47 protein-coding genes and 3 tRNA genes (1 of these 50 running past the window's edge) are annotated in these 57,671 nt (G+C 70.3%); 24 read left to right on the forward strand and 26 right to left on the reverse strand.

From position 1 onward, the window contains the following. Positions 1–80: 80 nt before the first annotated feature. From ACWGLC_RS15145 to ACWGLC_RS15175, 7 genes are all read right to left on the reverse strand, one after another. Complete coding sequence (locus ACWGLC_RS15145) at positions 81–1,745, reverse strand: CapA family protein (RefSeq protein WP_452100657.1); 1,665 nt, start codon at positions 1,743–1,745, stop codon at positions 81–83. Between the two features lie 330 nt (positions 1,746–2,075). Next, on the reverse strand, positions 2,076–5,465 hold the full coding sequence (locus tag ACWGLC_RS15150) for an arabinosyltransferase domain-containing protein (RefSeq protein ID WP_452100658.1): 3,390 nt from the start codon (positions 5,463–5,465) through the stop codon (positions 2,076–2,078). A 22-nt stretch (positions 5,466–5,487) separates the two neighbouring features. Beyond that, entirely contained in the window at positions 5,488–8,856 is a 3,369-nt protein-coding gene (locus tag ACWGLC_RS15155; protein WP_452100659.1) for an arabinosyltransferase domain-containing protein, read from the reverse strand. A gap of 6 nt (positions 8,857–8,862) precedes the next feature. Beyond that, positions 8,863–10,830, reverse strand: coding sequence for an arabinofuranosyltransferase (locus ACWGLC_RS15160; protein ID WP_452100660.1), 1,968 nt, complete (start codon positions 10,828–10,830; stop codon positions 8,863–8,865). 2 nt (positions 10,831–10,832) lie between these two features. Then, positions 10,833–11,594 carry a decaprenylphospho-beta-D-erythro-pentofuranosid-2-ulose 2-reductase gene (locus ACWGLC_RS15165; protein WP_344992459.1) on the reverse strand — a complete coding sequence of 254 codons (762 nt, stop codon included), beginning with the start codon at positions 11,592–11,594 and terminating at the stop codon, positions 10,833–10,835. Positions 11,595–11,776: 182 nt separating this feature from the next. Continuing rightward, positions 11,777–13,225 (reverse strand): FAD-binding protein, encoded by a 1,449-nt coding sequence (locus ACWGLC_RS15170; RefSeq protein ID WP_452100661.1) that lies wholly within the window; start codon positions 13,223–13,225, stop codon positions 11,777–11,779. 140 nt (positions 13,226–13,365) lie between these two features. Next, the gene (locus ACWGLC_RS15175) at positions 13,366–14,796 is read right to left on the reverse strand and encodes a lipase family protein (RefSeq protein WP_452100662.1); all 1,431 of its coding nucleotides are present in this window, start codon (positions 14,794–14,796) and stop codon (positions 13,366–13,368) included. A gap of 95 nt (positions 14,797–14,891) precedes the next feature. On the opposite strand from ACWGLC_RS15175, the gene ACWGLC_RS15180 reads away from it, so the two are divergent. The 4 genes from ACWGLC_RS15180 (at position 14,892) to ACWGLC_RS15195 (ending at position 20,629) form a co-directional block, all read left to right on the forward strand. Continuing rightward, positions 14,892–15,413 (forward strand): GtrA family protein, encoded by a 522-nt coding sequence (locus ACWGLC_RS15180; protein ID WP_344992450.1) that lies wholly within the window; start codon positions 14,892–14,894, stop codon positions 15,411–15,413. A 5-nt stretch (positions 15,414–15,418) separates the two neighbouring features. Further along, a complete protein-coding gene (locus ACWGLC_RS15185) occupies positions 15,419–17,518 on the forward strand; it encodes a DUF6541 family protein (RefSeq protein ID WP_452100663.1) in 2,100 nt (699 codons plus the stop codon). Positions 17,519–17,544: 26 nt separating this feature from the next. Continuing rightward, positions 17,545–19,416 (forward strand): glycosyltransferase, encoded by a 1,872-nt coding sequence (locus ACWGLC_RS15190; protein WP_452100664.1) that lies wholly within the window; start codon positions 17,545–17,547, stop codon positions 19,414–19,416. Between the two features lie 133 nt (positions 19,417–19,549). Beyond that, positions 19,550–20,629, forward strand: a complete 1,080-nt coding sequence (locus tag ACWGLC_RS15195) for a hypothetical protein (RefSeq protein ID WP_452100665.1) — start codon at positions 19,550–19,552, stop codon at positions 20,627–20,629. Positions 20,630–20,660: 31 nt separating this feature from the next. Here ACWGLC_RS15195 and ACWGLC_RS15200 read toward each other — a convergent pair whose 3' ends face one another. The 5 genes from ACWGLC_RS15200 to wzm form a co-directional block, all read right to left on the reverse strand. Beyond that, positions 20,661–21,134, reverse strand: a complete 474-nt coding sequence (locus tag ACWGLC_RS15200) for a PaaI family thioesterase (protein WP_344992372.1) — start codon at positions 21,132–21,134, stop codon at positions 20,661–20,663. 46 nt (positions 21,135–21,180) lie between these two features. Further along, on the reverse strand, positions 21,181–21,780 hold the full coding sequence (locus ACWGLC_RS15205; RefSeq protein WP_452100666.1) for a TIGR03086 family metal-binding protein: 600 nt from the start codon (positions 21,778–21,780) through the stop codon (positions 21,181–21,183). A 44-nt stretch (positions 21,781–21,824) separates the two neighbouring features. Then, positions 21,825–22,760: a galactofuranosyltransferase GlfT1 gene (gene glfT1, locus ACWGLC_RS15210; protein WP_452100700.1), complete on the reverse strand. Its 936-nt coding sequence runs from the start codon at positions 22,758–22,760 to the stop codon at positions 21,825–21,827. 208 nt (positions 22,761–22,968) lie between these two features. Continuing rightward, positions 22,969–23,787, reverse strand: a complete 819-nt coding sequence (gene wzt / locus ACWGLC_RS15215; RefSeq protein WP_230931178.1) for a galactan export ABC transporter ATP-binding subunit Wzt/RfbE — start codon at positions 23,785–23,787, stop codon at positions 22,969–22,971. A gap of 12 nt (positions 23,788–23,799) precedes the next feature. After that, positions 23,800–24,687, reverse strand: coding sequence for a galactan export ABC transporter permease subunit Wzm/RfbD (wzm, locus tag ACWGLC_RS15220; protein ID WP_344992364.1), 888 nt, complete (start codon positions 24,685–24,687; stop codon positions 23,800–23,802). Positions 24,688–24,753: 66 nt separating this feature from the next. Between wzm and ACWGLC_RS15225 the strand changes: the two genes are divergently transcribed. The 8 genes from ACWGLC_RS15225 to ACWGLC_RS15260 all read left to right on the forward strand — a co-directional run bounded on the left by ACWGLC_RS15225 (position 24,754) and on the right by ACWGLC_RS15260 (position 31,947). Continuing rightward, positions 24,754–25,770, forward strand: a complete 1,017-nt coding sequence (locus ACWGLC_RS15225) for an NADP-dependent oxidoreductase (RefSeq protein ID WP_452100667.1) — start codon at positions 24,754–24,756, stop codon at positions 25,768–25,770. A 108-nt stretch (positions 25,771–25,878) separates the two neighbouring features. After that, positions 25,879–27,348, forward strand: a complete 1,470-nt coding sequence (locus ACWGLC_RS15230) for a polysaccharide pyruvyl transferase family protein (protein ID WP_452100668.1) — start codon at positions 25,879–25,881, stop codon at positions 27,346–27,348. After that, positions 27,345–27,692 carry a hypothetical protein gene (locus ACWGLC_RS15235; protein ID WP_452100669.1) on the forward strand — a complete coding sequence of 116 codons (348 nt, stop codon included), beginning with the start codon at positions 27,345–27,347 and terminating at the stop codon, positions 27,690–27,692. The genes ACWGLC_RS15230 and ACWGLC_RS15235 overlap by 4 nt, the downstream gene beginning before the upstream one ends. Positions 27,693–27,783: 91 nt before the next feature. Further along, entirely contained in the window at positions 27,784–28,272 is a 489-nt protein-coding gene (locus tag ACWGLC_RS15240; protein WP_452100670.1) for a pyridoxamine 5'-phosphate oxidase family protein, read from the forward strand. A gap of 48 nt (positions 28,273–28,320) precedes the next feature. Beyond that, positions 28,321–29,388, forward strand: a complete 1,068-nt coding sequence (locus tag ACWGLC_RS15245) for an NAD(P)H-binding protein (RefSeq protein ID WP_452100671.1) — start codon at positions 28,321–28,323, stop codon at positions 29,386–29,388. 79 nt (positions 29,389–29,467) lie between these two features. Continuing rightward, on the forward strand, positions 29,468–30,184 hold the full coding sequence (locus ACWGLC_RS15250) for a CPBP family intramembrane glutamic endopeptidase (RefSeq protein WP_344992346.1): 717 nt from the start codon (positions 29,468–29,470) through the stop codon (positions 30,182–30,184). A gap of 205 nt (positions 30,185–30,389) precedes the next feature. Further along, positions 30,390–31,385 carry an NAD(P)H-dependent flavin oxidoreductase gene (locus ACWGLC_RS15255; protein WP_452100672.1) on the forward strand — a complete coding sequence of 332 codons (996 nt, stop codon included), beginning with the start codon at positions 30,390–30,392 and terminating at the stop codon, positions 31,383–31,385. 4 nt (positions 31,386–31,389) lie between these two features. Further along, positions 31,390–31,947, forward strand: coding sequence for a PadR family transcriptional regulator (locus tag ACWGLC_RS15260; RefSeq protein ID WP_344992340.1), 558 nt, complete (start codon positions 31,390–31,392; stop codon positions 31,945–31,947). Between the two features lie 115 nt (positions 31,948–32,062). On the opposite strand, the gene ACWGLC_RS15265 is transcribed toward ACWGLC_RS15260, so the two are convergent. The 3 genes from ACWGLC_RS15265 to ACWGLC_RS15275 form a co-directional block, all read right to left on the reverse strand. After that, positions 32,063–33,241 carry a serine hydrolase domain-containing protein gene (locus ACWGLC_RS15265; protein WP_344992337.1) on the reverse strand — a complete coding sequence of 393 codons (1,179 nt, stop codon included), beginning with the start codon at positions 33,239–33,241 and terminating at the stop codon, positions 32,063–32,065. Between the two features lie 126 nt (positions 33,242–33,367). After that, positions 33,368–34,357: a helix-turn-helix domain-containing protein gene (locus tag ACWGLC_RS15270; protein ID WP_452100673.1), complete on the reverse strand. Its 990-nt coding sequence runs from the start codon at positions 34,355–34,357 to the stop codon at positions 33,368–33,370. A 107-nt stretch (positions 34,358–34,464) separates the two neighbouring features. Continuing rightward, the gene (locus ACWGLC_RS15275) at positions 34,465–35,505 is read right to left on the reverse strand and encodes an NAD(P)H-quinone oxidoreductase (protein WP_452100674.1); all 1,041 of its coding nucleotides are present in this window, start codon (positions 35,503–35,505) and stop codon (positions 34,465–34,467) included. 167 nt (positions 35,506–35,672) lie between these two features. Here ACWGLC_RS15275 and ACWGLC_RS15280 point away from each other — a divergent pair. Then, positions 35,673–35,758: transfer RNA gene (locus ACWGLC_RS15280), tRNA-Ser, on the forward strand. 441 nt (positions 35,759–36,199) lie between these two features. Here the strand turns inward: ACWGLC_RS15280 and ACWGLC_RS15285 are convergent. Beyond that, positions 36,200–36,352, reverse strand: coding sequence for a hypothetical protein (locus ACWGLC_RS15285; protein WP_452100675.1), 153 nt, complete (start codon positions 36,350–36,352; stop codon positions 36,200–36,202). Positions 36,353–36,497: 145 nt separating this feature from the next. Then, entirely contained in the window at positions 36,498–36,791 is a 294-nt protein-coding gene (locus ACWGLC_RS15290) for a hypothetical protein (RefSeq protein ID WP_452100676.1), read from the reverse strand. 989 nt (positions 36,792–37,780) lie between these two features. Here ACWGLC_RS15290 and ACWGLC_RS15295 point away from each other — a divergent pair. Continuing rightward, entirely contained in the window at positions 37,781–38,845 is a 1,065-nt protein-coding gene (locus ACWGLC_RS15295; protein ID WP_452100677.1) for an HtaA protein, read from the forward strand. 149 nt (positions 38,846–38,994) lie between these two features. Here the strand turns inward: ACWGLC_RS15295 and ACWGLC_RS15300 are convergent, their stop codons facing one another. From ACWGLC_RS15300 to ACWGLC_RS15310, 3 genes are all read right to left on the reverse strand, one after another. After that, positions 38,995–39,972, reverse strand: coding sequence for an alpha/beta hydrolase family protein (locus tag ACWGLC_RS15300; RefSeq protein ID WP_452100678.1), 978 nt, complete (start codon positions 39,970–39,972; stop codon positions 38,995–38,997). Between the two features lie 175 nt (positions 39,973–40,147). Then, entirely contained in the window at positions 40,148–41,923 is a 1,776-nt protein-coding gene (locus ACWGLC_RS15305) for a bifunctional metallophosphatase/5'-nucleotidase (protein ID WP_452100679.1), read from the reverse strand. Positions 41,924–42,042: 119 nt separating this feature from the next. Continuing rightward, positions 42,043–43,101, reverse strand: coding sequence for a histidinol-phosphate transaminase (locus ACWGLC_RS15310; RefSeq protein ID WP_452100680.1), 1,059 nt, complete (start codon positions 43,099–43,101; stop codon positions 42,043–42,045). Positions 43,102–43,206: 105 nt separating this feature from the next. Between ACWGLC_RS15310 and ACWGLC_RS15315 the strand changes: the two genes are divergently transcribed. The 4 genes from ACWGLC_RS15315 (at position 43,207) to ACWGLC_RS15330 (ending at position 45,666) form a co-directional block, all read left to right on the forward strand. Continuing rightward, positions 43,207–43,298, forward strand: a tRNA-Ser gene (locus ACWGLC_RS15315). A gap of 53 nt (positions 43,299–43,351) precedes the next feature. Then, positions 43,352–43,424: transfer RNA gene (locus ACWGLC_RS15320), tRNA-Arg, on the forward strand. Between the two features lie 325 nt (positions 43,425–43,749). Further along, positions 43,750–44,682: an NAD(P)-dependent oxidoreductase gene (locus tag ACWGLC_RS15325; RefSeq protein WP_452100701.1), complete on the forward strand. Its 933-nt coding sequence runs from the start codon at positions 43,750–43,752 to the stop codon at positions 44,680–44,682. A gap of 522 nt (positions 44,683–45,204) precedes the next feature. Then, entirely contained in the window at positions 45,205–45,666 is a 462-nt protein-coding gene (locus ACWGLC_RS15330; RefSeq protein ID WP_452100681.1) for a hypothetical protein, read from the forward strand. Between the two features lie 79 nt (positions 45,667–45,745). On the opposite strand, the gene ACWGLC_RS15335 is transcribed toward ACWGLC_RS15330, so the two are convergent. The 3 genes from ACWGLC_RS15335 to ACWGLC_RS15345 all read right to left on the reverse strand — a co-directional run bounded on the left by ACWGLC_RS15335 (position 45,746) and on the right by ACWGLC_RS15345 (position 48,561). Then, positions 45,746–46,717 (reverse strand): HAAS signaling domain-containing protein, encoded by a 972-nt coding sequence (locus ACWGLC_RS15335; RefSeq protein ID WP_452100682.1) that lies wholly within the window; start codon positions 46,715–46,717, stop codon positions 45,746–45,748. Next, the gene (locus ACWGLC_RS15340; RefSeq protein WP_452100683.1) at positions 46,714–47,061 is read right to left on the reverse strand and encodes a PadR family transcriptional regulator; all 348 of its coding nucleotides are present in this window, start codon (positions 47,059–47,061) and stop codon (positions 46,714–46,716) included. Before ACWGLC_RS15340 ends, ACWGLC_RS15335 begins: the two co-directional genes overlap by 4 nt. A gap of 219 nt (positions 47,062–47,280) precedes the next feature. Next, positions 47,281–48,561 (reverse strand): reverse transcriptase family protein, encoded by a 1,281-nt coding sequence (locus ACWGLC_RS15345; RefSeq protein WP_452100684.1) that lies wholly within the window; start codon positions 48,559–48,561, stop codon positions 47,281–47,283. A 307-nt stretch (positions 48,562–48,868) separates the two neighbouring features. On the opposite strand from ACWGLC_RS15345, the gene ACWGLC_RS15350 reads away from it, so the two are divergent. The 5 genes from ACWGLC_RS15350 to ACWGLC_RS15370 all read left to right on the forward strand — a co-directional run bounded on the left by ACWGLC_RS15350 (position 48,869) and on the right by ACWGLC_RS15370 (position 55,283). Next, positions 48,869–49,873: a hypothetical protein gene (locus ACWGLC_RS15350; RefSeq protein WP_452100686.1), complete on the forward strand. Its 1,005-nt coding sequence runs from the start codon at positions 48,869–48,871 to the stop codon at positions 49,871–49,873. 99 nt (positions 49,874–49,972) lie between these two features. Then, a complete protein-coding gene (locus ACWGLC_RS15355; protein WP_452100687.1) occupies positions 49,973–51,001 on the forward strand; it encodes an FUSC family protein in 1,029 nt (342 codons plus the stop codon). A 114-nt stretch (positions 51,002–51,115) separates the two neighbouring features. Beyond that, a complete protein-coding gene (locus ACWGLC_RS15360; RefSeq protein ID WP_452100688.1) occupies positions 51,116–52,057 on the forward strand; it encodes a DMT family transporter in 942 nt (313 codons plus the stop codon). 4 nt (positions 52,058–52,061) lie between these two features. Beyond that, positions 52,062–53,060 (forward strand): ADP-ribosylglycohydrolase family protein, encoded by a 999-nt coding sequence (locus ACWGLC_RS15365; protein WP_452100689.1) that lies wholly within the window; start codon positions 52,062–52,064, stop codon positions 53,058–53,060. Positions 53,061–53,120: 60 nt separating this feature from the next. Then, the gene (locus ACWGLC_RS15370; protein WP_452100690.1) at positions 53,121–55,283 is read left to right on the forward strand and encodes a DUF2339 domain-containing protein; all 2,163 of its coding nucleotides are present in this window, start codon (positions 53,121–53,123) and stop codon (positions 55,281–55,283) included. Here ACWGLC_RS15370 and ACWGLC_RS15375 read toward each other — a convergent pair. From ACWGLC_RS15375 to ACWGLC_RS15385, 3 genes are all read right to left on the reverse strand, one after another. Then, positions 55,238–55,699, reverse strand: coding sequence for a hypothetical protein (locus ACWGLC_RS15375; protein ID WP_452100691.1), 462 nt, complete (start codon positions 55,697–55,699; stop codon positions 55,238–55,240). The two genes, ACWGLC_RS15370 and ACWGLC_RS15375, sit on opposite strands and share 46 nt — an antisense overlap. A 109-nt stretch (positions 55,700–55,808) precedes the next feature. Then, the gene (locus ACWGLC_RS15380; RefSeq protein WP_452100692.1) at positions 55,809–56,390 is read right to left on the reverse strand and encodes a PGPGW domain-containing protein; all 582 of its coding nucleotides are present in this window, start codon (positions 56,388–56,390) and stop codon (positions 55,809–55,811) included. A 73-nt stretch (positions 56,391–56,463) separates the two neighbouring features. Further along, a complete protein-coding gene (locus ACWGLC_RS15385) occupies positions 56,464–57,093 on the reverse strand; it encodes a hypothetical protein (protein WP_452100693.1) in 630 nt (209 codons plus the stop codon). Between ACWGLC_RS15385 and ACWGLC_RS15390 the strand changes: the two genes are divergently transcribed. Further along, a protein-coding gene (locus ACWGLC_RS15390; protein WP_452100694.1) for a cytochrome P450 crosses the window boundary here: on the forward strand, positions 57,092–57,671 show its beginning. 893 nt of this gene lie beyond the right edge of the window; 580 of the gene's 1,473 nt are visible here — the first part of the coding sequence; it begins with the start codon at positions 57,092–57,094; its stop codon lies off the right edge, out of view. The genes ACWGLC_RS15385 and ACWGLC_RS15390 overlap by 2 nt on opposite strands.

The raw sequence follows: 57,671 nt of genomic DNA on the forward strand, positions 1-57,671 counted from the left end.
CAGCGTCGGCAACCGGGTCGGCACCGGTGCCGTCGATGAGGCGGGCGTTATGCAGGATAGTGGTCGTCATAAAATTCACCTTACCCACGAGGTCTCGGCTCCGACCACCCGCCGGGAGGGATAGTCGACAGTGGCGAGAGGATGCCCTTCCAGACCACGTTCTCGAGGTGCGGGAGCTCGGCCTTCTCCCGGTCGGTCAGGCCGAAATCGCCCGGGTTCTCCAGAACCTTGTCGAAGTGGACGATCCGGCAGTCGTAACGGTCGTCACCGAGGTGAGCGTTGACGATGTATAGCGGCGTCGTCTCGAGGTGATCCCACGAGACGTAGGTGCCGCCGGCGGTAACCACCTTGGCGATGTCGAACTTGATGGCGTAGGTGAGCTTCGAGTTCCGGCTCTCGGGGTGATAGCTCACGAAATCCCCGAAGGCGTAGGTGACGAGGGCCTTGGGCTTGTCCGGCCCGCGGTCGATGATCTGAGCCGGCTGCGGAACGTGTGGATGGTTCCCCAGGATCACGTCCACGCCGCGGGCCACGACCTCGTGAGCGGCGTCGGCGACGTTCGGGTGGGGGTACATCTCGAACTCCCAACCCCAGTGGCAGAAGGCGACGATGAACTCCGCCCCCTTGGCCTTGGCGGCGGCGACCTCGTCCTCGACCAGCGAGTAGTCCGGACCGGGGTTCATGTCGTTGAAACGCACCTCGTTCACCAGAAAGCCCCGGTTCTCGGGCACCGGCCGTCCGTTGAGATCGAAGGTGTAGGTGAGAAGCGCGATCTTGATGCCGTTCCGCTCCACCACCACCACGTCGTCCTGCGCCTGCTGGTCGCGGGCAGTGCCGGAGTATCGGGCTCCTGATGCATCCAGCCCGTCGAGGGTTGCCAGGAGCCCGTCGGTGCCCCGATCGTTGGAATGGTTGGTCGCCGTGCTGAAGAAGTTGATCCCGGCGTCGTCACGGAACCTGTCGAACATCTCGGGCGAGGTGTTCATCTTGAAGGGCTGGCCGGACTCCTCCCCATTTCGGCCCGGTGCCTGGACGCTGTACACGGTGGACTCCAGATTGGCGCTCACGATGTCGGTGCTGCTGTAGAAGTCCGTGATGTCCTCGAACAGGCGGGTGGTGTTCTCTGGCGTCAGGACGTCGACCGCCAGTAGGTCGCCGGCACACGAGAGTGAGACGCGGGAGATCGACTCCACCTCGGTGGCATCCATGGGAAAGCTGTTCTGCAGGACCTGGCCGCGGAAGAAGTCCTCCAGGCCGGAGCCACGCTGCGCGACCTCCAACTGGTTGAACCAGTACTGATACACCCACTTGAGTTTGTCGGCGGTGCTGTGGGCGATGTCGTACACCCCGGTCGCCGGTTGCGGATAGTGGAAGGTCTCGTAGAACACGTAGCTCGCCGTCACCAGGGCGAGCCCCGTCAGGCCGTGGTCGTACTCCCGCTTCGCCGCATCGAGGATCTCGATCAATTCGCGGATGGGTTGAGCAAGTGCGTCGAACCCGGGATCGATGATTCGGTGGTCGGTGGCAAACTTCCGCACTGCCGCGATGACGATGCCCGGCCCGTGCTGGGCCGCGGTGATCATGTCGTCATTGATCTTGCCGGGGAGGGATTCGTGCTCCCGGCCGAGCAACGCGGCGACCTCGGGATGGTCGACGGCGTGCGCGAGCACCGGCTCGGCTTCCAGGATCCAACTGAACAGCCGACGGGTGAGGTCTCTACTGGCGTCGGTGATGGTCTCGATCATCTCGAGCTCCCCGGTCGAGACCCGGCGGAGTGTGTCGAGAACCTCGTCGCCATTCTGTGACAGGCGCGTGACAGTCGCCTTGATCAGATCCGGGGCGTCCGGCGGCAATGTGAGTGGCGTTTTCTTGGACGCACGATAACAAGTGTCCGGAGTGGCGGAGCGAAGATTCTCTAATATGTACCGGCGCACCGTTAGTACAGTTCAAATGAGCCGCTGCGCGGATCGGGGCCACGAACGTCAGCAGTTTCTCAGAATAATCCCGGGACAACGAACTGTGCCCCGTCCTTGCGCGCGAGGACGGGGCACAGCAGCAGCATCGGTGGGCTCGGTCTACTCCGGGTTGGTCACCAGGATCGGGCCCTCGGGCGACCACCAGCCCCAGCGGTCCACCGTGTCCATGGTGACGTCGGCCGGCCGCGGGGGCTCGGACTGGTAGGTGCCCAGCGGCGTGTAGGCCTCGATGGAGCCCCAGTCGCGGTTCCAGTCGTGACGCAGGTACGACGGGATCGTCTGGGCACGCTGCGCGGTCTCCACCCACCCGAGCGGGCCGCCACCCTCGTACGACATCCACGTACCGGTGGCGCTGACCGCGAGAGGACGGTCCGGCAGGATCCGGAACTCCGGCAGCTCTGCCACACCCGCGAAGTGCGAGAACGGACGCTGGCACGGGAACTGCATGCTCACGGCCCAGTCCAGCAGGACCGGCGAGGAGGACCCGACCATCTCCTGGACCGTCACGAGCTCGGGGGCACGCGGCGGGGTGATGGCCGCCCATTCGTCGGGGGTGAGGTCGTCGTCGTCGACCCGGATCCGCATGACGTCGGCGTCGGCGGGCACGTCCTCCATCGACACCCGCAGGTTCCGCCACGTAGGGGCGGGGCCGATGTCGTACGGGACGACCGGGGCGCCGACCATCTCGACGCCGTTGCCGGTGTCCCGACCGAACTCGACGGTCACCTCCTGGCCGTACTTGTAGATGCCGTCGGCGTCGAAGCGCCCGATCCGGCCGGCCGCGGAGATCACCAGCAGCGGGTGCGCCTCGCGGTTGTCCGGCAGCTCGTACCACCCGGTCTCGAGGCTTGCCTGCTGCTGCGGGCCCGCGAAGAACGAGCCCAGGACCGGGGTGGTGGCCGGGTCGAGACCGAACGGCAGCGCGACGGTGGAGCCGTTGACGCCCTCGGCGCCGCGGCCACCGCCCGTACCGGCGCTCTCACCGGTGTTGACCGAGGGGCCGCCGCCGGGCTCCGAGGTGGTGTTGGCGGCACCCGGGTCGGAGACCACCGCGTCGGCGGACAGGTCGGGGGCGACACCGTTCGGGGTGAAGCCGGTGTTGTCGCCGGCCTCGATCGTCTCGGCCATGGCCCGGGGGTCGACGGAGCCGTCGGGCAGCCGCGGCGCACCGAGCGGGGCGAGCATGCCCGCGTTGGCGTCCGGCTCGACGAGCACCCGGTCGGCGAGCATGCACGGGTTGCCGGCGAGCGCCGACACGTTGCCCGCGGCGATCGAGTATGCCGGGAACTGCTTCTGCAGCCCCTTGGCGAACGAGGCGACGTTGAAGATCACCAGCAGGCCGGCGACCACCGCGATCGGGGCGGCGGCGAACGTCCGCATCCGGCGTCGGCCCGCCGTGGTCCTGGGCGCCTGCTCGCCGGTGTAGTCGCGGCGCAGGTGCTGCCAGCCGGCGAACGCGAACGTGAGCACCGCCAGGACGAGCAGCACGTTGGACGCGGAGATCCCGCTGACGCTCGGCGCCTTGTCCCACCAGGGGATGCCGTAGCTCGAGACGTACCACCACCCGTTGGGGCCGGCGAACGCCAACGCGAGGACCACCAGGATCACGCCGAGGAACAGGGTGCGGTTGCGGACGGTGCGTACGGCAGACGCGGAGATGGCGAGCGCCCCCAGCGCGGCGATCGCCGCACCGATCCCGGCGTACACGCCGAAGTGGTGGGTCCACTTGGTGGGGGAGAACATCATGAAGAACGCGGTGCCCACCACGACGCCCACGAGGCGCCAGACGGGGCCGGACGCGGCGCCGGGCACCTTGCCGCGCCGCAGCAGCGTGCCGATCACCACGGCCAGGCACAGCAGCACCAGGAGCACCGGCAGGCGGCGGGACAGTGACCCGTCCACCGTCGGGATCATCAGGTAGTAGTAGCGGACGAACTCCTCGAACCAGGCCAGGTTGGGGCCGATCTCGCCGCGCACCCGGATGGCCTCGAGGACCGCGGCGAGCGACTGCACGCCGAAGACGCAGATGAGCACCATGGTCCCGGCGGCCAGGACGGGTGCGACGAGCGCCAGGTAGGAACCGACCTGGCGGCCGCGCACCACCACGGTGTGGACGACGGCCCTCAGGCCCATGATGAGCGCGGCCACGGCCATGAGCCCGGTGGGCCCGGTGGCCAGCGAGAACGAGGCGATGATCACGGCCACCGCGAACGGCAGCATCCGGCGGGTCGCGATGGAGCGCTCGACGGAGACCCAGGTCAGCAGTGCGCCCAGCGCGATCGCCGGCTCGGGGCGCAGGCCGTTGTTGAACGCCATCCAGAACGCGAGGAACACCGCGGCGGCGCTCCACACCACGACGGGCGTGGTGCGGGCGGCGCGCCCGAGGCGTGGCAGCACCTCGCGGCTGATGACCAGCCAGCACAGGATCGCGGCGATCAGTGCGGGCAGACGCATCCAGGGGCTGGCCGTGGACACCTGTGCGAACAGGGTCAGCAGGTCGTAGTAGGGCGAGCCGAACGGCGACTCGGGGACGCCGTACCAGCGGTAGTAGTTGGCCATGTAACCGGCGGGCTCGGCGGCCCGGGCCATCGACATGATGTAGCCGTCGTCGGAGGTGTTGCCGCCGACGAAGTGCCACACGGCGAGCGTGCCGATCACGGCCACGTCGGGCAGGCGTGGGCGGAACCAGCCGCGGGGCAGGAAGCGCAGGCTCCGCCGGCCGTCGGTCTGGTCGAGCCCGTGCAGCGCCCACAGTGCGACCGCCGTCGACAGCAGGCCCAGGACGATCGCCGCCCACTTCAGCGTGGTGGGATCGGTGGTGAAGCGCGAATCCACCTCGACCGACACCGCGAGCTCCTCCGGCACGGCGGTGTCGAGTGGCAGGTCGGTGTAGAGGCCCACCACCATGGGGCGCAGGTTGTCGGCGTCGATGCGCCCGGCCGCGGTGGGGCCGTCGAGACCCTCGAAGGACGCCTCCGCGTAGGTGGGGGCCGCCACCACGCTCAGGACACTGCACTCACCGGCGGCGACCTGATCGCGCGGCGCGGAGACGATGACCCGGTTGCGGGAGACCACGTCGACCGTGTCGGCGGAGGCGCGGATGAACATCGCGCGCTCCCCGGCCTCCTCGCCGGCGGCCGGTGTGGTGGACAGCAGGATGCCGCCGTCCTCCGGGAGGTCGGCGACCAGGGTGCAGGGGATGGTCGCGGTGACCTCCTGCGGGGTGTGCGCCATGAGCGGCGCGGTGACCGACTCGACGGACCCGTTCTGGGGCCACTGGACCGAGGAGGTCGTCTGCGCCACCGGCAGGAACGGCAGGGCCAGGAAGCACAGGGTGCCCACCAGACCGCTGACGATGGCGATGACGCGGAGCCTGGCGACCCGGGAGTCCGAGGCGACCGGGGCGGCGTCCTGATCGGATGCCGCTGGAGTGGCCGGGTCGGAGTCAGGGGACGCGCCCGAGCCGGCTGCGGAGGAAGAGTCTGACACGACGACAGATTCTAGGCGACGATCAGTTCATCGGTCCGGGCGTGGTCCAGCCCCACCGCACCTCACTGCCGCGGATCAGCTCGGCCGGGGTGGCCGTGGGGTCGAGTGGCTCGAACCGCTGGAGGGAGCCCCAGTCTCGCGACCAGTCGTGGTCGAGGTAGGTGGGGACGGTCACGGCCTCGACCGTCTGGGTGGTCCACAGCAGCGGTCCGCCGCCGCCCGCGCTCTGCCACCAGTTGGCGGCGGACGAGGATTCGCGGTCGGCGAGGATCCGGTACTCGGGGATCTCGGCGACGCCACCGTTGTGGACGAACGGCCGCTGGCAGGGGAACGCCAACGCCACGACCCAGTCGATGAGGACGGGATCGGTATGGCCCACGACCTCGTCGAGGGTGCTCAGTCGCGGGTTACGGGGCGGGGTGACGGCGATCCAGCGGTCCGGGTCCAGGTTGTTGTCCTCCACGACCACGCGCACGACCTGGGCGTCCTCGGGGATCTCCTCGAGCGGGATCCGCAGGTTCCGCCACGCGGGCGCCGGCCCGATGTCGGTGGGCGTCATGGAGCCCATCACCTCGAAGTCGGTGGGCCCTGCCGCGCCGACGCGGCCCGGCCGGCCGTACTCGATGCGCACGTCGCCGGCACCGATGCGGCCGGCGACGGCCATCACGAGTAGCGGTCGGTTGGGGCTGCGGTCGGGGAGTCGGTACCAGGCCGAGGTGAGTTCGGCGGCGACCTGCGGGCCGCGCCGGTAGGAGCCCAGCACCGGCGTGGTCTCGGGGTCGAGGCCGAACGGCAGGGCCACGGTGGAGCCGTTGACGGTCAGTGCGCCCCGGCCGCCGGTGGTGCCGGCGTCGACGCCGTCGCCGGGATCGCGCTCGTCGGGCTGGGACTGGGCGAGCGAGCCGGAGGCCTCGGCGCTGTCGACGGTGATCGAATCGGGCAGGCCGTTGGGGGCGAAGCCGTTGACGACGCCGGCGCCGAGGGAGATCTCGGGCCCGGCGCCGATCGCGGTGAGGATCCCGTCGTTGGAGTTCTCCTCGACGAGCACCGAGTCGGCGAGCGAGCACGGCTGCCCGGCGATCGCGCGCATGTTGGCGCGGCCGACCGTGTAGGCGGGGGATTGGGCGAACACCGCGGTGACGACGGAGACCAGTTCGAAGATCACGACGGCGAACGCCACGACCGTCAGGGGCGCGCCGTCGATGCCGCGCCCGTCGCGATGCCGCGCCGCGGGGGTGTCGGCGCGGGAGCGCAGGAACGGGACGTGGCGGGAGACCCGGCGCCACAGGGCGCGTCCGGGTTCGTCGGGCAGGAACCCGATGTGGATGAGCCCGGCGACCAGCAGACACGCGAACCCGCCGAGGAAGGCCAGGTACTGGACCTGGACCCCGCCGACGGAGGGGAAGGAGTCGGCGAAGGGGATGCCGTAGTCGGAGACGTACCACCAGGTGTTGTTGGTGGCGGTGGATAGCCCGACGACGAGGCACAGCGCCGCCCACACGAGCCACCGACTCCGGGCGAGCGATACGGACGAGGAACGAAGGGCGATCACGGCCAGGACCGCCAGCGCCCCGGCCAGCCCCGCGAAGACGCCGAAGTGGTGGGTCCACTTGGTGGGGGTGAACACCAGGAACAGCAGCGATCCCGCGATCACGCCGATGAGACGCCGGGACGGTCCCGCGGCGGCGCCGGGGATCCCGCCCCGTCGCAGCATGACGGCCGAGACGAGCACCAGGCACATGAGCATGAGCAGGACGGGGAAGCGGCGGGCCACGCCGCCGTCGGCCGAGACGCTGAACAGGGCCTCCCAGCGTTCCTTCTCGCCGTACCAGGGCAGGCTCGGCCCGAGCTCGGTGCGGATGCGGGTGGCCTCGAGGACTGCGGCCAGGGTCTGGTCGGCGAAGACGGTGTAGAGCAGCGCCAGGCCCACGGCCAGGACGGGGCCGGCGATCGCGGCCCAGCCGACGATCTTCGCGCGTCGGCGGGCCATGCGGACGAACTCGCGGGCGCCGGCGGCCAGCGCGGCCACGCACATCAGGCCGGTGGGCCCGGTGCCGAGGGAGAATGCGGCCACGCCGATCGCGGCGACCCCCGGCACGAGCCGGCGGGTGGCGATGGAGCGCTCGACCAGCGACCACGTGAGCAGCGCGCCCAGCGCGATGACCGGCTCGGGCCGCAGCCCGTTGTTGAACGCCATCCAGAACGCGAGGAACAGGGCGGCGCCGGTCCAGCGCGGCCGATGCCAGGTGCGGGCCAGCCGGCCGAGGCGGGGGATGACCTCGCGGCTGATGATGAGCCACGAGAGGATGCCGCACAGCAGCGTGGGTAGGCGCATCCACGGACTGGCGGTGGAGATCTCGGCGAAGACCCGCAGGATCTCGTAGTACCAGCCGACCGGGGACTCGGGTGAGCCGAGCCAGCGGAAGTAGTTGGCCATGTAGCCGCTCGGTCCGGCGGAGCGGGCCATGGTGAGCAGGTAGCCGTCGTCGGAGGTGTTGGCGCCCACGAAGTGCCAGAAGGTCAGGACGCTGATCACCACGCCGTCGACCCCGGAGAGGCGCAGCCACGAGCGGGGCACGAAGCGCCGGTCGGAGCGGCCGTCGATGCGATCCAGGCGGTGCAGGAACCAGACCGAGGCGATCGTGGCCGCCACCCCGATCAGCATCAGCACCAGCTTGATCAGCGTCGGGCTCGAGGAGTAGCGGGAGTCGACCGTCACCTCGACGGTCGATTCGCCGAGGCCGTCGGGCGCGGTCGCGGCGGTCAGATCGGTGAACACGCCGGTGACCTGCGGCCGCATGCTGCCGGGGACGGCGGCGCGGACGGGATCGTCGGCGTCCTCGGGATCGCGGTCCAGGCCGGTCAGCTCGGCGACGAGGATGCCCGTCTCTGCCCGCACGTGCAGGGTTTCGCAGTCCGCGTCGCGCAGCGTGGCCAGCGGCACCGACAGCAGCGTGAGGTTGCGGACCACCACCTCGATGACCGGGTCCCCGGCGGCGTCGGAGGACCGCTGCACCACGAGCCCGTCCGAGATCCGGCCGGGGGCGTCCTCGGGCAGTGTGGAGAACACGACGGTGTTCTCCGGGACCTGGCTCAGCGGTCCACACGGCGCCGAGATGGTCAGATCGAGTGGCCGCCCGGACACGAGCGGCGAGGTGACCGAGGCGTAGTCGGGGCCGGCGGTCCACTGCACCTGACTGGTGTCCTGGTGCACCGGCAGCAGGCCGGCGAGGATCGCCAGGACCGCCCCGAGGAAGCCGGTGATGATCGCCCAGCGGCGGTCGCGGGCCATTCCCGGGTAGGGGTGGAGACCGAGTGGCCGGTCAGGGTCGGTGTCGCGGCGCGGGTCGGCGACGTCGTCTGCCCGCTCGTCCGGCTCGTGGATCGTCACTCCGGATCACCGCACCACGATCACGGCGAACGGTCCCACGTCGTGGACCTCGAAGTGTGGCCCGGAGACCGCCTCGGCGGGGATGGTGACGGAGAAGCGCCGCACGTTGGGATCGTTGGGGTAGGTGTCCTCGGCCAGGCGCAGTGAGTAGCCGTCGCCGGTGGGCCGCGCCAGGATCACGTCGGGGCCGCGCCAGTCCGTGCCGGTCATGAGGGCGTGGAGCTCCTCGCCGCTGGTGGCCTCCTCCCACGTGATCATCGCCGCGTTGCGGTCGGCGTAGCGTCCCAGCGGGTTGGCGTAGTGGGAGGTCACCGCCTGGTAGGCCAGGTAGGGGTTGTAGGCGAGGAAGGCGTCCGCGGTACTGACGACGACGAGGTCGGTCTTGTCGCGGCCCGGGAACGCCTCGGCGATCACGGCGTTGACGTCCGCGTAGTGGGACTCCGGCCCGGGCGGGAAGCGGTCGGCCCGCTCGCCTGCCCCGTCGGTGTCGGTGTAGGCGAGCCGGATCTCCTCGTGCAGGTGGTCCGGGATGCCCTGCACCTGCGCGAGCACGGCCAGGGCAGCCACCACGCCCACGGCGGCGCTCGCCCGCCGTCGGTATCCGGTGGCCTCGGCGGCCGGGCGATCCGAGCCGTTCTGGCGTCCGGCGGCCCGCACCAGCAGCCCGGCGACGTCGGCGATCGCGAACACCCCGGCCACCATCAGCAGACCGATGAGCACGGGCTCGAGCCGGAAGCCGAGCATGGTGGTGCCGAGAACGGTGACCGCCATCGACGCGAGGCACCACAGGTAGACGGCGGCCACACCGAGACCGAGGGCCTGCGCGCGGCGCGAGGACCGGGCCCGGACGACGATCCAGATCAGACCGGCCAGGCACACGAGACCGGTCAGCCCGCCGGCGGTCATGGGCAGCGGCAACCGCGCGCCGGAATCAGGCAGGTAGTGCAGGGCGGTGCCGGAGTCGGCCGGCGCCCCACCGAGCGAGGCCAGGAGGTAGGGGGCCCACACGAGGAGGGCGATCGCGAGGGAGCCGACGCCGATCACCGCGAGCCGGGCCGCGGGTAGCCAGGCCGGGTAGTCGGTGCGGCCGCGCAGCGCCAGCAAGGTGGCGATCACGGCCATCAGCACGACGGTGCCGGCGGCGAGCGCCGTGTACAGGGTGTACATGCTGGCGGAGGCGCCGAGAAACACCATGGTGGCGACCGTGGCCGCGATGCCGGAGGGCCGCTGGACGGGACCGGGGGCGTCGCCGGCCGGCCGGTCCGCGGTGGGGTGGACGGCGTGCCAGGCCAGGATCAGCACCGGCGGGATGAACAGGGCCACCACGGCGCCGTAGGGCTCAGGGCTGCCGTAGGTGAGCATCATGGCCGTGGAGACCAGTCCCACCACGGCGCCCAGGTCGGTGCGCAGCAGGCGCGTCCACAGGACGGTGACCAGGGCGGCGGCCACGGCCAGCGAGAGGATCGACCACGGTTTGAACGCCGCCCAGCCCTCGAGCCCGGCGAGGTTGGCGAAGCGCCCGCCCAGCCAGAACCAGCCGGACGGGTAGAACGAGGGCAGGTCGGCGTAGGCCATGTCCGGCAGGCCGGGCGACGTGGTGGACCGGCTGAGGAACTGGGTGCGGAACTCCTGGTCGACGCTCACGCCGTGCAGGTAGAGGCGGGACGCCGCCAGCGGGATGCCGAGGGTGGCGGCCACCAGCAGCGCGGACCCGGTGGGCGCGGCGAGCTTGCCCAGACGCACCAGCCCGGCCCGACCGCCCGGCCGCTCACCCGCACGCGCGGCGAGGATCCCCACCACCACCAGCACGAGCGCGGCGGTCTGCCCCACGACGGTCAGCGCGCGCAGGACGTTGGAGTTGCCGTACGCGGGGAACGTCACGAGCGAGAACCCGACGAGGACGACGGCGGTGACGACGGCGGCGAGGAGGGTCGCCGCCCCCGCCAGACCGAGTCCCCGGAGCGCTGGGCGCATGCTCAGAAGGGGAGCTTGCGGAAGATCGGCCGCGGCACGTGGGTGAGCACGGCCATGACCCCGCCGAACGCGGCCGGGGCGAACACCGCGCCCTTGTCGCGACCGGAGTTCTTGACCGCGATCCGGGCCACCTCGTCCTTGTTGATGGTCAGCGGGGCCTCGTCGACGTGCGCCGACATGCGGGTGCGCACCTGGCCGGGCCGGATGACCAGCACGTCGACTCCGTGCTCGGCCAGCGCGTAGCCGAGGCCGGTGTAGAAGGAGTCGAGACCGGCCTTGGTGGAGCCGTAGACGAAGTTCGAGCGGCGGGCTCGCAGACCGGCGGCCGAGCTCATGGCGATGATCCGGCCGTAGCCCTGCGCCTTCATCCGCTCGGCCAGCAGCACGCCCACCGAGACGGCGCCGGTATAGTTGATCTGCGCGATCTGGACCGCCTTGCGCTGGTCCGACCAGAGTTCCTCGTTCTCCCCGAGCAGGCCGAACGCGACGATCGCGACGTCCACGTCGCCCCCGGCGTAGATCTTCTCGAATGCGGCCGGGTGCGTGTCGGTGGCCGCGGCGTCGAAGTCCACGACCTCGACCGCGGTCGCGCCGGCGGCCGTCATCTCGGCCCTGGCGTCCTCGACCCCGGGGTCACCCGGCAGGCACGCCAGGATCACACGCATCGGCCCCTGGGTGAGGTACTCGGCGCAGATGGCCAGGCCGATCTCGGAGGTGCCCCCGAACAGGAGCAGTGTCTGGGGGACGCCGACGGCATTGATCATGGACGGCAGTCTACCGACGGTCCTCAATCCCCCGGCCGCCCGTCTCGATCCCCCGGTGCGCCGCCGAGATCCCCCGCCCTCCGGTCGATAAGAGTGTTCGGCACACGTCGGGCGAGTGGAAATGTGCGGAAGGCTCTTATGGACGGACGGCGGGGGCGGTGGGGCCGCGTCGCCCCGCCGGGTCAGAGCAGTTCGAGACGCCGACCCATGTCGGAGACGAACACGCCGTTGGGGTCGATCCGCCGGCGCGTCGCGATCCACGAGTCGATCTGCGGGTACATGGCGTGGAAGCGCTCGGCCGGGACGCGGGAGTCCTTGGCCGTGTACAGGCGCCCGCCCATCGACATGACCTTCGCGTCGAGGTGGTTGACGAACGCGTTCAGCCGGTCGTTGATGGGGAAGTCCACGCACACGTTCCAGCCCTCCATCGGGAAGGACAGCGGCGCCTGGTTACCGGGGCCGAACAGCTTGAACACGTTGAGGAAGGAGTACTGGCCGGAGCGCTGGATGTCCCCGATGATCTCCTTGAACCCGTCGACCGCGCCCGGCGGGACGATGAACTGGTACTGCAGGAAACCCGCAGGTCCCATGGCCCGGTTCCACTCTCCGAACAGGTCGAGCATGTGGTAGAACTGCGGCAACGTCTTGATCTTGTTCCGGCGCGTCCCGCCCATGCGGTAGTATGCCTCGCCCACCAGGCTGAAGGACCACTTGTTGGCCAGCCCGTTGGGGAAGATGTCCGGGAACGTCAGCAGCGGCTTGGCGTCCATCGTCAGCGGGTTCTTGGCGAGCTCGGGTGCGTACTCCTCGAGCTGCGCGAGCGTCGCGAGGTTGCCCCGCGAGATCGCGGCCCGGCCGAGCTTCGGGGGCGCGCTGATCGCGTCGAACCAGGCGGAGGAGTAGGTGTACCTGTCCTCGGAACCGTCGGTGTGCAGCGCGATCGTCTCGTCGAGCGAGCCCGTCTGGTCGTCGTCGGCGAGGAAGAACGCCGTCTCCGTGCGCGTCATGGCGATCCACACCTTGAGCACGATGCCGGTGAGGCCGTTGCCCCCGACCGTCGCCCAGAAGAGACTGCCGTCCTCGTCGTCGTCGGTCCCTCCCGGCTCCAACGTCAACACCCGCCCGTCCGCGACGAGCAGCTCCATCCGCGTGACGTGGTTGCCGAACGACCCGGCGGAGTGGTGGTTCTTGCCGTGGATGTCGTGGCCGATCGCGCCACCGACCGTCACCTGGCGGGTGCCCGGCAGCACCGGGACCCACAGGCCGAACGGCAGGGCCGCGCGCATGAGCTGGTCGAGGTTCACGCCGGCGTCGACCACCGCGATCGCGTTCTCCGCGTTGAGCTCGTGGATGCGGTTGAACCGGCTCATGTCCAGCACCAGGCCACCCGAGTTCTGGGCGCTGTCGCCGTAGGAGCGGCCGAGGCCGCGGGCGATCACGCCGCGGCGCAGGTGGTGCGGAGACGAGGCGTTGGCGTCGTTGACCGTCGCGACCGCTGCCGAGATCTCGTCGACCGACCGAGGAGTGAGTACGTGGCTCATCGCGGGCGCGGTGCGCCCCCAGCCGGTCAGGCGCTTGAGCTCGGTGTCCAGGGAGGGCCGGGCCGGGGTCGTGTTCTGTGCAGTGCTCACGCAGTCGAGGCTACCGCCACAGCGGCCCGGGCTCGTCTACACGTGGACCCTGGGCAGACGGCGCAGGCGCTGGCTCCGGACCGCGCAGGCGCGAGCGCGGACGCCGGCTGGGCTGTGCGCGAGCGCGGATGCCGGACCCGCTACGCCTGACAGCCGCTGGTGAAGGGCACGCCCCGGGCGCGGGCGTCCACCCAGTCGAGGGCCGGCCCCACCGCGGTGTAGGCGGCGGTGATGTGTTCGCCGGCCACGGGCGTGTACTCGACGTCGGCGCCCGCCTCGCACCATTCGTCGGTGAGCCGGCGGGCGGTCCACTCGGGGACGAAGAAGTCGCCGGGGCCCGTCGAGGAGCCGGGGCCGGGTCCGATCGGGACGGTGGCGTCGCCGTGCCACACCTGTACCGGGCCGGTCGGGACCTCGCGCGGGTCGGCGCTGCTGGCGGGGTCGGCGGTGCCCAGCCGGTTTCGGGCCATGACGCGCTGGACGGTCGGGTCGGTGCGCGGGTCGACGTCGGTGAGCATCGACAGGGGCGCGCGGAGGATCCCGATCGCGGTGTTGGCGGCGGCGCACGAGTCGCGAAGGTGATAGGCGGCCACGTCGCCGGTGTCGTTGAGCAGCGGGTAGAGCTCCGGGTACTCGCGGGCGAGTCCGAGCACGGCGGCCCGGTAGAGCCCGGAGGCGACGGTGCCGTCCATGCTGTCGAACAGATCGGAATAGTCGGCCGGGACCCCGCCGACGGAGGAGCCGACCAGCACCCCGGTCAGTTCGGGCGCGTACACCGGCTGCAGCTGAGCCGCCCACCCGGTGGCGATCCCGCCGCCCGAGTAGCCGACCTGCACGATGCGCGAGTCGGCGAACAGCGGGTCGGTGTCACCCGGCGGGACGAACGCGCGCGCGGCCCGCATCCCGTCGAGGACGGCCCGCCCGTTCGCGCGGCCCGCGGCGTACGCGGCCTTGGGGCCCTGGAAGTCGGTCACCACCAGCCCGTACCCGCGGTCGGCGAGGATCTGCAGGAACGGCGGCAGCTCGATGTTGAACTTGTTGGGCAGCACGTGCGAGGGCATGCATTCCAGCCCGAGCGAGTCGATCGTGACATTGAACGACACGAGCGGCCGCGGCCCGGGCCCGTCCCAGGGGGTGGCCGGCTCGAGGATCGTGGAGACGATCTGCTGCGGCTGGTCGTGCGAGTCGGCGCTCTGCACCAGGACCTGCCATCCGCGACCGAAGTTGCGCATGTTGATCGGTGGGACGGTCACCGGCCGGGTGGCGAGGATGGTGCCGTGCGCGGTGGCCGGGTCGACGGCGGGCGGATCCGAGTACCAGGGGTCAGGCGACGGGCTGGGGAGGTACCGCTCCGGCGTGCGCTCGTGTTCGGGCGCGGGGCGGAAGTCGGCCAGTGGGTCGGGGAGTTCGACCGAGCCGGGCGAGAGGGTCGGTGCGGCGCCGGGCGAGAACGTCGGTGCGGTGCCGGGCGTGTCGGCCACCGCGGCCGGGGAGCCCGCGAGCACACAGGCCACGGCGAGGGCCAGTGTGGAGACGAGGCGGCCGGGGAGGGGGCGGGGCCGAGGGGTCATGCGTCTACGGTAGCGGCACCATATGGGCACACGCGCCGGACCGGCGCCCGAGGTGTCGATGTTCACTTCCCGGCGCGCCGACCTACGCTGGTCGGGTGAGTTCCTCCCCAGACAGCACGGGCACGGGCGACGCGGACCTGCCGGGCGATTCGGTCCTGGATTCGCTGCGCGGCGCCGTCGACCCGCTCGAGTCGCGGCACGAGTCCGACCCGGCCGCCCCGACCGACCTCAAGACGCAGATCATCCGGTTCTTCCTGACCGGCGTGCTGTCGGCGATCGTCGACTACGGCCTGCTGCAGCTGTTGATGCTGGTAGGCGTCAGTCCGGGTTGGGCCAAGGCGCTCTCGTTCGTCGCCGGCACGCTCACCGCCTACGCGCTCAACCGGCGGTGGACGTTCCAGGCGGAGCCGTCGCGGGCCCGGTTCGTGGCGACGATGTGCCTGTACGGCGTGATGTTCGGCGTCCAGTGGGGCCTGTTCATGGTGCTGATGCCCTGGTTCCAGAGCATGGGGTGGACCGAGTTCTGGGCCAGCACGATCGGCTACGTGATCGCGCAGGGTGTGGCAACGGTGACCAACTTCATCGTTCAGCGCACGGTGATCTTCCGGGTGCGCTGAGCGTCGTGACCGCCGTGATCCTGCTGGTCGCCGCACTGGCGCTGTTGGTGGTGCCCGGCGCGGCGATCTGTCTGGCCACCGGCCTGCCCTGGCGCGACGCGGTGGCGGTGGGCCCGGCCCTGACGCTCGCGGTCGTGGCGGTGGGCTGCACGGTCACGGCCGCCACAGACGTGGCCTGGGCTCCGGCCTCGGCGGGGGTGACGGCGCTCGTGGCGCTGCTGTGCGCCGGGATGGTGGGTATCGCCGTCCGGGTGGCGGCGGGCCGGGCGCGATCGCGGGGCGGGAACGAGTATGACGACGACGACGCCGTCACCCGATCCCCGAGGCGGTGGGTGGGCGATCTCGTCGTCGTCGTACTCGCCGCCCTGCCCGCGGTGCAGTTCGGGATCGCGACCCGCGGCCTCACGGCGATCCCGCAGTACTGGGACGCCCTCTTCCACGGCGGTGCCACGCGGTACATCGCTGAGACCGGGCAGGCCGGCCTGACCGACCTCGCGCCGGTGAGCCAGCCCGCCAACCCGCACTTCTACTATCCGGACACCTATCACGCACTCACCTCGCTCCTGCTGCACCTACCCGGCGACGGCACGCCCGGGGCGCTGAACGGAATGCCGGGCGCCCTGAACGCGATGTCGGCGGTGACGGGCGTGGTGTTCGTCCTGGGCGTGGCGCTCCTGGCCGGACGGCTGTGCGGTGGGTCCCGGCTGGCGGCGGTGGGCGCCGCAGTCGTCGCGGCATCGTGCTGGACATTCCCCTTCCAGGTTGTCGGGTGGGGGCCGTTGCTGCCGTTCGCACTGGGTGTGGCGGTGATCCCGGGGCTGTTGGTGCTGGGGGAGAGGCTCTCGGTAGTGCGGCCCGGCATGACGTGGATCGGGACGGCGGCGGCCGCGTTGCTGCTCGGTGCCGGGATGACGGGGGCGTGGTCAGTGCATCCCTCGGTGGCGCTGGCGGCGGCGATCCCGGTGGGTGCGCAGGCCGTGGCCGGGGTCGTGGCCGCGCCCGGGGTGCCGTCCCGGCTGACGGTGGTCGGCGGATTCGCGCTGGCGACGCTGCCGGTGGGCGCGTACGCGGCGTGGACCTTGAGCGTGTTGTCGGCGGATGCCGCGGGCGGCGCGTCGGGATTCTCGTGGCCACGGCAGATGGGAGTCGCCCGCGCCGTCGCCGGGGTGTTCGATCTCGGTCCCTCCGCGGCGGCGTCCGCGGGGACGACCTTATTGGTGCTCATCGGTCTGGTCGGAGCAGTGGCCCACCCGCGATGGCGCCGACCGCTCGCAGCTGTGGTGACGGCGTTGGTCGTCTACGGGGTGTTGTATGTGCTCGCCGCAGGGGTCGAGGGCGACTGGGTGCGGGCGTTCACCGGATTCTGGTGGGATGACATGTACCGGTTCGCGGCGTTGCTCGCCGTGCCCTCGGCGGTGCTGGCCGGCGCCGGGGTCCGGGCGCTGATCCCCCGGGGCCCCGCACGCAGGCCCGCCGCGCGTGTCGGCTGCGTCATCGCGACGGTGTGCCTGCTGGCCGCGCTGTCCGGGCAAGCGCTTCTGGTACGAGAAGTGCGGATCTGGGGTTACGGGGACGGGCCGGCAGTCACCGCTTCGGAGCGCGTCGTCCTGGACCGGCTGGGCGAACTGTATGACGGCGGCGTGATGCTGGGCGACCCGTTCGACGGCACCGCGTGGGCGTACGCCCTGCACGGGGTGCCGGTGGTTTTCGGCACGCCGCTGGCGGACGACCCGGTGGCCCAGGTCGGCGGCGATCGCATGACCCTCTACACCTCGATCAACCGGTACGGCTTCGACCCGTCGATCACCTACGAGGTGCAACGGCAGGACGTGCGGTGGGTGGTGGTGGGAACCGGCGTGGTGGGCGGACCGGGGCGGCCCGGCGGCTTCATCGGTCTCCACCTCAACCCCCACCTGCGCCTGGCGGCGGAGAACGAGGGCGCCCGTCTCTACGAGGTTCTGCCGGTGCCCGCGGATCATCCTCCTTCACTCCCACCACCGGGCATTCCCCCGGTGACGCCCCCCGAACAGCCGCCGAACACCGACTCACCGGTCGTCGACGCGATCCCGGCGGGGTCGGGGACTAACCTGGGCGGCACCGGATAACCGATCTTCAGGAGCGCATCGCCCCCATGGACGCCACCACCGTGACCGCCGCAGGTGCCGGCACCGGCGCCGACAGCGCCGACTGCGACCTGCTCCTCCAGCGGACCCTGTTCTCGGGCCCCCGCAAATGGGTCAACGACGACCTCTACTCGCGCGTCACCCGCGGCGTCGTGCGCCGCACCCGCACGGAGCTCCGGCTCGAACCCGGCGCGGCCGTCGACACCAACACCTACTTCGGCCGGTTCGAGGCCTCCTACTGGCAGCGGTGGACGTATCTCACCGAGCTGACGGTGCGGGTGTCGATCGAGTCGGCCGGCCGGGTGGACGTGCTGGCGCGCGCCTCCGACATCGGCTCCCACGTGCGCACGGTGGACATGGTCCATCACGACGGCGACGGGATGGCGGTGCTGCACGTCCCGCTGGACACGTTCACCGACGGTGGCGCGATGTGGTTGGAGTTCCACGCGGTCGACGCCGAGGCGACGGTCTCGGAGGTGGCCTGGAGTACGACGACGACGAGGCCGGCCCGTCGTGCGGCGGTGGCGATCTGCACCTTCAACCGCGCTGATGACTGCGCGGCCACCGTGGACTCGTTGGCGTCCGATCCGCTCGTGGCGGACCTCATCGACGACCTCTACGTCACGGACCAGGGCACCGACCTGGTGGAGACCCGCGATGCCTTCGCGCACGCGGCCCAGGAATTCGGCGACCGCCTGCACTACCTCCGCCAGCCGAACCTCGGCGGGGCCGGCGGATTCAGTCGCGGCATGTTCGAGGCCACCGCACCGGAGGCCCCCGGCCCGGTGGACGTGCTGCTCATGGACGACGACGTGCGGGTCGAGCCGGAGACCGTGCTGCGCCTGTTCGCCTTCGCGGCGGTGACACGTGAGCCGATGCTCGTGGGCGCGCAGATGATGTACCTGTTCAACCCGGACTACCTGCTGGTCTCCGCCGAACGCACGCACCTGGCCGAGCTCAGGGGCGGCCTCGACGCGGACGAGTTCGCGCTACGCGACGAGTCGGTCGTGGAGAACCGCCAGGAGCGGCGGATCGACGCCGAGTACAACGCGTGGTGGTCCTGCCTCGTCCCGGGCGAAGCGGTGGAGAAGGTCGGCCTGCCGATGCCGTACTTCTTCCAGTGGGACGACATCGAATACGGGTTGCGCTGCCGCCAGGCCGGGATGCCCACGTGCACGCTGCAGGGCGCGGCCGTGTGGCACGCCGACTTCTACTGGAAGGACGGCGACGACTTCGGCCAGTTCTTCTCGCAACGGAATTCACTGGTCACGGCCTCGATCCGGCAGGGCATCGACCCGAAGGACATGGCCAAGAACCTGGCGCGCACCGTGCTCCGCGCGATCGCGGCCATGCAGTACGGGCTGGCGGCCACGCGGCTGCGGGGCATCGAGGCGTTTCTCGACGGTCCCGACGGTGCGTTCGGTGTCGGGGACGGTGGCCAGCGTGCGTTGGCGGCGATTCGCGAGGAGCGCGCGGGGTACCCGGAAACCGCCAAGCTGGGTGTGGAGGCGCTGCCTGCCGGTATCACGGTGGAGCGCAAGGTCGGTATTCCGCGCGCGGACCGCGAGGACCAGGTGCTGGCCAAGCGGCTGCTCGTGCAGAAGCTCGGCCGGCAGCGTCGGGGGGTCGTGGCGATCCCGTACGAGGACGCCGCCTGGTGGCATGTGGCGCTGTTCGACGAGGTGTACGTGACCGACGCGTCCCAGACCGGGGTGCACCACCGCAAGGTGGATCCGGCCCGTGCCTCCGAGCTCCAGAAGCGGCTGGCCTCGCTGCTCGCGCGCTTCGTCCGCGAGACCCCGGTCGCGCAGGAGCGCTGGCGGCGGGCCGAGGCCGAGTTGACCACGCGGGAGACTTGGGCGCGACTCTACGGACTGTGAGCCCCGGCGCGGGACGAGTCGCGCCGGGCCGTGCGCGGGACTTTATCCACAGGCCGTCCCCTGTCCACAGACGACCGGCTCGATGCTCGTTTTCGGCGGGGTGGCAGCCACCGCGTAGTTCACAGTGGACGGCATGAATCCGTCTGCTCCGATCACCCCGTCGGCGTTTCCCGCACTGTCCGTTCCCGCCGGCGAGCCCTGGCCGCTCGAGCTGCAGATGCTGCCGCCGGGACCGTTGACGTCGGCCGAACTGGTGCAGCAGGTGTCACCCTCGCTGGTCAGGAGGCATTACCACCGGATCTGGCATGGCATGTATCGGCGCGAGGACCAGGCCGACGGTCTCGAGATCCGCAGCCGCGCGCTGGCAAGGACCTTTCCCGACGGTGTCCTGCGCGGGCGCAGCGCGGCGCTGATGTGGGGCGACGACTCGGCGCCGGAGGACGCGCCACCGGAGATCTGGCTCCCGGCCACCCGCCGGACCCGTCAGGGGCGGGTGTACCGGTACGGGGCGATGCCCGGGCACGCGATCACCGAGGTCGACGGCGTTCGGGTGACGACACCGCTACGGACCTGCCGAGACCTTGCCGTGGACCTCGAGTTCGAGGACGCGGTGGTCTCAGTTGAGCGACTGTGCGCGATGGTGGCGGAGTTGCCCGCCCAACTGCGGGCAGCGGCCGATCATCCGAGCGGGCGAGGGGCACGCGATTTCGAGCAGGTCGTGCGCGCCTGCGACCCACGGTCGGTCTCGGCCATGTCATCCAGGGCGCGGATGGTCCTCGCAGATGCGGGCTGTGGGGATTTCGGACATGGTCACCAGGTGCGGTTGGGCAGAAACATGGTCGAACTGCCGCTGGCCGATCCCGTCGCGAGATGCGCTGTGTACACCTCACCAGCACCGGCATCAGTGCGGTGGGAGAGGTCGTCGCAGGCGGGGGACGCGGAGTCCCTCCGGGCGCGAAGGGACAGGGCCTCCGCTCGTCATCAGTCCCGGCTCCAGGGCGCCGGCTGGACGGTGATCATCGTGCGTGAACTGGCGCGAGGGGCCGCGACTCTGCTGCCGCGGCCGGGCACGGTTCCGGATACCGGACCGGCGGGCGTTGCCCGGAGGGCCGCGGGCTTGCTGGCCGCGCGGTGGCCGACGACCGAGCTCCGCCTGCCCGCTCACGGGGAGGCCGCCAGCGACCCGCACGGGCTCTGGGGCGCACCGTGGTGATCGTCGGGTGCGTGGCGCTTCCCGCGGGAGATCAGTTCCGGCGCCGGACGGACATCGTGTGTCGGGCCTCGACCACGGCCTTCTCGCGGGAGTCGACGATGAGGGCGGTGTGCACCACGCTGGTGCTGCGCTGTTCGGAGAGTTGGTCGCGGATCATGTCGGCCTCGGTGGCCGGGACCTCGACCCTGCACGTCAGCCGGCCGCGGCCCGGCCGGTGGAAGTCGATCGTCGCGCTCTTCGTCCACACCTGGTAGCCGCCACCGAGCTGTCCGGACAGCAGTGCGCCGTAGAGCACGTCGGTGGCGGCGAAGAGCGCGCCTCCGAACGCCGTGCCGTTCGTGTTGGCGGTCCACGGGGCCACGCGCATGGTCAGCTCTCCGCTGGTCCAGTCCGGGGCGATGTGTCGGATGCGGATCCCCGACCCGAGCAGAGGCGGGTAGAGCGACGCCAGCACGGGGAACGCCGTGGGGCTGGCGGAGTAGCGGTGCAGCATCGTCTTGGGCACGCCGCGATCGTAACTTACTCGCCGGTCAGTTCGCGCCCGCCCAGGGTCAGCCGCGTGGCCACCGCCCTGGGTCGCGACCGGTCAGCGCGAGGGCCGTGTGGCGCGCGGGGACGCCGGGGCCGTCGAAACCCGGAACCGGGGGGTCGAACAGGTCCGGCGCGGGATTCTCGGCGAGATCGGCGCGGACGAACTCCAGTACCGCCTGCTCGAGATCGTCGCCCCACGGCAGGTCGCGGCCCTGGGAGGCGGCGATGTCCCAGGCGTGGACCGCCAGATCGAAGGTCTGCTGGGCCAGATAGTGCCCGGCCGGCGCGCTGCCGTAGGAGAGGTTGACCTCTGTGTCCGCGCCCGTCCCCCGCCACGCGGCGGACACCGGCGCCCGCACCCCACGCCACTGGTCTACGAGGTCGGGGCCGGACATCTCACGCAGGCGGCGCAGCGGGCCCTCGAGGTCCTCGGCCACCTCGTCGACCGTCCCGCCCGCGAGCAGGCCCGGAACCCAGAGTTGCTCGTCCACCACGTGGGCGAGCACCTGGCGCGCGGTCCACGAACTGCACGGCGTGGCGGCATCCCAGTCGGTGGCTCCCGCCAAAGCCTCCTCGAAGACGTCGGCGGCGCGGGCTTGCAGGGCGATCCAGTCGGTCATACGCCCATCATGCGCTCCCGGCCATCTCGCCGCATCCCGCCGGCTCAGGGCTTGTCGAAGTGCTCGCCCGCGCCCATGCGTTGCAGGCGCAGCCACTCGCGGAAGCCGGCCGGGTCGCGGCGGGAGACGAGGAAGTACCAGCCGAATCGCACGATCTCCTGCGGGATCAGCTTGCGCATGCCCGGCTGGGACAGCAGGTAGCCGCGGTTACGGTAGGTGAAATGCCGCTTGACCGGGTCGTCCGGGAACTGCGTGTGCATGCGGCCGCCGAGGATCGGTTTGAACTCGTCGGAGCCCTGCGGGTGGAGGTACGCGGTGGTCAGGCACGTGCCGAACGGTAGGCCGGAGCGGGCGAGGCGGCGGTGCACCTCGACCTCGTCGCCGCGGATGAACAGGCGCAGATCGGGCACGCCCACGCGATCGAGCGCGTCGGCGGTGAACAACGCGCCGTTGAACAGCGAGGCGATGCCCGGCAGCAGGTCGGTGCCCGCCCCGGTCGCGCTGGTCGCGTCGGCCGGGTCCGTCGCCACGTCGCGCTGGTCGTCGGCGAACAACTCGCTGCGCCACCGACGCCACACCAGACCGCGGCGCAGGGGGAAGGCCAGGCGATCGGGGTCGTCGAGGTCGCACACGACCGGCGAGACCTGCGCCAGACCGTGTCGATCCATGCAGCCGAGCAGGGCGGCCAGGACGTCAGGGCCCTCGGGGCGGCCGTCGTCGTCAGCGCACCACACCAGGTCGGCGCCGGTGGCGAGGGCGTGCAGCATGCCGAGCGCGAACCCGCCCGCGCCGCCGAGGTTGTGCTTGGAGCCGATGTAGGTGGCCGCGACCGGCTGCGATTCGACCAGCTCGCGCACGGCCTGCTCGTCGGCGTTGTCCACCACGACCAGGTGGTCGATCGGCCGGGTCTGGCCGCACACCACCTCGAGCGAGGCGCGGAGCTGCTCGAGGCGGCGATGCGTGACCACCACGGCCACCACGCACCGCGAGTCGGCGGATCGCTGCCCACTTACGCGCCCGGATTGCGCACTTTGCGCCGGGTTGCGCGCCCTGTTTGCGTCGTTCCGGGTGCGCAACTCGTCAGCGCCGGCGCCGGACTGCGGGCCGCCCGCGCCATCGGCCAGCGCGCCGCCAGCGCCATCCGCCCTCGCGTCGCCCGCGCCGGAGCCGCCGGACCCCGCCCCGGCCTCAGCCCTCACGCTTCATCCTCTCCATGTATTCCGCGATCGAGCGGCCGGCCTCGGGCCCCTCGTAGGCGGTGACGATCTCCTCGATGCCGCCGCTCTGCCGGATCCGGCCGTGGTCAATCCACATCGCGGAGTCGCACAGCTGCGCGAGGAACTCGTTGGAGTGCGAGGCGAACACCAGGATGCCGGAGCGCGAGACCAGGTCGGCCAGCTTCACGCGCGCCTTCTTCATGAACTCCGCGTCCACGGCGCCGATGCCCTCGTCCAGCAGCAGGATCTCGGGATCGATCGAGGTCACCACGCCCATCGCGAGCCGCACGCGCATGCCGGTGGAGTAGGTGCGCAGCGGCATGTCGAGGTAGTCACCGAGCTCGGTGAAGTCGGCGATCTCCTCGACCTTGGCCTTCATCTGCTTGCGCGTCTGCCCGAGGAACAGACCGCGGATGATGATGTTCTCGTAGCCGGAGATCTCCGGGTCCATGCCCACGCCCAGGTCGAACACGGGCGCCACGCGGCCGCGGATCCGTGCGGCGCCGCGGGTGGGCTCGTAGATGCCGGACAGCAGCCGGAGCAGCGTGGACTTGCCGGCGCCGTTGTGTCCGACCAGGCCGATGCGGTCTCCCTCGCGGAGGGAGAGGGTGATGTCCTTGAGGGCTTCGACGACGACGACGTTGGACGCGTTCCGCCCGATCGCGCCGCCTGCGGACCCGAGGACGGCCTTCTTGAGCGACCGCGACTTGGCGTCGAAGATCGGGAAGTCCACGCAGGCGTCGACGCAGTCGATGGACACGCCGCCGGGAGTGGGCGCAGCAGGACTCATGGGTTGTACCTCCTACACCCAGTACGGGACTCGGGAGCGGAACTTCCGCAGGGCGAGGAACGCCAGCAGCAGGCCGACCGCGGTGCAGCCCAGGACGATCCACCAGTGGTAGGCGGCGACGGGCTGACCGAGCATCGGCGCGCGGACGATCTCCAGGTAGTGGTAGAGCGGGTTGAGCTCGGCGATGCGGGCCCGGTCGGCGATCTGGCCGCCCTGCTCGTACAGCGTCTGCGTGGTCCACACGATCGGGGTCATGTAGAAGAGCAGCTGCACCATCGAGTCGAGCAGCGGCGCGATGTCGCGGAAGCGGGTGGCCAGGATGCCGAACAGCATCGACACCCAGACGCCGTTGATCATGAGCACCGCCAGGCCCAGGGCCGACAGCAGCAGTTCCCAGCCCAGCGGGCGCGGGAAGACGATCATGAGCACCACCCAGATGACCAGGTTGTGCAGCAGGAACAGGAACTGACGCCAGACCAGCCGGTAGACGTGCACGCTCAGCGCGCTGGGCAGCTGCCTGATCAGGCCCTCGTTGGCGATGAAGACCTCGGAGCCCTCCTTGATGCATCCGGAGATGAATCCCCACATGATCAGGCCCACGGTGACGTGGGGCAGGAAGTCGGCGAGCGGGATCTGGAACAGGATGGAGTAGAGGAACCCCAGCGCCACGGCCATGACGCCGGTGGCGATGGTGATCCACAAGGGCCCGAGCGTGGAGCGCCGGTACCGCTGCTTGATGTCCTGCCAGCCGAGGGAAAGCCACAGCTCGCGCTGGTGCAGCCCCTGCCGGAGGTCGCCCACGGCACGGCGGAAGGTCTGGGAGTCATTGACGATCTCGCCGCGTGCGCGCTCGTCGGGGAGCGTCGCCGAGGTGGTATCGGGATGGGACTGGTCCTGCACGAACGCGAAGCCTACTAGAGCGGCGGGCCTCGGCAGCCCCGCCGCGAGGGGGCGTAGACAGTAGGCATGACGACCAGCACTCAGATCCAGCTCGCCAGCCGACCCCGCGGGTGGCCGACGCACGAGAACTTCCGCACCGCCACCGTCGAACTTCCGGAGCTCGGAGAAGGGGAGATCCGGGTGGCGAACGAGTTCGTCTCCGTCGACCCGTACATGCGCGGCCGGATGAACGAGGGGCGCTCCTACATCCCGCCGTTCGAGCTCGACCAGACCATGACCGGTGGGGCGGTGGGCCGCGTGGTCGAGTCCCGCTCGGACGAGCATCCGGTGGGCGCGGTGGTCCTGCACGACCTCGGGTGGCGGGACGTGGCCCAGGGGCCGGGCCGGCAGTTCCGGGTGATCCGGGAGATCGACGGCGTGCCGAACTCCGCGCACCTGGGAATTCTCGGCACCACCGGGCTCACCGCGTACGTGGGGCTCATGCATGTCGCGCGGTTCACGGCCGGGGACACGGTGTTCGTCTCGGGCGCTGCCGGCTCGGTCGGTTCGGCGGTCGGGCAGATCGCGCGGCTCGAGGGGGCCTCGAAGGTCGTCGGCTCGGCGGGTAGCAGGGAGAAAGTGGATACGGTCACCGGGCGGTACGGGTTCGACGCGGCGGTGAACTACAAGGACGGCCCGGTCCGCACGCTCCTGCGCGGGCACTTCGGCGACGTGGACGGAGAGGGGATCGACGTCTACTTCGACAACGTCGGTGGCGACCACCTCGAGGCCGCGCTGGACCTTATGAACGACGAGGGCCGCATCGCGATGTGCGGCGCGATCAGTTCCTACAACTCCACCGAGCGCGCCCCCGGGCCAGACAACCTCTGGCTCATGATCACGCGTCGGCTGACGATGCAGGGCTTCACGATCAACAAGCAGATGGGCCACTACAAGGAGTTCGTGTCCAAGGTCGCCCCGTGGGTGGCCTCCGGTGAGCTGGTCTTCGACGAGACCGTGGTGGACGGGATCGACAACGCCGTCGATGCGTTCCTCGACATGATGGGCGGCGCGAACGTCGGAAAGATGGTCGTCAAGATCTGACCCGGCGCCTCGGCCGGCCGGGGCCGAGGCGGTAGGCCCGCGCGTCACCTGGACGCATGACCTGGGGTGGGGCGCTGGACGCCGGGCGCGGTGCGGCAGGGTGGAGCCATGTCGTCCCCGCTGCGCCGTGCCGCGTCCGTCGATCCATCGCCGCCCTCGCCGGGTGAGCGTCTGCCGGATCGTGTCGCCGCCGGGCTCCGGCAGCGGGCGCGTCGCTCGCTGGACGGGCTGCGCGCCGCCGCGGACGCCCGCTGGGGCCGGCCCCGCGACGAGAGTCGGCCGATCTACCTGGTGGCCCCGGCCGGCCACCCGAACCACGGCGACGAACAGCTGTTGGCCGGCTGGCTGCGCTACCTGCGGCATCGCCTGCCCGGCACGCCCGTGGTGGTGGACTGCCACACCCCCGGACAGGCCGCGGTGTTGCATCACGCCGAGCACCCGGACGTGCTGTTCACCGACACGCTGTGGCGCCTGGCGGGGGAGCACGCGGGGCACGAGCCCTCCGCGGCCGACGCCGGCGCCGACTCCGACGCCACCGCAGCCCCCGCCACCGCAGCCCCCGCCGCCGCGGCCGTCGCGTTCTGCCGGCACGCGGTCGCCGACCTCGGCACACGCCCGGCGCTGGCCTCGGGCATCGAGCTGCTGCGTAGCGCATCCATCATCCATCTGATCGGCGGCGGCTACGTCAACGACCAGTGGCCGCATCACCTCGGCGTGGTGGCCGGCGCGGCGGAGGCCGGCCGGCTGGCGGACGCGAACGTGGTGGCCACGGGGCAGGGCTTCACCCCGTGCGCGGACGTCGGGCCGCTCGCCGACGCGCTGGCCGGGTTCGACCTGGTCACCGTCCGCGACGCCGCGTCCCGCCACCTGCTGGCGGACACCGACGCGCCCGTCCATCTCGTGGGCGACGACGGCTGGCTGTCCCTTGCGGGCGGAGGCGGGATCGAGGCCGGCGATCACCCCGTCTACTCCGACGACCCCCACGCCGCCCGCGACCTCGTGCTGTGCGCGCAGTCGGATCTGGCGGAGCCGGAGGTCGTCGCCGGGGCCGTCGCGCAGATTCTCGCCGCCTGGAAGATCCCGGGGGAGCGGATCACCGTGGTGGAGTCGATCCCCGGCGGGGACCGCGTGGTGTGGGACCTGGTGTGTGCCCGCGCCGACGCCGCGTCAGCGACCGACACGGGGGCCGTCGGTCGGGGCGACGACGACGAGGTGGGCCGCGCGCTCGCCGGTCTGCAACTGCCCATGGCGCGTTTCGTGCCGTTCCAGGAGCTGTGGGCCACGGGACTGCCCGCACGGTCCGGGCAGGTATGGCTGACCACCCGTTTCCATCCACATCTGTTCGCGGCCGCGCGCGGAGCCTTCGGAGTGGCGCTCCGGAGCGGGTCGGCGTACTACGACGTCAAGCACGCGTCGCTGGCCGATGCGGGATCGCCGTGGGTCACCGTGAACGCGCACGACGTCGTCGTCGACCCCCGGGTACCAAACCCGCCGACGGCGGGCGGTTTCGACTCGTCGGCGGTGTCCGCGCTGATCGCCGCGGCGGAAGCGCTGGCCGACGAGGTGTACCCGCTGTGACGCCGCAGGACATCGGCCTCGACGGGCGGCGCTTCGCCGGCGTGACCAACTCCGCCGACGGCGAGGTGGGGCACGCGACGGTGTTCACCTACCGCCAGGACGGCGAGGTGATCTGGGCCGAGTACGGCGGCGGCGCCGTGGTCCGCGGCTACCTGGTGGGCACCCGCGCCGGGGAGGTGCTGCGCTTCCGGTACTCGCACCTGGGCACCGACGGGCAGACCTCGGGCGGAGTCTGCGAGTCGACGATCGAGGTGACGGTCGACGGCCGCGTGCGGTTCCACGAGGCCTGGACCTGGGAGTCGCGTCCGGGCTCGGGCACCAGCGTCGTCGAGGAAATCCGGTGATCGGCTAGCGGTTTTCGGATCGCGACCGCGGCGGTACCGTCCCCACGACGGGCCGATGACACGGCCATCCGCGATCGCGAGAGGATCCGAAATGTCCGAGGACACCCGTTCGCCCGAGCAGATCGTCGCCGACCTCGTCGAGAAGTCGCCCATCTGCATGGTCACCACCACCGCGGCCGATGGCCGGCTCGAGGCCCGCCCGATGACGCGGCAGGACTCCGCATTCGACGGCCGGATCCGATTCCTCGCCCCGCGCGACGGCGATCTGGTCACCGAGGTTCGTGCCAACTCGAAGGTCAATGTCTCCGTGCAGTCCTCCGACGGATTCGTGTCCGTCTCAGGCCGGGCGGAGGTCGACGACTCCCGCGAGACCGTCGACCAGAATTGGAGCGCTGCGGCTGAAGCATGGTTTCCGGACGGCCCGGAGACGGCCGTCGGTCTCGTCGTCCACGCCGACTCGGCCGAGTACTGGGACTCGAGCGGCTCCACCATCGCGCACGTCGCGTCGTTCGTCCGGGCGGCGGTGTCCGGAGACGACCACACGCCCGATATGGGCACGAGCGGCACAGTGGAGCTGTGAGATGACGCGCTCTTCCACGGCCGCGCGAGACGCCGGCAGGCCCGGCCGGTGACCGACCCCCGGGGCGATTCCGCTGCCGCACCTCGTGCGGTCCTGGTGATCGGAGCAACAGGGTACGTCGGCTCTCGGCTGGTCCCCCGGCTGCTGGCCGACGGGGCGCGTGTCTCGGTGCTGGTTCGTACGCCGGACAAACTCGCGGACGTCCCGTGGCGGGAGGCCGTCACCGTCCACCGGGGCGGTCTCGAGGACGAGGAGACACTGACGGCGGCGCTGAGTCAGGTCGATGTCGCCTGCCACCTGGTCCACGCGATGGGCACCTCGCCGGATTTCGTCCGCGAGGAGCGTGAGACCGCGCGGACCTTCGTCCGTGCGGCCGAGGCCGCCGGCATCGACAGGATCGTCCACCTGTCCGGCCTGCATCCGCCCGGCGAGGAGGATCTGTCGGACCATCTGCGCTCGCGTGTGGAGGTCGGGCGCATCCTCCTCGGGTCGTCCGTGCCGGCGCTGGTGCTGCAGGCCGGTGTCGTCATCGGCTCGGGCTCGGCATCGTTCGAGATGATCCGACACCTGACCAGTCGCCTGCCGGCCATGGTCACGCCGAGGTGGGTGGGCAACCGGATCCAACCGATCGCCGTCGCCGACGTGATGCACTACCTGTCCGCAGCGGTCGGTTGTTCGATCGAGGACAGCCGCACGATCGACGTCGGCGGCCCCGACGTGCTGACGTACGGCGAGATGATGCAGGTCTTCGCCGAGGAAGCCGGACTGCACCGACGGATCATGCTGCCGGTCCCGCTGCTGACGCCCACGTTGTCCGCGCTGTGGAGCGGGCTCGTCACGCCCCTTCCCCGCGGGTTGGCGGGCCCGCTGATCGAGTCGCTGCGCTCCGAGGCGATCGTTCATCGAGACGACGCGGAGTCCGTACTGGGAGCCCCTGCCGGCGGGCGGACCGGTTATCGAGACGCGGTTCGCCAGGCACTGCGGGTCCCGATCGGCCCGCGGAATCCGGCGAGCTGGCCAGAGGCCGATCCTCTCGGCGACCCGGCCACGCAGCTGCCCTCCGACGCAGACTGGGCCGGAGTCCGTCCCCCGGTGCTGTGGCGGGCGGGTAGCTGACGAGAATTACCATGGATGTCGCGTGCCGGACGACTGCCGGAGAGTTGATTCCCCCGGTGTACCTGTCGGAGCACCCTTGATGACCGCCTCGAACACCGTGCCCGGGCGGTACCTGCGCGCGCTGCGCACCGGGGACGAGGACCCCACGGATCCCTCGGCACTGCGCCGGCGTCGGCTCGTCGTGGTGATCGTCACGCTCGCCGCGGGAGTGATCATCAGCGCGTGGGCGCTCCGGATCCCGGCTGGCGACCCTCTGTTCTATCCCGCGACGGCCGCACTGGCACTGGTGTGGTTGATCGGCGCGTTCGCCTCGGGCCCCGTCCACCTCGGCAGCGAACCGTATCGTCCCGGCCGGCGACCTGTGGTGACCTCTGTCGGCATCGCGGCGGCGTTGGTCGCGCTCTTCTGTGCCGGCGCGCTCGTCGTCGCCCAGATCCCCGCGCTGCGTGATCCGGTGGACGACCTCCTCGCGCACGGCACCCGCGGCAATCTCGTGGCGGTCGCCGCGCTCACCGCCGTCAACGGGATCGCCGAGGAGTGCTTCCATCGCGGCGCCGTGTACTCCGCCACGCAGCGGGTCCACCCGATCATCATCACGACGATCGTCTACGCGGCGGTGACCGCGACCACCGGCATCCCGCTTCTCGTTCTGGCCGCCGTGATTCTCGGTGCCGTTACGGCGGTTCAACGGCGCTGTACCGGAGGCGTTCTGGGCCCGTGCATCACTCACGTCGCCTGGTCGCTGGTCATGCTCATCGCACTGGGGCCGCTTCTGGACGCCGCCTCAGCCCTGTAGGGCGTGGCTCCTCCAACTACGTGGTGACCAGCCGTCACCCCGGTACGCATTCCCTGCCGTGCACCAGGGGATGTGCTGACTGTAGTGGCGGCTCGTCAGCGGGGCCCGCTCGATCTTTATGCAAACTGTTGCACGAACGAGCTGACGGACGTACCGTCGGAATCGATGCGCCAGTGTGCGCCTCCCGCCCCGAAAGGAAAGCCCGATGGCCCTTCCCCCAGTTCTCTCCGGCCCCATGACCGTCCCCGTGGTGGCCTCGCCGATGTTCATCTACTCCGGTCCCGAGCTCGTGGCCGCACAGTGCGAGGCCGGCGTGATCGGCTCGTTCCCGTCCCTCAACGCGCGCCCGCAGTCGCTGCTGGGTGAGTGGCTCGACCAGATCACCGAGAGCAACGCCGCCTACGCGGCGGCGAATCCCGGCGCGTATGTCGCACCGTTCGCGGTCAACCTGATCGTCCATCGCTCCAACGACCGGCTCGAGGAGGATCTGGCGACGATCGTCGAGCACGAGGTGCCCATCGTCATCACCTCGCTGGGCGCGCGTGAGGAGGTCAACGAGGCCGTGCACGCGTACGGCGGCATCGTGTTGCACGACGTGATCAACAACAAATTCGCGCGCAAGGCCATCGAGAAGGGCGCCGACGGTCTGGTCGCCGTGGCGGCGGGCGCCGGCGGCCACGCGGGAACCCAGTCGCCGTTCGCGCTGGTGCAGGAGATCCGTGAGTGGTTCGACGGCCCGCTGCTGCTCTCGGGAGCGATCTCGCACGGGCGCTCGATCCTCGCTGCCCAGGCCGCGGGCGCCGACCTGGCCTACATCGGCTCGGCGTTCCTGGCCACCCAGGAGTCGCGGGCGACGGAGGGCTACAAGCAGATGATCGTCGACAGCACGGCCTCCGACATCGTCTACAGCAACCTGTTCACCGGCATCCACGGCAACTACCTGCGCGGCAGCATCGAGGCAGCCGGCATGGACCCGGACAACCTCGCCGAGTCGGACCCGTCTGCGATGGACTTCGGCACCGGCGAGGCCGGTGATTCCAAGGCGTGGCGGGACATCTGGGGCGCCGGCCAGGGAGTGGGCGCGGTGACGGCGACCGTCACGTCCCGCGAGCTGGTGGACCGGCTGCGCACCGAGTACGAGTTGGCGGCCGGGGCGCTCTCCGCGACCGCCGCCGCCACCACCTCCGCGTCCGCACGCTGAGCGGATGTCCCTGAAGTTCGCGATCCTCACCTCGCTCACCGAGCGGGAGGGCAGCGGCATCGAACTCGCCCGCCGGTTCGACAAGTCCATCGGTTACTTCTGGCCGGCCACGCACCAGCAGATCTACCGGGAGCTCGACCGACTGACCACCGACGGCCTCATTCGCGAGCTGCCGCAGGAGGGCCCGCCGCGGCGCGGGCAGCCCAAGCGCTTCGCGGTGACGGCCGACGGGCGGGTGCTGCTCGAGGGATGGGTCGGAGAACCGGACGAGCCGGAGCCGATGCGCTCGACGCTCGCCGTGCGGGTGCGGGCGGCCGCGGTGACCGGTAGGACGGACGAGCTCCGCCACGCCCTCGAGCACCACCGCCGGAGACGGAAGGACCTCCTCGAGCACTACCTCGCGATCGAGGAGCGGGACTTCCCCGCCGTGGACCCCTCGAATGTGCGCGGGGTGCTCCAGCACCGCGTGCTCACCCTGGGCATCGAGGGGGAGCGGTCGTGGCTCGCGTGGTGCGATGAGACCCTCGATGCACTGGACCGGCTCCGGGTGCGAGGTGGATGACCTCACAGGGCGGACGCCCTATGGAGCGAATACGAGCAGGCTTTCGCTGCGAACGTCGGGAACCGGGACGTCGCGCCGGCGATCCCGCGGCTTCACCGAGTAGCCCCCCCACGCGTCACAGGGACTGGTAGACGGCGGTCTCGAACTCGAGGAAGTTGTCGACGGCGGCGGGGTCCATGAACGGCAGAACCTGGCTGCCCCAGATCCCGGCGACGTCGGCCTCGCGGTCGATCCAGTAGTAGAGGTTCGCCAGCCCGGCCCAGGACAGAGACCCCGCGCTGCGGCCGGTCGGTGCCTGCTGGTCGTTGACCATGAACGAGTACGCCCACGACTTGCTCTGCCCCGGGAAGAACTCCGCGTCGTGCGAGAGCGCGGGTATCGAGGTCTTGATTGCGGAGACCTTCAGGTCGCCAAGTCCGTTCACCGCCGCGGCAGCCACCGTGGCTGGCTGCAGAACCCTGCCGTGCTCTCCGTCGCCGTCGCGGAGCCACATCCGGAGGAACCGGGTGTAGTCCGGCATTGTCGAGTACAGGCCGTGCCCACCCATGTGGAGTTCTGGGTCCTGGGGGAGCACCAGTCCGTTCGGGGCCAGGGCGCCCTCGGTACGCTGGTGGACGGCGGCTAGTCGTCCTGCCATCGACGGGGTCATGGTGAAGGCGGTGTCGTTCATCCCCAGCGGGGTGAAGATTCTCTCGGCCATGACCTCGCCCAATCGCTTGCCCCGCACGGCCTCCACCACCAGGCCCGCCCAGTCGATGTTGGTGCCGTAGTTGAATCGTGTGCCGGGCTCGAACAGCAACGGCGACATCAGCGAGTCCTTGGTGGCGCCGATGATGTCGGGCTGGCCGGTCTCGGCGAGCAATCCGGCGTAGAGGTCGGAGAAGAACGAGTAGCCGAGGCCGGCTGTGTGCAGGAGCAGCATCCGGGTGGTGACGGGCGTGAACGGAGCGCGCAGGACGGGCGCGCCGTTCGAATCGACTCCCTCGGCGACCTGTAAATCCGCGATCTCCGGTACGTACTCGGAGGCCGGCGTGTCCAGATCGACCAGACCCTCCTCGACGCACTGCAGGACCGCGGTCGAAGTGACGGCTTTAGTGGTGGAGAACATGCAGAAGACCGTGTCTGTCGACATCGGTGCCTCGTCTGCGGTCGAGCGCAACCCCGACGCGCCTTCGTAGATGGTGCCGTCGGCCCGCGTGACGCTGGCGACGACTCCGGGGATACGCGCCTCCGGGACCGCGGCGGTCGTGGTGCGGTTCAGAATGCCATCGAGTCGGGTGTTCAGGGCGGTCATCGGACAACCTCCGGGTTCGGGGCCGCGGTGCGGCCGGGGGCCCGCGGGGAGCGGGTCGGGAGGATCGTCACCCGTCGGCTCGACAGCTGACGTCGCGGATCGGAACCGGATGTCCGGAGTCGGCACTCAGATGTGCGAGGAGCTTCTCAGGGTCTGTGACGGGTTCTCGCCGAATCGGCGGCGGTAGGAGGCGGCGAAGGAACCGAGGTTGACGTAGCCCCAGGCGTGCGCGGCAGAGGCGACCGAAGCGGCTCCGCCGGCCAGTTCGCGGCGCACTCCGTGGAGCCGGCGTTCGTTGAGATAGGCCCGCGGGGAGATTCCCACGTACTTGGCGAAACCGCCGCTCAGGGCGCGGGCGCTGACCCCGGCCGCCGCAGCGATCTCGGAAACGGTGGGCAGGTCATGGGCGTGGGCATCGATGTAGTGCACGGCTGTCCGGATGTATCCGGGGGCCGGAACGGAACGCGGCGACGACAGGTCGAGGCCGACCCCGCGTGACCAGTCGCCCAGCAGTTGGGCGACCAGCATCTCCTCGAGGTGGCGACCTGCCGGCCCTGACGCGACCGCCGCGGGATCCACCGCGGCGGTCCGGGACGTGTAGTCGAGAAGGCTCAGCCACGGACTGCCGGGGCCGCCCACGACGGCCGGCCGGGACCACAGCCGACTGTCGGGAGCTGTGCCGTACCACCGGAGAGACAGGTCGGTGAGGAGACGCTGGGGGATGGTCAGGTTGAGCTGCAGGTGTTCGGTGTCCGCCTCCAGCCGGTAGGGCGAGTGCGCACAATCCACGATATAGGTCTGGCCGCCTGCCAGTTCCGTGCTGTCACGCAGGCCCGCGTGTCGGGTGTTCCCGTCGACGGTGGTGAGTACGAGAATGTTGCCCGAGTCCACTGCGAAGCCGTCCAGGTCGACGTGGATACCGTAGGTGAAGTGCGTCATGGTCACCTCGCCGATGGCAACCGAGTACATTGACGACGACGGGGTGATCCGCCTCCCGTGCGGGCGGACATCGAAGCTCATGTACTTGTCGTCGGTCCAGGCGCGGATCATGTCCCAGTCTCTGGCTCCCGGCCGGTTCCGGCAGGAGGCCGGCCGGGGATCGAACTCGGCTGTCATGCGGTCACGCTACGTCCCCGGGGTTCCGGGCGAGTCCAGATCGCGTAGCGGGGGTCGGGGAGTCGATCAGGTCCGAGATAACCGCAGCAGGCCGGCGGAGGCCACGGTCAGCCTACGGTCAGCAGTATCTTGCCGTGTGACTCGCCGGACTCCAGAAGGGTGAGCGCCTCGGCGGCTCGCTCCAGCGGGATCTCGCGTGAGACGCGGGTGGTCACATCGCCGGCGGTCACCAGCGGCCAGACGTGGTCCACGACCTCCATGCAGATGCCGGTCTTCCCTCCGGGCCCGTCCACCGGGCGGGCCCGGAGGTTCGTCGCCATGATCCCGGCGCGCTTGGGCAGCAATCCGCCCAGGTTGAGCTCGCTTTTCACCCCGCCCTGGAGGCCGATCACGATGATGCGGCCGTCCGGAGCCAGCGATGCCACGTTCCGCTCGAGGTACTTGGCCCCCATCACGTCGAGAATCAGGTCGACACCGCGGCCACGCGCGTCGTGCTCGGTCCACTCCGTGACCTTCTCGACGAAGTCCTCGTCCCGGTAGTCGACCACCAGGTCCGCGCCCAGATCGCGGCACATCTGTACCTTCTCCGGTCCGCCGGCGGTGGTGGCCACCCGTGCACCGAGGGCGCGGCACACCTGGATCGCATGCGAACCGATCCCGCCCGCCCCGCCGTGGATGAGGACCCGGGGCGCGCCCAGCTCCTGATCTCCCCAGTGAGCGTCCCCGGCGAGGATTCCGCGGCCGAGGCCGCCCGTCATCGCCAGGTTGGACCACACCGTGCACGCCACCTCCGGCAGCGTCGCCGCCTCGTGCAGCGACACTCCCGCTGGCACCGGCATCACCTGGCCGGCCGGGACCGCGACCTTCTCGGCATAGCCGCCGCCGGCGAGCAGCGCGCACACCTCGTCGCCGATCGCCAGGCCCTCCACGCCCTCGCCGACCGCCGAGATGCGACCCGAGCACTCCAGTCCGAGGATCTCCGACGCGCCCGGAGGCGGCGGGTAGTGACCCCGGGACTGCAGCAGATCGGCGCGGTTCACTGCCGTGGCCGCCACATCGATCACGACCTCGCCCTGCTCGGGAGTCGGATCGTCGACCTCGGTCAGGCGGAGGGTGTCGGGTCCGTTCGTGTACTCGATGGCCTTCATGAACCCGACCGTAGTCGCGACCGCAGGACCGGGCATCCGGCCGGGATCGATCGGGTCGTGGAGGCGCGGCTTCGTGCGGTCGTCGGGGGTCCACTACGATGGTCACCGTCGTCAGCGTGTAGTTCCACGTGGAACTACGCAGTCGCGCGTGTCGCGGCCGGCGGCGGGGAAGTGTGGCAGAGCGGCCGAATGCACTCGCCTTGAAAGCGAGCGTGCCTAAACAGCACCGGGGGTTCAAATCCCTCCACTTCCGCAAAATTGCAAACTTGCGAGTGGACGCCGCTGATTCGTGGTCCCGCAATTAGGACGTGTTGATCCCTCTCGTGTCGAAGATCAGGGTGCAACGGGCGCCACTCGACCGACTCGTGTCCGGAGTCAAGGCAAACCCGGTAGGTGCGCAGGGAATTGCGGCCTCCGAGCGGTGTCGCTATACGGTGAACACTTGATATCACGGTCCGCCTAGCGGTAATGAGGAAACCCGCGCGATCGCCATGAGCAAGTGCGGCAAACAAAATCCGCTGGGGGCCGCTCAGAAAGACTAAGTAAGTGGCACTTAAGCGACTATGAGTGGCCCCAGGTCTCTTCTTGCGTTGAGGCGGGCTAGTTTATTTACTTGCGCAACGTTCTCCATTCCGAGGTTGGAGGCGCGGAATGAAGAACGTTGCGAAGCTCTTCCGGGTCGATCCGGCCAATCTTAGAGTAGGAGAACCTGGAGCGAGGAAACAGCGAGGATCACGCCGCCCATCACTGGCCAGTACATCTCTTCGCCTAACCCGGTCATGTAGGTAAACTGCTCTAGCGATTGCTTCATCATCGGAGAGTTCATGAAGTGCTGGAAGGGATCCATGCGTGTTTCCTTTGGTTGGGAGGGAGCCTTGATCGGAGGATTCCACATAAGGCCTCACTTACGATAGCGGAGTCAAGATGTGCCCGCTAGTTAGAGTGGATCAGGCTGATTTTCGGACTGCATCGAGATCTCAACGGGGCTGGCGCTATCTCTGCGGGATATCCCATTCCCAGCCGTTGCCTTCCGAATACGGGTCAAAAACTACGGCGACCGTGTTCACTGGGGCGTCAATTATCACTCCAGTCTGGTACTTGGAGGCCGAAGCTAGCTGTGAGGGAGTGGACCCAGGCTGTTCCTCGCAGGTGTAGACGGAAACTGTGTTTAGCTCCTGGGTGCCAACGGTGTAGCCGTCGGCCTTCACTGCCTGCCAACTACCGTGGCCTGGATTGAAGTAAGGCAGCAGAGGGTCGCCTTTCGACATGTCGGGCGAGGTTTCCACGTTCATCTCGATACGAACAAACATGCCCTCGGGGGGCTCGGCATAGCTCCCTGAGCATTCCCGCGCAGTTTCGATGGACGTAACAACAAACTTGACGCACATTTCGTTGCCATCTTGGCCACACCCCGCGACACCACCGGTCTCACCGATGGTCTTAGCGAGGTGCCCGCGCTCGTTGCGTGGGGGCCCCGATTCCGCGCTCTGGGTTGCACTGGCAGGGCTTGCGGGAGGTGTCATGTCCGGGTCGGAACTGCTTCCGCAAGCCGATAGCGCGAGGAGGCTCGCAAGGGTTGTGCCGGCCAGTGCTGTCGCTCTATGCATGTCATTAACTTACAGTCTTCACAGATGTGTGGCGCGACTTGGCTCACTGCCGCCTCGGGGGCGTTCGTTGACCTTGAGGGCGCGCAGGTGTGTCGGGCATCGCCCAACTGGCTGTCAGGTGCGGCCCACCTGTCCAGGCGGTTAGCGCTTCGGCCCTCGCCCACATCGGGTAAACGTTGTGGCACCTTCAGGTCGAACTCGGTGCGAGTAGGGCCGGTGCAGGTTTCGGCCGTTGATGGTGCTAGTGCTCAAGCATGAGCGATTTATTAACGGGCGTTCTGCAATCAATGCCTCAAGTGGACGCGGAGGGGTGAGGGAGTGACGGATCGAAGCGTCCGGGGATGGATCCGACGACGACGGGTCGATCGAGTTGGCTTAGCGCCCACGACAATTTGCTTTGTTCTGGTCTAGACCCTCGGCAGAGCTTGCCCAACCTCCTGGGGTCGTCCTATGGCTCAGCCATTACACCGCGAAAAACACGGAGCGGAAGCAATGGTCGTGCGGCTACGGATTTGTAGCCTGTTGCCAGTACTTAGAGATGCATAGTGGTAAGCCCCCTACTTCCGCAGAAGATCTGCAGGCAGTGCAGTGCAAGCGCTGCGCAAGGCGCGGGCGGGAACTCGAGGGCGAGGGTCGATCTTAGGGTCACCTAACCTATGGTTGTGGGTATGACCAGCTTGTGGAAGAGCTTCCTGGGCGCGATCGCCCTCGCCGTCGTCGTCCCCTTCGCCCCCGCCGTGGCCGGCACCGCGGCCACGGCGTCCGCCGCGCCGACGGTCCCCGACGACCTCCCGGTCTTCCCCGAGGTCCAGCAGAACCCACAGGTCACCGTGACCACCGAGGACGGCCGACCGGTCGACGGCCTCACCGTCCACCGCGGCGACGTCCTGCTGATCCACGGCACCGGTTTCTCCCCGCAGGCCAACCAGGGCGGCTTCCCGCTGCCGGTCCCGCCGGGTGTCCCGAACGGTGTGTACGTCCTCTACAGTGCGTTCCCCGACCACTGGAAGCCGAGCGAGGACGCCCCGGCCGGCTCCCGCACCCACCCGCACGACCGGATGGCATGGGTGACCCCCGCCGGAACGCTCGAGGCGATTCCCAAGGCGCCAATCGACATGCATCGTTCCATCGCCCGCGTGGCCCAGCCGATGGCCGACGACGGCAGCTTCACCGCCCGGATCGTCGTAGACCCTGCCGAGAACACCCCGGGCGACAACTGGGGCGTGTACGTCTACGCCGGCGCCGGCTCCGTCAACGCCGCCGAGGAGTTCTACGTCCCGATCGCCTACTCGCCCGAGCCCGGGCCCGACACCCCGCCCGAGCCGACCCCTGACCTCGTCGTGGACGCCGGCCTCGTCCACCAGGCGACCTCCGCCCTCCAGGGCGGCATCAACCCGCGGTCCGGAGCAGCCGAGCAGGACGGGGAGCGCGTGAGCTTCACCCGCGACCACGCCGCCGAGGCCGCCGCCGGCGACGGTATCCAGCGGTACCGCGGCACCGTCACGGCCACGGCGCGGTTCAACATCGTCGAGGTCGCGATGAAGGACCCCCGGATCGAGACCCGTGCCGACGGCAGTTGTGTGCTCACCGCTCTGGTGTCACAGCGCCACGATGTGGGGGCGGACCTGCTGCACCGGGTCGACGTGGGCGTGCTGGGGCCGGTTGACGTGGCCGGCCTCCACCCCGTCGTCCTGGGGCCCGTCACCGTCGGGCACGTAGCCGTCGACGGCTGATCAATGACGCCGCTGCCCGCGTGCGGCGACCAGCGCCGCGAGCTCGACCCGCGTGCGCAGGTCGAGCTTGTGCAGGACGTGGGAGACATGGGTCTGGACGGTGCACGGGGGCCTCCGGCCCCGAAGACGAGCAGTTCTGCCCCGAGAGGTCAGGGAGTGACGACCTTGTCGAGGTCCGAATCCGAGACGCTGACGATCGTATCGAGGACCTTCGAGTAGTTGGGGGAGTCGCCGGAGACGATCGACACGTGGTTCTCGCCGTCGATGACCATCAGCTTGGCGTCGCCGCCGGCCCGGCGGGCCGAGGTGACGTAGCGTCGCGAGTTCTCGGGCGACACCACCGTGTCCTCGGAGCCGTGCAACGCCACGACCGGGGTGTCCGGGGCGATGTTCTGGATCGGGTCCACCATCGCGTAGCGGTCCGGCACCTGCGACGGGGTGCCGCCGATCGCTTTGACGATCCGGTCGTCGCCGTTCTCGGCCGCGTAGACCGCGTCCAGGGGCCCGGCGATCGAGACGACCCGGGTGGGGCGGAACCTGGGCTGGGAGCCGACCTCGTCGTCGTCGAGAAGATGCCTGGTCCCACCCCACACGGCGAGCTGGGCGCCGGCGCTGTGCCCCACGACCACCTCGTCGTCGATCGTGATCTGCGGGAACATCTCGTCGACCTTCACCACATGGTCGAGGGCGTCGGCGACGTCCCGGAACGTCGTGGGCCAGCCTCCGCCCGAACCGAGTCGCCGGTACTCGATGTTGTAGACCGCCATGCCGCGGGTGGCCAGCTCGCGGGCCAGCGGGTCGAACGCATCCGCGCCGATCTCGCTCTGCCACGCGCCGCCGTGGATGATCACGGCCAGCGGCAGGGAATCGACCTCCTCCTCACCCGCCGGGATATAGAGATCGGCCCAGTTCTGCTCGGGATCGGGCTCACCGGCACGAGTCGGGTACTCGAAGCGCTGCACCGCGACCTCGTCCAGTCGCGCGGGGCCGTCGACCGTCGGGTCAACTTTCGCCACCGGTTCGGGGGAGGCGCAGGCCGGCAGCGCGATGAGCGCAGAGGCCAGGGACAGCGCGATCGCCGCGGTATACGGACGACGGCTGACACCACGTCTCAGGGACACAGTCACTACCTCGTTAGAGTCTTCATTCGACAAGAGCAACCTCGCACGGCGCGAGCGTCCGCTGGGCGTCTCGTGCGGCACGATGCCGCGCAAAGAATGAAGCTCAGCTTAGCGTCTGGGCGAGGCGACGCGAACGTATCGCCACGTATGGGGCTGCCTCCCGCCAGAAAGCGCAGGGGGATCAGCGGATGACGCGAACCCGGCCCGGCTTCGGCGACGTGAGCGGTCCTTCATCGGTGACGTAGCGCGTCAGCGCGGAGATGTCCGTGAGGCCGGCTTCGCGGCGGGTGCCGCGCTCGGCGAACGGCGAGCCGTTCCACTCGGGGGAGGAGAGGAACTCATTGACCACCACGGTGTACTCGGCGGCCGGGTCGACCGGCTCGTCGTCCACCGTCAGCTCGGTGACGCGCGCCCCCTCGGGTTTGCTCATATCGACGGTGTAGCGCACGTTCGAGGACACGGCGGCGCCGTGGTGGCCGATGTCGTCGGCGAACTGGTCGAAGGCGTCCTGGAGGTCCTGGCCGGTGACGGTGACCAGGTAGAGGCGGTCGCCGTAAGGCTGGACGGTGTGCAGGGTGGCATAGTCGAGAGGGCCTCGCGGCATGTCGGCCAGGAGCGAATCCGGATTGGACAGCGCGAGATCCGCGCCCCGGCCGCGCGCCGCGTGGAGTTGCCCGTCGGCGATCACGTCGGCCAGCGGGGACTCACCGTTCTCGTCCATCTCGAGCGGGATCGTCTCGGATGCCTCGCCGATCACCTCGCGGGCAGCCGGCGCCGAGGCTGCCCGCGCCTGACGGACGAGCTCCTCGGTGGCGGCATCCGGCTCTATATCCAGGTTGACCGTCTGGTTGAACACCGACGTCTGCGGACGGATGACGTGGCCGGTCGTGGGATCCACGGCCAGGTCGACGACGGTGACCGAGCGGCCGTGGGAAGCAGGGGCGACAACCACCCGCTCGTCGTTGTCCGCGTCGAGGATGCGGCACGTAGCCGGGCCGCCGGACGCGCCGACGATCAGGGCGTCGACCGCCGGGTTGACGTTCTTGACCATGTCGATCTCGGTGAGCTGCTCCGGACAGGCCCCGGGGTCCAGGTTGTCGTGCACGGAATCGGACTGGACCAGGCCGACGATCGCCTCGACGCCCAGGAACTGCAGCGACTCCACCGTGTCATCGAGCGCGCGCATGGGGTCGGCCAGCCGGGTGGTGGTCTCCGGAGCCCCCTCCGGCGGCATGGTCACCGCCACGACGCCCACGCGGACGTCGCCGACCCGGTGGATGGCGAAAGGAAACGTCGGCGCCGCGTCGTGCGACGGGACCACGTTGGAGGCCAGGAACGGAAAAGCCGCCCCGCGGAAGGGCGGCAGCGGCGGGTCGACCCGGCACTCCTGCTCGGAACGGCAACCGGGCTTGACCAGGGAACGGATGTGGTCGGCGCCCTTGTCGAGCTCGCGGCGGCCGATGCCGGCCCCGTCGACCCCGATGCGGTTGAAGAACTCGATGGTCGGACGGTCGCCCAACAACGCCGCCTCGGGTGCGGTCCCGCCGATCGAGTCGCCGGTGGCCAGCAGGAGCGCGTTGTCGGACTGGGCGCGCAGCTTGGCGACGGTGGCGGCGAGGTGGGGACCCCCGCCGGCGGGGCGGACGTTCCCGGATCCGTCGCGCAACTCGCCCTGGAAGCCGACCGGTCGGGACAGTGCCCCCGAGAACTCGCCGATCCCGAGGATGCGCACCGTCTGCGCCTCGACGGACGGGCTCCAGGGCTTACTGGTTTCGTTGGCCGCACCCGCCTGAGCAGCCGCGACGGGCGCCTGGACGAGACCCATGGCCAGCGCGGTGACGGCCGCGATGACGAGCGCCGCCACCGTGGCGGCGGAGCCCGGCCGGGACGTGATCGTCGTTACGGACGTATGGGCAGCTGCGGAGTTCGGCACAGGGCGTGAACTCAGTTGCTGCACATCGACTCCTCACAGGGCGGCCGTAGTTGGGCGTGGCAGAAGGGAAAGCGGACTTGAGGTCTGCTTCCCGAACCTCGCCCATGGTGCCGTCGCCAGGTCACGGGACCCCGCCGGAACAGTCACATTCCGGTTACGAATTCCTTCGCGGAAGCGAGGAACCTGTCGTTCTCATCGGGATCGCCTATTGAAACCCGCACCCCGTGGCCGGCGAAACAGCGGACGATGACCAGGCGCTCGCCGCAGTGTTCGTCGAACGCCGCGGACCGGTCGCCCAGCGGCAGCCAGACGAAGTTGGCCTGGCTGTCCGGAACCGTGAAGCCCATCCCGAGCAGGGCATCACGGACACGGCCGCGCTCGGCGACCACCGCATCGGTGCGCACCCGCAGTTCGTCGCCGGCCTCGAGGCATGCGATGCCCGCGGCCTGCGCCAGCGAGCTCACCGAGAACGGCACCATCATCTTGGCGACCGACGTGACGAGCTCCGCCGGGCCCACCAGGTAGCCCACCCGCAGGCCGGCCAGCCCGTAGGCCTTGGAGAAGGTGCGCAGGGAGACGACGTTCGTCCGGGACATGGCCTCGAGGACCCCGTCCACGGGGTCCTCGGAACGCATGTACTCGTAATAGGCCTCGTCCAGGGCCACGGTGACGCGATCGGGGATGCGGTCCAGGAACGCCCCGAGTTCGGCGCGACTGACAGCGGGGCCCGTCGGGTTGTTGGGGGTGCACACGAAGATCAGGCGGGTCCGATCGGTGACGGCGGCCGCGATCGCGTCCAGGTCCAGCGAGCCGTCGGCGCTGTTGGGGACCTGCACCGGCACGGCGTGGGCGATGCGGGTGATGATCGGGTACGCCTCGAACGATCGCCAGCCAAAGATCACCTCGTCGCCCGGCGCGCATACCGCCTGCACGAGCTGCTGGCACAGCGCCACCGAGCCACAGCCGGTCGTGACGTTTCCCGGTGCCACCCCGAGGAAGTCGGCGAGCCGCTCCACAAGCGCGCGCGCCGTGATGTCGGGGTATCGGTTGGCGCCGGAGGCGGCCTCACCTATCGCGACGGCCACGCTCGGCAGCGGCCCCGTCGTCGTCTCATTCGAGGCGAGTTTCACCGCACCCGGCACGGTCGCGCCGGGAACGTAGGCGGGGATGGCGTCGAGATCGTTGCGCACGTCAGGGGACATGAGTACAGCGTAGGACTATCGGGTGACCAGCAGGTGACCGGGCGTTTTGCGAACCGACGACGGCTGTGTGTACTGTTATTCCTCGTTGGCTCAGCAGAGCCTCCAGGAGGCGTGCCAGAGCGGCCGAATGGGACTCACTGCTAATGAGTTGTCCTCCTAAAAGGGGACCGGAGGTTCAAATCCTCTCGCCTCCGCCATGTCGGAGAGCCGGGCGACCGGCTGATCTGGCACGACAGAAGAATATGAGTATGCGCCCGTAGCTCAATGGATAGAGCACTTGACTACGGATCAAGAGGTTAGGGGTTCGAGTCCCTTCGGGCGCACGTCAAGAACGCCCCCGTCCACATGACGGGGGCGTTCGTCGTTTGCGGGCCCGCCTTGCCTGCGCCTCCCGCGCCTCCGCGTGCCGCCCCACGCTACCCCCGCCATGCGCCCCCGCGCGCCCCGCGCTCCGCGCTCCGCCGATTGGTCGCCCCCGTGCCCCGCGCCCCCGCCCCCGCCGATTGGTCGCAGCGCTTCGCGTTTCCCCAAAACAGGCGCCGACGGGGGCGGGATCTGTGACCAGTCGACGACGCGCCCCGGTTGTGTGAACCTTCAGGAATGATCGACGACGACGAGGTCGCGCGCGAGCCCACGAAGGAGTTCTCAATGGCAGCTGGTTCAGGAGACTCGCGGGGATTACGGGTAGCGATCGGGCCGAACCAGGATCGGCACCTGACCGACGCCGTGGAGGTCGTCGGCGGATCGGTCGTCCCACTCTCGGAGGCGCAAATCCTCGTGTGGATCGGTGGGCCGGACGGGTTCCCGGAGTTGCCGGACGCCATCGAGTGGGTCGCGCTCAGCACTGCCGGCATCGAGCATTTCGTCGACGCGGAGGTGATCGACGACAAGCGGCTCTGGACCAACGCTTCCGGCTTCTACGCGCGTGGAGTCGCCGAGCACGCCCTCGCCCTGCTGCTCGGGGGCACCCGGCAGATCGTGCGTTCGGCCAAGACCCACTGGGCCAAGGACACCGTTGACCCGGCGGTCCGGACCCTCCGGGGTTCCACGGTCTCGATCATCGGAGCGGGCGGGATAGGACGCGAGCTCACACCGTTGCTCAAGGCGTGCGGTGCGACGGTGCTCGCCGTCAACAGATCCGGGCACACGGTCGACGGCGCCGACGTCACGATGTCGGCTGACCGGACTGATGAGGCGCTCGCACAGTCGGACCACGTCGTACTGGCGGCCCCGGACACGCCTGAGACACGTCACATGATCAACGACCGCACCCTGCCGTTGCTCAAGCCGCACTCGTGGGTCGTCAATGTCGCGCGCGGGCCGCTCATCGACCAGGCCGCGCTGTACCGCGCACTCGCCGCGGGTGCCCTCGGCGGGGCCGCCCTCGACGTGACCGACCCGGAGCCGCCGGCCGACGACGACCCGCTGTTCGATCTCGACAACGTCGTCCTCACCCCGCACGTCGCCAACCCGGCCGGCCGACTCACGGAAGAGATGGCGCCGTTCCTGGCCGAGAACCTGCGGCGGTTCGCGGCCGGAGGCGAGCTGCTGTCGCTGGTGGAGGTCGGCAAGGGGTACTGAGCACCGGACACGCGCCTGACTGTGACGGAGCGAGGACGGAATGGCTGTTGCTGCGGGGGCGGAGAGGTTCCGGTGTTGCACAGGGGAGTGAAGCCTCACTCACGCGGGAGAAAACTGCCCGCGGCTCGGCGGACGGCGTGCCACGGTACGGGTCCACGCGTTCACAGTGAGCGTCTCGTACCGCCGGATCTGCCCGTTCGGAGGAGAAGCAATGGCACACAGCAAGAGAATCGCAACACTGGCCTCGGCGGCGGCGCTTGCCGGCGGAACCATCCTGGCCGGCGCCGGCGCGGCGGGCGCCCAGGGCTCGTCGGAGGTCGCCAACGACCTCCAGCTCGCCAGCATCGCGCTCAACGGCCCCGTTTTCGTGTCCCCAACGCGGAAGGCGGCCCAACGGTCGCCTACACCAACGAGGGCGACGCGACCCAGCAGTGCATCGGCTTCACCGCGCCGTACAGCACGATCGAGGAGAACGACATCGATCCCCGTGAGATCAATCCGAACAGCCTGGGATCGCTCGGGGTGCTCGGCACGATCCAGGGTGGTGGCGGCGTCTCCGTTCTGACGGTGAGCCCGCAGGGTGAGCCCGCCGCGGTTGTCAGTGGACCCGGACTCGATCTGGTGGGGACGGCCACCACCTTTGGCACCGGCGTCACGAGCGGTCTTCGAGTGCCGGCCGGCGAGACGGTGACCTGGGACGCGCCCGCTCCGGCGGACGAGCCTGCGGCGGCAGGGGTCATCTGCGCCAGGGAGGGCATCATCGGCCCCCGGCTCGGCAACTTGGTGAACTACTTCGGCATCGACCCGCAGGTGGTCGCCGATCAGGCGAACGACATCCTCGGTCCGCTCGGATCGGTGGGCGCAGGCAGCGTCAACGGCAGCGTCGTGGGCGTGGGAGCCGGCCTCACCGCCTCCCTCGCGGGCGGCGACGACACCGAGGCCGACAGCGGCTCTGGTGCCGCACCGGCGGGTGGCGGTAGCTGAGGAGTCCTTAGCGGGAAGTCTCTGATGGAGGCCCGGTGAGTGGCATCGACCGCCCCTCGCCGGGCCTCTCGTCTGCCCCTTACCGGGCCTCTCGCCGGTACGCGCGCAGGGTCTCGACCTGGTCCCACACCACGATCGCCCAGATCGCGATGATCACGACCCACCGGATCGCGGTGGTCGTTCCATCGGCGTCTGTGGCGACGAGGTCCGGGTGGATCACCTGGCCCTGGATCAGCACGAGGGCGGTGAGGAACACGCCGAACGCCACGTCGACGGCCACCTCGATGACCAGCCGTCCACGCCGTGCGCCCGGTTGGACCAGCAGCCACACCTGCATCAGGGCGAGTGCCGCGAGGAGGATCAGATAGCCCGCGAGCCAGGCGGTCGGCAGGCCCGGATTGATGAGTGGCTCGCCGTTGTTCAGGTGCCCGATGTAGAGGAACGTCGACGGGATGAACGGCACGGCGGCGAGGACGGCCAGCACGATCAGTGACACGATCGCGTCGACGCGGGTCTCAGTTCGCGGCGGGGCAGCCTCCAGGGTCGCGGGATCCCAGTCGGGCGACGGCGCGAACGGCCCGGGCGTGCCGTCCGGGGTGGAGCGTTCCACGATCGCGACGATGATCGTCCACGCGGCGAAGACGCCGAGGAGCGCGGGCACGACACCTCCGACGACCTGCCCGATCAATCCGCCCAGTTCGGGCTCGGGCTTGGTGGCCACGTAGACGATGCCGTTGGCCAGCGCGGCGATCACGCCGACGACGGGTAGCAACCACCGCAGCACCCGCACCCACACCGGGTACGTGCCCGGCCCGATGAGGTACTGCCGCTGCCCGGAGTAGCGGCGGGCCAGGACGGCCGGGTCGCCGAGCCGGGCGAGCGCCGCGCGTTCGGCGGCGTCCGGATCGGCGCCGGGTGCGACGGCGGAATCCAGTTCGGCCGCGGCCATGTCCTCGATGATGGCGGCAATCTCGGTGGCGATGTCGTCGCGCTGGTTCTCAGGGAGTCGGCGCACCACCTCGGTGATGTAGCGATCGGTCAATGCGGTCATGGTTGGCCTGCCTTCCGGAGTTCGGTGAAGCCGATGCCCAGCGCTCGCCATTCGGAGTCCAGGCGTTCGGCGGTCTGCGCGCCGAGTGGGGTCGTCTCGTAGTACTTGCGGGGCCGCGGCTCGTCGGTGTGCCAGAGCGAGGTGAGTAGTCCCTGGCTCTCGAGCCGTCGCAGGAGTGGGTACAGCGTGTTGGCCTCCGTTGCGATCCCGGCCTCGGCGAGCGTCGTGAGGAGTCCGTAGCCGTACTGCGGCGTCCGGCACGCGAGCAGGCTCCCGAGTACCACCGAGCCGCGCCGCAACTCCTGAAGGTGGGTACTGAGTACCGTGTCCGTCTCATCGCCCATGTGGCACACGATAGTGTGTGTCACACAGTATGTAAATGGCACACAGTAAGAAGGCGAGATCATCAGTGGGCTGACCTGCGGTGCCCTGGGCAGGGTGTTCGGGGCGCCGCAGGTCAGAGGGGTGGGCGCGTGGGAGGAGAGCGGCGAAGTTGACGACAGAGGGACGACGACGAGGCGGGCTGGCCGCGGCGGCCCGCGCTCGTCACCGGGACGGGCGACTCAATTCGCCCAGTCGACCTCGTCGGCCATGCGCAGCAGTCGCTCGCGACGGACGGGATCACTCGCGCCGACCCAGGCGATGAGCCCAAGGACGTGGGCTCGGAAGTCCGGGTGCCCGGCGCGGTTCTGGGAGGAGGCGCCGGAGCGGCGGGCGTTGTGGAGGAGCGCGCGGAGGTTGTCGTACTCGACGCGGCTGACCCGGGGGAGGTCATTGACGACGAGCCCGGCGAGCGTCTGGCGCTGGTGCGCCCGCATGACGCGCACCTTGCCCGCGTGGACGATGAACCCCTCGGAGGCGATCACCTTGAGCACGACCCACAGCGCCCGGCCGGCGTTCATCTCGTGCCCGGATAGCGCGAGGTCATCGCCGTAACGCGTGTAGGTGAGTCCGTTGGCCGCGGCGTAACCGTACAGGCGTCGATCCAGGGAGCGCATCACCAGGTTCGACAGATGTGGAGACGTCGGCGCCCCTTGCGGGAGATGTCGGCCGCGGAGGTAGGCGGCGTGCTCGGAGGGGACGCCGCGGAGCTTGTCCGCAGGGGTCGCGGTGGTGCACAGGTCGGCGAGAAGCCGGGCGACCGCGGGCGGGTATCCGGCTCGGCGGAACACGTCTGCGATCCGCGGGGCGGTGATGCTCTCAAAGCAGTGACGCAGGTCCGCACGCAACACGATTGGCTTCGCGGAGTGCGGCCACGCGAAGTCGGCGGTGGACGACCCCGGGACGAACCCCTTGGCAGCCCGGTGAACGGGGATCCGCGAGACCAGGTGCCGCAGGATCCGCCGCTGCACCTCCCGCAGTCGCGGCTTGGGTGCCTCGATGACGCGGACCCCGTCCCGCTTCTCCCGCGTCCACACGCGATAGTGGGGCAGGCCGGGAGTCGCCGTGCGCAGCCAGCCGCCGTGATCGGCGAACCACTCGAGCTCGCCGATGGTGAGATCCAGCCATTCGGCGACGTCGCGCGCCGTGCGCAGTGCGGGCAGCCCGTCGAAGGCCGCGGCGGGCCGAGCCGGCTCGGACACGTCGAAGGACAGGGCACGCGTTGCCGGCGGGGCGGTCCACGGAGCCAGCACTCGCCGCAGGGTCTCGGCCGGGTGCCGGGGTTCGCGCGGGAGCATCAGCAGCGACGGGAGTACCTCGCGCGCGACGTCGCCCGGTAGGACGGCTTCGAGGGCCCGCAGGAGTTCCGGCCAGGTCCAGCCGGTGTAGGTGCGGGAGAACCATGCGGCGGCGTCGCCCACTTCGGCAGGGGACAGTCGCGCGGGCGGGCGTGGCTCGGTCATCAGACAGCGGGACCGTGGCCGGCGGGCGAGGCGACCCTGAACTCGTCTCGGCGGTGCCGATTCGCACGCGGAGCGTGCCGTGCGGCACCGGACGCAGGAACTAACTGTGATGTGTACCCAGGGGTTGCCCCTGAGACGGATCGGATCGATCCACTCTCGCCTCGCCCGCCGCCCACGCCGCACAGTCTGCCAGGGATTCGCTGCTGACCTGCGGCGCCCTGGAAGCACTGTGCAGGGCACCGCAGGTCAGAGGGTGGCGGCCCTACCGAACCGCCTTCACGCGACGCCGCGGGTTACCCTGCAGCCCATGCGTGTCTCGCCTGACGGAACCTTCGAAGGGCTGCGTCCGTCGCACCTGTGCCGGGCGGCGTGCCGGGTCCAGGCGGGCCACGGGCCGATGCGTCTGCACGTCGCGCTCCACCCGGTCATCGACTACCGGCCCTACATCTCGGCGTCTCCCGACGTCTTTCCGCCCGGACACTCCGGCTATGACCAGGGCATGGCTGGTGACCTGCAGATCCCGGCGGAACTGCACGATCAGATTGAGACGTGGATCGAGGAGTTCAAGTCGAACTTCCTTCACCTCGGGGACCGCCCGGTCGACCAGCCGGTGTGGCGCGACGGCTTCGACGAGATGGCGTGGCTCGACCGCGGCCACGAGCTCGCCCGGCGGCTGGGTGAGCACTATCCGGAGCACTTCGTGTTCTGCTGCGCGGAGAAGTACGTCGTGTGCGGGCTCGCCGCGGACCAGTTGGACTATGTCTGCGCCCTGACCGGCCACTACAAGCGAGAAGTCGGCTGGCGGATGCCCGGCAACGAGCCCGACCCGGACGTGCCCGCCGAGCTGAAACTCATGCCCGAGTACGGCGTCGAGTGGGGTCTCTGGGCCGGTGCGCTGCCGTACCACCAGCCGCCCCGGCTCCGTTCGGGCCAGGGGCCGATTGGTTTCGCCACGCCGCGCTCGCTGGGTCTCACCCCGGAACTCGAGGAGCGACTGCGAGTGTGGAACGAAGAATGGCGCCGCGGCTTCCTCGATTACGACTCCGACGGCGTGGATACCGGGCGTGACCTGGGACTTCCCGGCTACGGTTACGGGTTGCCGCGCTGGAGCGCCGATGTGGATCCCGTCGCCTGGTACCGCGAGGGGCGGACGATCGCCGCTCGGCTGGCAGCCGAGCTCCCGGGCGTGACGGTGCGACTCACCGCGGTGCGGTACGTGTGCGCGCCGCGGCTGCCCCTCGTCGCCAGGATTTTTGACGACGACGAGTTCTTCAGTCGCGACGCGCAGGGCTCCGCCTGGATGCCCGTGTAAAGCGGCAACCGGCCGACCGGCCGGGTCCGTCCATGGGAGGGGTGATGGCCTCCTGCGCATTCGCCCTCAACTCTCCGTAGTTTGTGCCACCTTTGCATCGTGACCTCAATAACGGGTGCGATTCCGCAGTCCAGCACGGGAAAGCCCGATACGCGCATCGCGGTGGCGGCGTTGGCGGCGATACTCGTCCTCGCCCCGATCGTCGTGCTGGACCTGTCGTCGTGGAAGTCGAACGGCTCGCTCTGGTATCTGGGCATGCTTCCGGCACTCATGGGGCTGTTCGCGGGTCGTCGTCTCGCCTTTGCCGCAGCCGCGCTGACGCCGGTGATTGTCGGGATCTCCCTCCTGCTGCGCGACCTGCCGCCTGTTGTCGGAGCCGCGTACATGCTGCTGCTCGGCGTGGCGACGGGGCTCTCGGCCCGGCGGGGGTGGCATGTGATGATGTCCTTCGCTGCCCCGCTCGCCGCCCTCGCGTTGATAGGGGATATGCACGTGGCGCTGCCGTCAGGCAGGTATTCGGCGGACGCCTCACCGGAGTCGATCCTCATGGTGATGGTGGTTCTGCTGATCGGTGGTGTGTGGACTGCGACGTTCGGGGCGTTCGCGATCAACAAGGTGCATGTCACCCCGCCCGAGGCTGTACCGAATCGGACCTCCGTGTACTTCGCCGCGGCGATGGGAGGACTCGTAGCGCTGACCTCGTTCATCTCGTTGACCTGGCTGCCGCCCAATTCGTGGTGGATCGTCCTGACCATGTACGTCGTGGTCCAGCCCTACTACGCGTCTGCGATCACTCGGGTTAGCCAGCGTGTAGTCGGGACCCTTGTAGGGTCGACGGCCGCTGCGGTTGTCGTGGTCGCGTTCCATCACCTGCCCGGCCTGATCGCCGCGCTCGCCGCAGTGCTGACCATCCTTGCGGCGTGGGCCAACCTGCGACTGCCGTACTGGGTGTTCGTCACATTCCTCACCCCGGCGGTGGTCCTGCAGACCGCCGGGGGGACCCACGATGTTGCGCAGGCGATCGCCGATCGCGCCCTTTACACGCTCGTCGGCTCTGGCCTGGCAATAGTCGTGATGGCTGGCGGCCACAAGTATCTGGTCCGGCATCCCCGGCCGCAAGAGACTTGAGTGGCTTGACGACGTCTTGGTGGCCAACGCGCACAGTGGAACCGCGACTGGAGCTCCGGGGGTGGCGCGCCCTGTATGACGACGACGAGGTCGGTCGCTTCGTAGCCTCAGCACATGCCCGCCCCTGCTCGAGACGCCCACCGCCGCACCGCCGGCCATCTGGCGTCGGTGGCTCTGGTCGTCATGTGGAGCTCAGGATTCGTGGGGGCCGAGCTCGGGATCCGCGCGGGCGGCACCCCGCTACAGCTGCTGAGTTGGCGGTTCTCGATCCTCGCGGTGATGCTCGTGACGGTCTGCCTGGCGTTGCGGGTCGACCTGACGGACCGACGGGCGTGGGGCCGGCAGGCGGTCATCGGGCTGCTCAGCCAGGCGGGGTTCCTCTTCCTGATTTTCGAGGGCGTCAACCAGGGGGTCGACGGCGGGACGGCGGCCCTCATCGCCTCGCTCCAGCCGCTGCTGGTGGCGACGGTCGCGGGGAGGATCCTGGGCGAACGGATTACCCCGACCATGTGGATCGGCATGGTGCTGGGGCTGGCCGGCGTGGCGGTGGTGGTCTCCGGGGACCTGGGCGGCGGGTCCGCGCAGTGGTGGGCCTACCTGCTCCCGGCGGCCGGGATGCTCTCGCTGACCACCGGCACGGTCCTCACCCAGAAGCTCAGGCCGACCGAGTCCCTGCTGCAGTCCATCACCATGCAGATGGTGGTGACGGCCCTCGCGCTGGTGGCGGTCTCCGTGGTGGCGGGTCAGACGCCGCTGCCGGCGGAACTCGACTTCTGGCTGGCCGTGCTGTGGCTGGTGTTCCTGTCCACGCTCGGCGGCTACGCCATGTTCGTGTACGTGACCCGCACCCGCGGGGCCACCGTGGCGAGCGTGCTGCTCTACCTCACCCCGCCCACGACCATGCTGTGGGTGTGGCTCATGTTCAGTGTCCCGATCACCGTGATCGCGGTGGTGGGGATGGCCATCAGTGCGATCGGCGTGACCATGGTGCTGCGCTCCCGTTCGGCTGCTGCCGCTCAGGGCGCGCGGAACCAACCCATCGACTCGGAGGGCTGACGGCATGACAACGGGCGACAAGACGACCGGCGAGGACCAGGCAGCTCTCCGGGATCGAGTGGCCGGGGTGATGATCGGCACGGCGGTCGGCGACGCGCTCGGAGCGGGCTACGAGTTCGGCTCGGCGCCGCTGGGCCCCGGCGGCCCGGACATGATCGGCGGCGGGCTCGGCGGATTCGCACCCGGCCAGTGGACGGATGACACCACCATGGCCTGGTGTGTCCTCGACGCGGCCTCCCGCGGTGACGGACTGCTGGCCGAGGGGGCGCTCACCACGATCGCGCGGCACTTCCGCCGTTGGTACGACTCCGGCCCGTCGGACATCGGTAATCAGACCCGTGCGGTCCTGCACGCGGCCGGATCCGAACCCACCGCCGCCGCGGTGCGTGAGGCGGCTGTCCGCTTCTCGGCCCGGCATGAGCGCTCCGCCGGGAACGGCTCGCTCATGCGCACTGCTCCCGTCGCGCTCGCCCACCTGGGTGATCGGGAGGCCATCGCCCGAGCGGCGACCGAGGTGAGCGCGCTGACGCACGCGGATCCGAGCGCCGGCCAGGCTTGCCTCCTGTGGTCGCTGGCGATCGACCGCGCGGTCCGGGAGCGGGTCTTCGACATCCGTAGTGGGCTGGCGTTCCTGGACGACGACGAAGCCCGCTCCATCTGGGCGAGCCGGATCGACGAGGCAGAGCAGGAGCTGCCCTCGCGCTTCACTCCGAACGGGTGGGTGGTCACCGCGCTCCAGGCCGCGTGGTCGTCGATCCACCACACGCCGGTGTCCGCCGATGACCCGTGCCGGCACGCTGCCGAATCGTTGGCCACGGCCATCGCGATCGGCGACGACACCGACACCGTCGCCGCGATCGCCGGCGGGTTGCTCGGCGCGCGCTGGGGTGCCTCGGCGTTCCCGACCCGATGGCGCGAGATGATTCACGGCTACCCGGGACTGACGGGCGACGATCTGGCCGCGCTCGCCATCTCCACTGCTGGGCTCGACTCCGGCGGCTGACGTGTGGCTTGTCGGCACTATCCCGTAGACGCCGGGCGCGGCTCGGGAGAAGATTCAGGGGTGAACCCCGAACAGCCTGACCACGTACAGCGAACACTGGCCGATGTCGACGCCCGCCTGGGCCGGATCGCCGGCGAGGTGGCTGAGATCCGTGCGGGGTTGTCGGCGCTTGGCACCCCAGCCGCGGCGCCATCGCCGCAGGGGGCGGGGGAGACGGCCGCGGCCGCGCCACCACGCGAGGCGACGCCCGCTGCCGGCCCGGCCCCGGCGCAGGCGAGCGGTCCGTGGCGCCCGCAGGCTCCCGTCCCGCCACCGCACCAGGGCGGGCCGTGGCGGCCGGGGCCTTCGCCGATGGGCGCCCAGCCGAGCCAGCCCGGCCCGCGTCGGGGCGCCCCGCCAGGCCAGCCCGGCCCGCAGCCGGCTCAGCCCGGCCCGTGGTCGCCGCAGCCCGCCGACCGGCCGTGGCGGCCCGTGCCGGCGCAGGGTCGGCCCGCCCGGCCCTCGCGCATCAACGCCGCCATGGTCATCGCCGCGATCGGTGGCGCCATCATGCTCGCGGGCGTCGCGTTCCTGCTGGTCGTGGCAATCCAGGCCGGACTGTTCCCGCCGATCGCCCGCGTGATCGGCGCCGCGGTCCTGGCCGTCATTCTGGTGGGGCTGGGCCTGCGGTTGCAGTCGCGGCACGAGGCCACCGAGGGCCGGCCCGTCAACCCCGGCGCGCTGGCGCTGGTGGGGACCGGCCTCGCCGCGGCGATGCTCGACGGGATCGCCAGTTCCGTGCTCTACCAGTGGATCCCGGGGCCGGCCGCCTACATGTTCGTCGGCGGCCTCGCGCTGGTCGGGATGATCCTGGCCCAGCGCTGGAGGTCCGCGGTGCTGGCCGGGCTGGTCGCGGCCGGCACGATGGCGCTGTCCCCACTCATCTCGAGCGGCCCCGAGCTGCCGATCTTCTTCGTCATAGTCGGCATCGCCACCGCTGTGCTCGCCGCTGAGCTCGGCCTCGTGGTCCGCCTGATCTGGTCGGTCCCGCCTGCGTTCATGCTCACCGGCTACCTCGCCTCCTCCGACACCGGCCCCGAGGGTGACCAGATCGCCCTCATCGTGGCCGCGCTCGTCTTTGCCGTCGTGACAGTGGCGGTGGCCTGGTACGACTCCTCCCGCAGGGAACCGGTGGCCGAGTACGCCGCCCTCGTCGTCGTCCCCGGCGCCGTCCCCCTGCTCACCTTCCAGGTCCTCACCTACCTCGAACCGGGCTGGCCCGTCGGGGTCGTCCTCGCCGCGGCGTACCTGGGGCTGGCCTACGTCTTCGGGCGGCCGGTGGGACGGGCGGCGGTCGCCGCCGGCGATGCGCGGCGCGGGGCCGGCTTACTGCTCGCCGCGGTGACGGGGTGCGTCGGCAGTGTGCTGCTGGTGGCCGCCTGGGGATCTCTCGACGGCCAGGCCACCACGGGTCTGGCGCTGACGCTCACGGCGATCGCGTACGTGCTCGCCGCCGGGCGGTGGGCGCGGCCGTGGCTGGAGTGGGTCGCCGGGATCGTCGCGGGGCTCGCCCTGCTGGTGTACATGGGGGTAAACCAGCCGCAGCTCGCACTGAGCGAACGGCTGGCGGTGCGCGAGTTCACCTACGTCGACGTGGCGGCCTCGTTCGCCCTCGCGGTGCTGGCGGTCGTGGTGACCTGGTGGCTCGGGCGGCGACTGCCCGGCGCATCCTCGCGCGCGGTGATGGTCGGGGCCGTGGTGGCGCTCGCGGCGTTGTCGGTGATGCTGGTGGCGGCCGGCGTGGTGCTCGGCGACCTGGCCGGCGATCCGCGCAACGGCTTCCTGGCCGCGCACCTCGTCGTGACCGTGCTGTGGATCTGCTGCGCCGCGTGGCTCGTGCTCACCGACAGCCCGCGCGTGGCCGACGCGCGCAAGCTCGGGTTCGTGCTGGGCGCGCTCGCGCTCGCTAAACTCCTGTTCCTCGACCTCGCGACGCTGCCCGGGTTGTTCCGGGTGTTGTCGTTCATCGTGGTCGGCGCGGTCATGTTGGCCGTGGCGGTGCGCTACCGGGGAGGGGACGACGACGCTGCCGCTGTCCCCACCGGCGCCGAACCGTCACCCGCCGAGGGCGGTGGCCCGGCCGGGCAGGCGGCGGGTGCGTGGGCGCCCGGCGGCGGCCAGGGCTGGGCGGGCAACCCCTACCGCAGCGACACGGACCCGTCGGGCAGCGGCTCGCCGACGTAGATACGGAACGCGCGCGGCCCCGCACCCGACATGAGAACCTCCACTTCCGGGTGGTCGACCTCGTCCGGGTCGTCCGACGGCAGGCTCCACACCACCTCGCGCGCCGACGTGAGCTCGTGCAGCGCTGTCCGTGTCGCGCGGACCCAGCGCACGTGTTTGAGCGCGGGCTCGTCGCGCAGCTCGTCGTCGGCCAGTTCCTCGCGGTCGCGCAGGTCGACCATGAGGCGTTCGCCGTCCGGCGCCTCGTACGCGGTGCATACGTGGTTGACCAGCACGGCCAGCGGCCACGACGGCCCCGAGCCGAGCAGGTCGATGATGATCATCCGGGCGTCGCCCACCTGGCTGGGCGTCGGAGTGGTGAGGACCTGCATGCGGTCGGCGACGTCCTCGGTGATCTCGATGAGCTGAACGGTCACGACGAAAGCCCCTTCTCTCGACGGGACGGTCGACAGGGGGATACGCGGCGCGGCCCGGACAGTCCCGACTGTGACCTAGATCATAGTAGATCGCCGGGCCTGCCGGGTATCAGCGAGGTGACGATCCGGGGCGACTCGGGGCGTGCGCCGGTTCGGCACCGTGGCGGGCGTCGCGGCGCTGCTGCCGCTCGAGCCGCCGGGCGGCGTGGCGCTCGTTCTCGCGCTCGACCTCCAGCGCGTGGTCGTACGGGCTGCCGCGGAACCGGCGGAACGAGTAGATCAGCAGCGCCAGGGCGAGGGCCGCGGAGAAGAGGAGCGTCGCACCGGTGCCCCAGCCGCCGACGAGCCACAACTCCGGCGACAGTGGCCACCACGCGGGCGCGGGCGGGTGGATCCCCCAGAAGACGCCGATCCCGGCCAGCCAGGCCACGCCGAGCAGCGATGCGGCGATGGGTGGCCACGTCTGAACGCCACGCGAGGCGCCCTCCATGGCCAGCCGCTTGACGGGGTCGACGCGCTTCTCGAACCACGCGTACTGCTGGGAGAGCACGACCATCCCGGCGAACAACATGAGCAGACCGGGGCCGGGTAGGAACAACGCCGCGATGCCGAGCACCACGAGCGCCCATCCCAGGGTCTCGAGGGCGAGCCGCTTGATCGCGACGTAGCCGAGTCGTTTCACGGGGACCATCGTGGCAGAAAATCCGCCGTGGCTGCGCGCGAGCGGGGGAGCGGCCGCACCCGGGGTCACGCGAGAGACCGCTTCAGGCGGGTACGACGGTGCGGAAGTCGCGGGCGGCGCGCACCCCGGCCTCGATGTCGACCTCGGGCCAGCCGTCGGGGGCGTGGAGGACGGCCGCCAGATGTTCGGCGGTGAGTTCGGCGCCGGCGGCGATCAGCGCGTCCACGGCGTCCCGGTCGGGCGCGTCGAGCAGGGTGTCGTCGGCGAGGCCGTCGATGATGTCGCGCAGCGCGAGCGGCGTGGCGGGGAAGAGTTCGGGGTCGAATCCGTCGTCGACCGGTTGGTCCAGGCGCCACCACCGGCTGCCGTCCCAGCCGTACAGGAAGCCCAGGTAGGTGTCGTGGGAGCGCGCGTGCTCGACGCCGCGCCGCCACCAGCCGGGGGCGTCGCCCACCAGGTCGGTGCCGGCCTCGCCGCCGCGGCCGCTGCCCTCGGTGAGGGAGAACTCGTGGTGCCAGCCGGCGAGCAGCGCGCGGCCCTCGCCGGGGCGCACGAGCGCCATCCACATGTCCTCTTCGCCGACCCAGTGCAGGGCGGCGGCGGTGGGGCGGTGGTGCTCGAGTCCGACCGCGGCGCGCACGGCGGCGTCCACGGCCAGGAGCGAGACGATGTCCTCGGGCGTGGCGTCCATGTCCACGGGGAGCAGAGCCATGTGTCCCACGGTAGGCGCCGAGGGCGACGACGACGAGACCATTGTGATGAACGTCCGGCGACCCGCCGGTTTCCGCCGGGCGGCTGACGCGGTCTGGCCCGACCGGCTGCGGGGGACGCCCACCGCTCGTACGGTGTCCGACATGGACACTCGTCTTCCTCCGGGTCCGCGGCTGCCGAACCTGCTGCAGGCACTGCTCGCGCTGTCGGTCCCCGTCGTCCTCTTCCCCGCGGCGGCGAAGCGGTACGGGGTGCCGTTCACGCTCACGATGCTGCCGCAGCGGCGAAAGATCGTGGCGGTCTCCGAGCCGGCGCAGGTCAAGGACGTGTTCGCCGGCTCGCCGTCGGTCTTCCACGCCGGCAAGGGCAATGACCTGCTGCGGCCGCTCCTCGGTGTGCACTCGCTGCTGCTCCAGGACGGCGGCGACCACGCCCGTGCCCGGCGGTTGCTGGCGCCGGCGTTCGGCCGCCGCGAGATCGCCGGCTACCGCGGCCTCGTCGAGCAGGTCACGGCCCAGCAGTTGGACCGGTGGCCGCGCTCGGGGCGGGTGCGCGCGCACGTGCTGCTGAACGAGCTGA

The organism is Dietzia sp. NPDC055877 (assembly GCF_053615975.1).

Excerpts from the sequence above, each read along its gene's own strand:
- ACWGLC_RS15145 (WP_452100657.1), bottom strand. The coding sequence starts at position 1,745 with ATGATCGAGACCATCACCGACGCCAGTAGAGACCTCACCCGTCGGCTG.
- ACWGLC_RS15160 (WP_452100660.1), bottom strand. The coding sequence starts at position 10,830 with ATGCGCCCAGCGCTCCGGGGACTCGGTCTGGCGGGGGCGGCGACCCTC.
- ACWGLC_RS15165 (WP_344992459.1), bottom strand. The coding sequence starts at position 11,594 with ATGATCAATGCCGTCGGCGTCCCCCAGACACTGCTCCTGTTCGGGGGC.
- ACWGLC_RS15175 (WP_452100662.1), bottom strand. The coding sequence starts at position 14,796 with ATGACCCCTCGGCCCCGCCCCCTCCCCGGCCGCCTCGTCTCCACACTG.
- ACWGLC_RS15190 (WP_452100664.1), top strand. The coding sequence starts at position 17,545 with ATGGACGCCACCACCGTGACCGCCGCAGGTGCCGGCACCGGCGCCGAC.
- ACWGLC_RS15195 (WP_452100665.1), top strand. The coding sequence starts at position 19,550 with ATGAATCCGTCTGCTCCGATCACCCCGTCGGCGTTTCCCGCACTGTCC.
- ACWGLC_RS15205 (WP_452100666.1), bottom strand. The coding sequence starts at position 21,780 with ATGACCGACTGGATCGCCCTGCAAGCCCGCGCCGCCGACGTCTTCGAG.
- wzt (WP_230931178.1), bottom strand. The coding sequence starts at position 23,787 with ATGAGTCCTGCTGCGCCCACTCCCGGCGGCGTGTCCATCGACTGCGTC.
- ACWGLC_RS15225 (WP_452100667.1), top strand. The coding sequence starts at position 24,754 with ATGACGACCAGCACTCAGATCCAGCTCGCCAGCCGACCCCGCGGGTGG.
- ACWGLC_RS15230 (WP_452100668.1), top strand. The coding sequence starts at position 25,879 with ATGTCGTCCCCGCTGCGCCGTGCCGCGTCCGTCGATCCATCGCCGCCC.
- ACWGLC_RS15240 (WP_452100670.1), top strand. The coding sequence starts at position 27,784 with ATGTCCGAGGACACCCGTTCGCCCGAGCAGATCGTCGCCGACCTCGTC.
- ACWGLC_RS15250 (WP_344992346.1), top strand. The coding sequence starts at position 29,468 with ATGACCGCCTCGAACACCGTGCCCGGGCGGTACCTGCGCGCGCTGCGC.
- ACWGLC_RS15255 (WP_452100672.1), top strand. The coding sequence starts at position 30,390 with ATGGCCCTTCCCCCAGTTCTCTCCGGCCCCATGACCGTCCCCGTGGTG.
- ACWGLC_RS15260 (WP_344992340.1), top strand. The coding sequence starts at position 31,390 with ATGTCCCTGAAGTTCGCGATCCTCACCTCGCTCACCGAGCGGGAGGGC.
- ACWGLC_RS15265 (WP_344992337.1), bottom strand. The coding sequence starts at position 33,241 with ATGACCGCCCTGAACACCCGACTCGATGGCATTCTGAACCGCACCACG.
- ACWGLC_RS15270 (WP_452100673.1), bottom strand. The coding sequence starts at position 34,357 with ATGACAGCCGAGTTCGATCCCCGGCCGGCCTCCTGCCGGAACCGGCCG.
- ACWGLC_RS15275 (WP_452100674.1), bottom strand. The coding sequence starts at position 35,505 with ATGAAGGCCATCGAGTACACGAACGGACCCGACACCCTCCGCCTGACC.
- ACWGLC_RS15285 (WP_452100675.1), bottom strand. The coding sequence starts at position 36,352 with ATGGATCCCTTCCAGCACTTCATGAACTCTCCGATGATGAAGCAATCG.
- ACWGLC_RS15295 (WP_452100677.1), top strand. The coding sequence starts at position 37,781 with ATGACCAGCTTGTGGAAGAGCTTCCTGGGCGCGATCGCCCTCGCCGTC.
- ACWGLC_RS15310 (WP_452100680.1), bottom strand. The coding sequence starts at position 43,101 with ATGTCCCCTGACGTGCGCAACGATCTCGACGCCATCCCCGCCTACGTT.
- ACWGLC_RS15325 (WP_452100701.1), top strand. The coding sequence starts at position 43,750 with ATGGCAGCTGGTTCAGGAGACTCGCGGGGATTACGGGTAGCGATCGGG.
- ACWGLC_RS15335 (WP_452100682.1), bottom strand. The coding sequence starts at position 46,717 with ATGACCGCATTGACCGATCGCTACATCACCGAGGTGGTGCGCCGACTC.
- ACWGLC_RS15340 (WP_452100683.1), bottom strand. The coding sequence starts at position 47,061 with ATGGGCGATGAGACGGACACGGTACTCAGTACCCACCTTCAGGAGTTG.
- ACWGLC_RS15345 (WP_452100684.1), bottom strand. The coding sequence starts at position 48,561 with ATGACCGAGCCACGCCCGCCCGCGCGACTGTCCCCTGCCGAAGTGGGC.
- ACWGLC_RS15350 (WP_452100686.1), top strand. The coding sequence starts at position 48,869 with ATGCGTGTCTCGCCTGACGGAACCTTCGAAGGGCTGCGTCCGTCGCAC.
- ACWGLC_RS15360 (WP_452100688.1), top strand. The coding sequence starts at position 51,116 with ATGCCCGCCCCTGCTCGAGACGCCCACCGCCGCACCGCCGGCCATCTG.
- ACWGLC_RS15365 (WP_452100689.1), top strand. The coding sequence starts at position 52,062 with ATGACAACGGGCGACAAGACGACCGGCGAGGACCAGGCAGCTCTCCGG.
- ACWGLC_RS15380 (WP_452100692.1), bottom strand. The coding sequence starts at position 56,390 with ATGGTCCCCGTGAAACGACTCGGCTACGTCGCGATCAAGCGGCTCGCC.
- ACWGLC_RS15385 (WP_452100693.1), bottom strand. The coding sequence starts at position 57,093 with ATGGCTCTGCTCCCCGTGGACATGGACGCCACGCCCGAGGACATCGTC.